This window comes from Paenibacillus mobilis (assembly GCF_058267595.1).
In genome coordinates, this window is the sequence record NZ_JBZCMS010000008.1 from 113,929 (window position 1) to 171,599 (window position 57,671).

The 57,671-nt window shown below is 52.3% G+C and carries 50 protein-coding genes and 1 pseudogene (2 of these 51 only partly in view); 35 read left to right on the plus strand and 16 right to left on the minus strand.

Translation table 11 applies throughout. The features are described from left to right. Both phnE (AC3ZPD_RS15925) and phnE (AC3ZPD_RS15930) read left to right on the plus strand, forming a co-directional pair. Positions 1-583, plus strand: the 3' portion of a protein-coding gene (gene phnE / locus AC3ZPD_RS15925) for a phosphonate ABC transporter, permease protein PhnE (protein WP_490985273.1). It extends 233 nt beyond the left edge of the window; the window shows 583 of its 816 coding nt (coding positions 234-816); its start codon lies off the left edge, out of view; its stop codon occupies positions 581-583. Between the two features lie 15 nt (positions 584-598). Beyond that, a complete protein-coding gene (gene phnE / locus AC3ZPD_RS15930; protein WP_490985274.1) occupies positions 599-1,405 on the plus strand; it encodes a phosphonate ABC transporter, permease protein PhnE in 807 nt (268 codons plus the stop codon). Positions 1,406-1,478: 73 nt separating this feature from the next. Here the strand turns inward: phnE (AC3ZPD_RS15930) and AC3ZPD_RS15935 are convergent, their stop codons facing one another. From AC3ZPD_RS15935 to AC3ZPD_RS15945, 3 genes are all read right to left on the minus strand, one after another. After that, complete coding sequence (locus tag AC3ZPD_RS15935) at positions 1,479-2,183, minus strand: AIM24 family protein (RefSeq protein ID WP_490985275.1); 705 nt, start codon at positions 2,181-2,183, stop codon at positions 1,479-1,481. A gap of 21 nt (positions 2,184-2,204) precedes the next feature. Beyond that, positions 2,205-2,654 (minus strand): DUF3450 domain-containing protein, encoded by a 450-nt coding sequence (locus tag AC3ZPD_RS15940; protein WP_490985276.1) that lies wholly within the window; start codon positions 2,652-2,654, stop codon positions 2,205-2,207. Between the two features lie 166 nt (positions 2,655-2,820). Then, on the minus strand, positions 2,821-3,702 hold the full coding sequence (locus AC3ZPD_RS15945; RefSeq protein ID WP_490985277.1) for a helix-turn-helix domain-containing protein: 882 nt from the start codon (positions 3,700-3,702) through the stop codon (positions 2,821-2,823). Positions 3,703-3,864: 162 nt separating this feature from the next. Here AC3ZPD_RS15945 and AC3ZPD_RS15950 point away from each other — a divergent pair, with 162 nt between their 5' ends. The 6 genes from AC3ZPD_RS15950 (at position 3,865) to AC3ZPD_RS15975 (ending at position 11,077) form a co-directional block, all read left to right on the plus strand. Continuing rightward, complete coding sequence (locus tag AC3ZPD_RS15950) at positions 3,865-5,289, plus strand: MATE family efflux transporter (RefSeq protein ID WP_490985278.1); 1,425 nt, start codon at positions 3,865-3,867, stop codon at positions 5,287-5,289. Between the two features lie 245 nt (positions 5,290-5,534). Further along, positions 5,535-7,304, plus strand: coding sequence for an ABC transporter ATP-binding protein (locus tag AC3ZPD_RS15955; protein ID WP_490985279.1), 1,770 nt, complete (start codon positions 5,535-5,537; stop codon positions 7,302-7,304). Positions 7,305-7,497: 193 nt separating this feature from the next. Continuing rightward, the gene (locus AC3ZPD_RS15960; protein WP_490985280.1) at positions 7,498-8,046 is read left to right on the plus strand and encodes a sigma-70 family RNA polymerase sigma factor; all 549 of its coding nucleotides are present in this window, start codon (positions 7,498-7,500) and stop codon (positions 8,044-8,046) included. A gap of 27 nt (positions 8,047-8,073) precedes the next feature. Continuing rightward, on the plus strand, positions 8,074-9,252 hold the full coding sequence (locus AC3ZPD_RS15965) for a hypothetical protein (protein ID WP_490985281.1): 1,179 nt from the start codon (positions 8,074-8,076) through the stop codon (positions 9,250-9,252). Continuing rightward, entirely contained in the window at positions 9,249-10,193 is a 945-nt protein-coding gene (locus tag AC3ZPD_RS15970) for an ABC transporter ATP-binding protein (protein ID WP_490985282.1), read from the plus strand. The genes AC3ZPD_RS15965 and AC3ZPD_RS15970 overlap by 4 nt, the downstream gene beginning before the upstream one ends. Beyond that, a complete protein-coding gene (locus tag AC3ZPD_RS15975; protein WP_490985283.1) occupies positions 10,190-11,077 on the plus strand; it encodes an ABC transporter permease subunit in 888 nt (295 codons plus the stop codon). Before AC3ZPD_RS15970 ends, AC3ZPD_RS15975 begins: the two co-directional genes overlap by 4 nt. Positions 11,078-11,220: 143 nt before the next feature. On the opposite strand, the gene AC3ZPD_RS15980 is transcribed toward AC3ZPD_RS15975, so the two are convergent. Further along, on the minus strand, positions 11,221-13,500 hold the full coding sequence (locus AC3ZPD_RS15980) for a helix-turn-helix domain-containing protein (RefSeq protein ID WP_490985284.1): 2,280 nt from the start codon (positions 13,498-13,500) through the stop codon (positions 11,221-11,223). Between the two features lie 573 nt (positions 13,501-14,073). Here AC3ZPD_RS15980 and AC3ZPD_RS15985 point away from each other — a divergent pair. From AC3ZPD_RS15985 to AC3ZPD_RS16025, 9 genes and pseudogenes are all read left to right on the plus strand, one after another. Then, positions 14,074-15,000: an ABC transporter permease gene (locus AC3ZPD_RS15985; RefSeq protein WP_490985363.1), complete on the plus strand. Its 927-nt coding sequence runs from the start codon at positions 14,074-14,076 to the stop codon at positions 14,998-15,000. Between the two features lie 16 nt (positions 15,001-15,016). Continuing rightward, on the plus strand, positions 15,017-15,922 hold the full coding sequence (locus tag AC3ZPD_RS15990; RefSeq protein ID WP_490985285.1) for a carbohydrate ABC transporter permease: 906 nt from the start codon (positions 15,017-15,019) through the stop codon (positions 15,920-15,922). A 37-nt stretch (positions 15,923-15,959) separates the two neighbouring features. Continuing rightward, a complete protein-coding gene (locus AC3ZPD_RS15995; RefSeq protein WP_490985286.1) occupies positions 15,960-17,591 on the plus strand; it encodes an extracellular solute-binding protein in 1,632 nt (543 codons plus the stop codon). 72 nt (positions 17,592-17,663) lie between these two features. After that, complete coding sequence (locus tag AC3ZPD_RS16000) at positions 17,664-18,944, plus strand: alpha-L-fucosidase (protein WP_490985287.1); 1,281 nt, start codon at positions 17,664-17,666, stop codon at positions 18,942-18,944. A 217-nt stretch (positions 18,945-19,161) separates the two neighbouring features. Next, a complete protein-coding gene (locus AC3ZPD_RS16005) occupies positions 19,162-20,580 on the plus strand; it encodes an alpha-L-fucosidase (RefSeq protein ID WP_490985288.1) in 1,419 nt (472 codons plus the stop codon). 51 nt (positions 20,581-20,631) lie between these two features. Then, the gene (locus tag AC3ZPD_RS16010; protein WP_490985289.1) at positions 20,632-21,489 is read left to right on the plus strand and encodes a carbohydrate-binding family 9-like protein; all 858 of its coding nucleotides are present in this window, start codon (positions 20,632-20,634) and stop codon (positions 21,487-21,489) included. A gap of 9 nt (positions 21,490-21,498) precedes the next feature. After that, on the plus strand, positions 21,499-24,126 hold the full coding sequence (locus AC3ZPD_RS16015) for a transglutaminase domain-containing protein (protein ID WP_490985290.1): 2,628 nt from the start codon (positions 21,499-21,501) through the stop codon (positions 24,124-24,126). 18 nt (positions 24,127-24,144) lie between these two features. Further along, positions 24,145-25,278 carry a glycoside hydrolase family 18 protein gene (locus AC3ZPD_RS16020; RefSeq protein WP_490985291.1) on the plus strand — a complete coding sequence of 378 codons (1,134 nt, stop codon included), beginning with the start codon at positions 24,145-24,147 and terminating at the stop codon, positions 25,276-25,278. Between the two features lie 45 nt (positions 25,279-25,323). Next, positions 25,324-25,930 (plus strand): annotated as a pseudogene (locus AC3ZPD_RS16025) (transposase); the annotation flags it as partial. Between the two features lie 200 nt (positions 25,931-26,130). On the opposite strand, the gene AC3ZPD_RS16030 reads toward AC3ZPD_RS16025, so the two are convergent. From AC3ZPD_RS16030 to AC3ZPD_RS16055, 6 genes are all read right to left on the minus strand, one after another. Further along, a complete protein-coding gene (locus AC3ZPD_RS16030) occupies positions 26,131-26,379 on the minus strand; it encodes a hypothetical protein (protein WP_490985292.1) in 249 nt (82 codons plus the stop codon). A 21-nt stretch (positions 26,380-26,400) separates the two neighbouring features. Further along, complete coding sequence (locus AC3ZPD_RS16035; protein WP_490985293.1) at positions 26,401-27,108, minus strand: hypothetical protein; 708 nt, start codon at positions 27,106-27,108, stop codon at positions 26,401-26,403. Between the two features lie 878 nt (positions 27,109-27,986). Then, entirely contained in the window at positions 27,987-28,595 is a 609-nt protein-coding gene (locus AC3ZPD_RS16040; protein ID WP_490985294.1) for a superoxide dismutase, read from the minus strand. A gap of 118 nt (positions 28,596-28,713) precedes the next feature. After that, positions 28,714-29,361: a helix-turn-helix transcriptional regulator gene (locus tag AC3ZPD_RS16045; protein ID WP_490985364.1), complete on the minus strand. Its 648-nt coding sequence runs from the start codon at positions 29,359-29,361 to the stop codon at positions 28,714-28,716. Positions 29,362-29,366: 5 nt separating this feature from the next. Further along, positions 29,367-30,281, minus strand: a complete 915-nt coding sequence (gene trhO / locus AC3ZPD_RS16050) for an oxygen-dependent tRNA uridine(34) hydroxylase TrhO (RefSeq protein WP_490985295.1) — start codon at positions 30,279-30,281, stop codon at positions 29,367-29,369. A gap of 212 nt (positions 30,282-30,493) precedes the next feature. Continuing rightward, positions 30,494-32,299, minus strand: coding sequence for an LTA synthase family protein (locus AC3ZPD_RS16055; RefSeq protein ID WP_490985365.1), 1,806 nt, complete (start codon positions 32,297-32,299; stop codon positions 30,494-30,496). Between the two features lie 682 nt (positions 32,300-32,981). Between AC3ZPD_RS16055 and AC3ZPD_RS16060 the strand changes: the two genes are divergently transcribed. Next, on the plus strand, positions 32,982-34,964 hold the full coding sequence (locus tag AC3ZPD_RS16060) for an endonuclease MutS2 (RefSeq protein WP_490985296.1): 1,983 nt from the start codon (positions 32,982-32,984) through the stop codon (positions 34,962-34,964). 88 nt (positions 34,965-35,052) lie between these two features. Here AC3ZPD_RS16060 and AC3ZPD_RS16065 read toward each other — a convergent pair whose 3' ends face one another. Continuing rightward, the gene (locus AC3ZPD_RS16065; RefSeq protein WP_490985297.1) at positions 35,053-35,541 is read right to left on the minus strand and encodes a GAF domain-containing protein; all 489 of its coding nucleotides are present in this window, start codon (positions 35,539-35,541) and stop codon (positions 35,053-35,055) included. Positions 35,542-35,726: 185 nt separating this feature from the next. On the opposite strand from AC3ZPD_RS16065, the gene AC3ZPD_RS16070 reads away from it, so the two are divergent. Together AC3ZPD_RS16070 and AC3ZPD_RS16075 are read left to right on the plus strand one after the other, a co-directional pair. Further along, on the plus strand, positions 35,727-36,038 hold the full coding sequence (locus AC3ZPD_RS16070; RefSeq protein WP_490985298.1) for a hypothetical protein: 312 nt from the start codon (positions 35,727-35,729) through the stop codon (positions 36,036-36,038). A gap of 124 nt (positions 36,039-36,162) precedes the next feature. Then, positions 36,163-36,399, plus strand: coding sequence for a Spo0E family sporulation regulatory protein-aspartic acid phosphatase (locus AC3ZPD_RS16075; RefSeq protein WP_490985299.1), 237 nt, complete (start codon positions 36,163-36,165; stop codon positions 36,397-36,399). A gap of 114 nt (positions 36,400-36,513) precedes the next feature. On the opposite strand, the gene AC3ZPD_RS16080 is transcribed toward AC3ZPD_RS16075, so the two are convergent. Further along, positions 36,514-37,509 (minus strand): alpha/beta fold hydrolase, encoded by a 996-nt coding sequence (locus AC3ZPD_RS16080; RefSeq protein ID WP_490985300.1) that lies wholly within the window; start codon positions 37,507-37,509, stop codon positions 36,514-36,516. Between the two features lie 176 nt (positions 37,510-37,685). Between AC3ZPD_RS16080 and AC3ZPD_RS16085 the strand changes: the two genes are divergently transcribed. Genes AC3ZPD_RS16085 through AC3ZPD_RS16095 form a run of 3 tightly spaced genes read left to right on the plus strand, consistent with a single transcriptional unit; the run spans position 37,686 to position 38,900 of the window. After that, positions 37,686-38,303, plus strand: coding sequence for a GNAT family N-acetyltransferase (locus AC3ZPD_RS16085; RefSeq protein WP_490985301.1), 618 nt, complete (start codon positions 37,686-37,688; stop codon positions 38,301-38,303). 47 nt (positions 38,304-38,350) lie between these two features. Beyond that, positions 38,351-38,695, plus strand: coding sequence for a hypothetical protein (locus AC3ZPD_RS16090; protein WP_490985302.1), 345 nt, complete (start codon positions 38,351-38,353; stop codon positions 38,693-38,695). A 28-nt stretch (positions 38,696-38,723) separates the two neighbouring features. After that, complete coding sequence (locus AC3ZPD_RS16095; protein ID WP_490985303.1) at positions 38,724-38,900, plus strand: hypothetical protein; 177 nt, start codon at positions 38,724-38,726, stop codon at positions 38,898-38,900. 148 nt (positions 38,901-39,048) lie between these two features. Here the strand turns inward: AC3ZPD_RS16095 and AC3ZPD_RS16100 are convergent, their stop codons facing one another. After that, positions 39,049-39,516, minus strand: a complete 468-nt coding sequence (locus tag AC3ZPD_RS16100) for a MarR family winged helix-turn-helix transcriptional regulator (protein WP_490985304.1) — start codon at positions 39,514-39,516, stop codon at positions 39,049-39,051. A 276-nt stretch (positions 39,517-39,792) separates the two neighbouring features. Here AC3ZPD_RS16100 and AC3ZPD_RS16105 point away from each other — a divergent pair, with 276 nt between their 5' ends. From AC3ZPD_RS16105 to AC3ZPD_RS16115, 3 genes are read left to right on the plus strand one after another with little or no spacing between them, the layout of a single operon-like run. Further along, complete coding sequence (locus AC3ZPD_RS16105; protein ID WP_490985305.1) at positions 39,793-41,145, plus strand: MFS transporter; 1,353 nt, start codon at positions 39,793-39,795, stop codon at positions 41,143-41,145. A gap of 21 nt (positions 41,146-41,166) precedes the next feature. Then, complete coding sequence (locus AC3ZPD_RS16110; protein ID WP_490985306.1) at positions 41,167-41,919, plus strand: ABC transporter ATP-binding protein; 753 nt, start codon at positions 41,167-41,169, stop codon at positions 41,917-41,919. A gap of 22 nt (positions 41,920-41,941) precedes the next feature. Then, the gene (locus AC3ZPD_RS16115) at positions 41,942-43,234 is read left to right on the plus strand and encodes an ABC transporter permease (protein WP_490985307.1); all 1,293 of its coding nucleotides are present in this window, start codon (positions 41,942-41,944) and stop codon (positions 43,232-43,234) included. Positions 43,235-43,282: 48 nt separating this feature from the next. On the opposite strand, the gene AC3ZPD_RS16120 is transcribed toward AC3ZPD_RS16115, so the two are convergent. Next, positions 43,283-44,557: a BaiN/RdsA family NAD(P)/FAD-dependent oxidoreductase gene (locus AC3ZPD_RS16120; RefSeq protein ID WP_490985308.1), complete on the minus strand. Its 1,275-nt coding sequence runs from the start codon at positions 44,555-44,557 to the stop codon at positions 43,283-43,285. A 269-nt stretch (positions 44,558-44,826) separates the two neighbouring features. Here AC3ZPD_RS16120 and AC3ZPD_RS16125 point away from each other — a divergent pair, with 269 nt between their 5' ends. The 3 genes from AC3ZPD_RS16125 to nadE all read left to right on the plus strand — a co-directional run bounded on the left by AC3ZPD_RS16125 (position 44,827) and on the right by nadE (position 48,047). Further along, positions 44,827-46,533 (plus strand): two-component system sensor histidine kinase NtrB, encoded by a 1,707-nt coding sequence (locus tag AC3ZPD_RS16125; RefSeq protein ID WP_490985309.1) that lies wholly within the window; start codon positions 44,827-44,829, stop codon positions 46,531-46,533. A 167-nt stretch (positions 46,534-46,700) separates the two neighbouring features. Beyond that, positions 46,701-47,135, plus strand: a complete 435-nt coding sequence (locus tag AC3ZPD_RS16130) for a BrxA/BrxB family bacilliredoxin (protein WP_490985310.1) — start codon at positions 46,701-46,703, stop codon at positions 47,133-47,135. A gap of 102 nt (positions 47,136-47,237) precedes the next feature. Then, positions 47,238-48,047 (plus strand): NAD(+) synthase, encoded by an 810-nt coding sequence (gene nadE / locus AC3ZPD_RS16135; protein WP_490985311.1) that lies wholly within the window; start codon positions 47,238-47,240, stop codon positions 48,045-48,047. 89 nt (positions 48,048-48,136) lie between these two features. Here the strand turns inward: nadE and AC3ZPD_RS16140 are convergent, their stop codons facing one another. After that, the gene (locus AC3ZPD_RS16140; RefSeq protein ID WP_490985312.1) at positions 48,137-48,625 is read right to left on the minus strand and encodes a GyrI-like domain-containing protein; all 489 of its coding nucleotides are present in this window, start codon (positions 48,623-48,625) and stop codon (positions 48,137-48,139) included. 321 nt (positions 48,626-48,946) lie between these two features. Here AC3ZPD_RS16140 and acpS point away from each other — a divergent pair, with 321 nt between their 5' ends. From acpS to AC3ZPD_RS16160, 4 genes are all read left to right on the plus strand, one after another. After that, complete coding sequence (acpS, locus tag AC3ZPD_RS16145) at positions 48,947-49,336, plus strand: holo-ACP synthase (protein ID WP_490985313.1); 390 nt, start codon at positions 48,947-48,949, stop codon at positions 49,334-49,336. Between the two features lie 38 nt (positions 49,337-49,374). Further along, positions 49,375-50,577 (plus strand): A/G-specific adenine glycosylase, encoded by a 1,203-nt coding sequence (gene mutY, locus AC3ZPD_RS16150; protein WP_490985314.1) that lies wholly within the window; start codon positions 49,375-49,377, stop codon positions 50,575-50,577. Between the two features lie 393 nt (positions 50,578-50,970). Next, the gene (locus AC3ZPD_RS16155) at positions 50,971-52,254 is read left to right on the plus strand and encodes an S-layer homology domain-containing protein (protein ID WP_490985315.1); all 1,284 of its coding nucleotides are present in this window, start codon (positions 50,971-50,973) and stop codon (positions 52,252-52,254) included. A 435-nt stretch (positions 52,255-52,689) separates the two neighbouring features. Beyond that, entirely contained in the window at positions 52,690-55,620 is a 2,931-nt protein-coding gene (locus AC3ZPD_RS16160; RefSeq protein ID WP_490985316.1) for a DUF5704 domain-containing protein, read from the plus strand. A gap of 168 nt (positions 55,621-55,788) precedes the next feature. On the opposite strand, the gene AC3ZPD_RS16165 is transcribed toward AC3ZPD_RS16160, so the two are convergent. Further along, complete coding sequence (locus AC3ZPD_RS16165) at positions 55,789-56,400, minus strand: superoxide dismutase (RefSeq protein ID WP_490985317.1); 612 nt, start codon at positions 56,398-56,400, stop codon at positions 55,789-55,791. Positions 56,401-56,856: 456 nt separating this feature from the next. Here AC3ZPD_RS16165 and AC3ZPD_RS16170 point away from each other — a divergent pair, with 456 nt between their 5' ends. Both AC3ZPD_RS16170 and queG read left to right on the plus strand, forming a co-directional pair. Next, positions 56,857-57,288: a GNAT family N-acetyltransferase gene (locus tag AC3ZPD_RS16170; RefSeq protein ID WP_490985318.1), complete on the plus strand. Its 432-nt coding sequence runs from the start codon at positions 56,857-56,859 to the stop codon at positions 57,286-57,288. A gap of 182 nt (positions 57,289-57,470) precedes the next feature. After that, positions 57,471-57,671 carry the 5' portion of a tRNA epoxyqueuosine(34) reductase QueG gene (gene queG, locus AC3ZPD_RS16175; protein WP_490985319.1) on the plus strand. 1,701 nt of this gene lie beyond the right edge of the window, so the window shows 201 of its 1,902 coding nt (coding positions 1-201); its start codon is at positions 57,471-57,473; the stop codon falls past the right edge of the window.

Below are 57,671 nucleotides of genomic sequence, written 5' to 3' on the forward strand. Positions count from 1 at the left end.
CGCTCTCCTGGCTACGCTGCAAATGTCTTTGCTGGGGTCGTTCATTGGAGCCGTGCTGGCGCTTCCGTTTGCGGTAGCGGCTTCAGCCAATATCATCCGGAATCGGTATGTCGTGGCCGTATTTAAAATTATCCTGAGTTTGCTAAGAACGCTTCCTACGCTTGTAACGGCTTTGGTCGCCACCTTCGTATTCGGACTTGGACCCACAGCGGGGGTTGTTGCCATCCTGCTGTTCACGCTTTCCTACGTAGGGAAATTATTATATGAGCAAATCGAAAACGTCGACATGGGTGCTTTTGAAGCCATGGAATCGATCGGCATGACCCGAATCCAAGCTTTCCGTTCGGCCATCATTCCCCAGGTGCTGCCGGGTTACCTGTCCACCTCGCTGTTCTGTTTTGAAGGCAACGTGCGTTATGCGGCGATCCTCGGTTATGTCGGCGCCGGCGGCGTGGGCCTGCTGATCAATGAAAACCTCGGCTGGCGCGATTATCCGAGCGTAGGGATGATTATCCTGGCTCTTGTTGTGACGGTGTACGTGATAGAAACCGTCAGCGAATACTTTAGAAAAAAGTTAATTTGAGGGAGAAGTTGTGTTATGACGACTGTAGAGAAGCAGCTTCTTGCTTCGCCAAAAAGAACCTGGTATTTCCTTACGATCGCCATTATCGTTATTTTGCTGATCGGCTGGTCCGCGTTGGCCGTAACCTTCAAGGACGTGAACGAAAGCGGCCTCAAGATTGCTTCGAATATTGTGAAGGGGATTATCCATCCCGATTGGCATCTGCTATTTAACGGAACGAAGCAGAGCGTGCTTTATCTGCTGCTGCAAACGTTGGCCATTGCTTTTCTGGGAACGATTGTCGGCGCGATTTTATCCATTCCGCTCGCTTTTTTGGCGGCCTCCAATATCGTGCCTAAACCGATCGCCTGGCTGACCCGGTTATTGCTGATCATTATCCGGACGATTCCCGCGCTTGTTTATGGTTTGATGTTTATCCGCGTGTCCGGTCCAGGTCCGTTTGCCGGCGTGCTCACGATCGGCATCACCTCGATCGGCATGCTGGCCAAGCTGTACGTGGATGCTATTGAAGAGCTGGATACACGGGTGCTGGAGTCGATGACTTCCATCGGATGCAGCACCTTTGAGAAGGTCCGCTACGGGATCATTCCGCAGCTGCTGTCGATCTTTATGTCCGTCACCATTTATCGGTTTGACATGAACATGCGTGAAGCCTCCATCCTGGGCCTGGTAGGGGCCGGGGGGATCGGCGCGCCGCTTATTTTTGCGATGAACGGTTACAAGTGGAACCAGGTCGGATCGATTTTGATCGGACTGGTCATCCTTATCCTGATTATCGAGCTTCTTTCCAATAAACTTCGCTCGAAGCTGATCAAAGGCTAAACCGCTGCAAGAACCTTAAACCAACTGTAATAACGACTGTAGAAAAACCCAGCCGCTCCGGCTGGGCTTTTTCTTATTTTATAAACACGCCTCCGAACGGAATAACTTCTCGCAATATCCGCTTGAACAAACCGTCGTTTTGCAGATTTTCCTCCAGCTTGCCACTTTCGCGTCCGGCCTGCAGCAGCACGGAGCCGAGGCCGGTCATTTTCCAATGGTAGCTCATATGCTGGCTGGCAAGATGGTTGCCGTAAACGGCAAGCTCCATCCGCGCGTTCTCCGGGTATGCGATCACGCTGCTTGCTTGCACGTAAAGCGGCTCGGAAGGATGAAGGACGGCTTCGACGACATGCCCTTCGGTCAGCAGGCCGATCTGCCCGTTGCCGGAAAATTTCATTTTGATGGCGTCCCGGGTGATCAGCATGTTTTTGACGTTCAGGATCCGGCTCTGCATGGTCACCCCTTCCGTGTAATAAAAGAGATGTTTATAGTCGTACAGAAGATCGCTGCCCGCTTCTAAGTCCACGGGTTTCAGGCTGTAACCGGGCGGCAGGGCGGCGATAAACTCGCAGGGCCCGCTGAGATCGGCCCGGATCAGCTTGTTTTTCCGGTACATGCCTTTGACGTCCATCAGCCTGTCCACCCGAAGGGCGGAAGCGCCGCGATAAGCGATGATCTGGCTCGGATGCAGCACATGGGCGGTTTCGCCTTCGCTCAGGCGGAAGGTGGCGGCTTCGCCTAAAGCCTGCGGCGTTCCCGTTTCAAACCGGATATCCAAGGCTTGTCCTCCTTAACACAATTATTTGCGAAGCATCAGACGTACGATACGTTTCAGCGCAAAATAGCCGATAAACAGCCCGATGGCCGTGTACAGCATGATCCGCAGCTTATGGGAAGTAGCTTCCCTGGCGGCATTGATTTCCTGCAGCGACTGTACGGTTTCGGCAAGCTGGGTGTTTTGCGCCGAAAGCTGCTCATTTTGAGCGGCCAGGTCCTCGCTTTGCTGGCGGTAGCTTTCCAGGCTGCTCTGCGTATCCTGCAGCTGCTGGGCAGCGCTATCGTAGTTTTCCTGAAGGCGGTTGATTTCTACAGGCACTTCGGAAAAGCTTTTGATCCCGTTATTTATATCGTTAATAAAATTAGCGTGCGCGGCAGGGGCATGAAAAGTTAAGGTGACAATACCGGATAGAAGAAGAGTTGCGGCGAGCAGGAAACGGACGACGATCGCTTTGGCCTTGTTCATGCGCATCAGGGCACTCCTTTCCTAATTAAAACGTCAGCAAAAGGGCAAGCCGGGCTTGCCCTTTTCTAGTATTTAATACGAAACGTTCCGACTTAAAGTTTCCAAAAACGGCCGGTTTTTGCGACAATTTTCGCGTTTTTTTCAGAAAGAATACAGGAGAGCAGTACAATTTTCAAAAGGCAAACCGCTGCCGGTATTTCCGCGGTGATACCCCTTCATATTTCACGAAACAGGACGTAAAATAAGCGGCCTGGTTAAAGCCGACCTCTTCGGCAATCCGGGCGATGGACAAATCGGTTTGCTGCAGCAGCAGCTTGGAGCGCTCCACCCGGTAGCGCACGAGATAAGCGGCCGGCGAGCAGCCGAACACCTTTTGCATGCAGCGGGCGATGTACACCGGATGAAAATTAATGCTTTCGCCAAGCGCCTTGGCGGTCACTTCGTCCCGGTAATGCTCGCGCAGGTAAGCGGCCGCCCTTTCGGCGCAAACGATTTGCGCGGACGGAGGTTCGCTTGCTCCGAAGTCGGCGAGCTGGCGCAGCACCTCCTGAAACAACAGCTGCTGTTTGAATCGGCTGCCGGATAAATGCAGCGATTTGCCGAGCAGGGTCAATTCTTCGAGCACATCGCTGAATTTGCCGGGCTGCGGCAGATGCACGAACTGCGGAAGCAGCTGGGTAAAGGGGGTTGTCGTATAGGTCGGCAGAAAAACAGGCGCTTCGGGTACGGTATGCTCCAGACGGTATTCCGAAGGCTGCTCCAGCAGGGCCCAAGGACCGGTCGTTTGAAAATGAAGCCAGAAATAAAAGGTGTCCTCCCGGCATTCAGCCGTCGAATAGTGGTAGCGGTCCGGCGTCAGAATGAAGCAGTCGCCCGCAGACACCTCATAATCCCGGCCTTCCTCGCCGATATAAATACAGCCGCTTTTCACGAACAGCAGGTCAAAGATACCCGTATTCCTTCTGCTGACATGGCGTGAGCCTATGGGCAGGCGTCCATAATCGCAGGCGATGAAATGGGGGAGCGGCGGAACCGTAAACTCCAGCATAAGCATAAAAAAGACCTTCCTTCCCCAAGGGGATATATGGTTTGAATAATGAAATTTTCGGTTGTAAAAGTGATAGTACCGATTCAGTATACCATCTATAATTTGTTTCAGACAAAAATGAGAAAAAGAAACGGTTCTGTTCCGTTTTTTTCCCTTCGGGAGGTTTTAATGTTGAAAAAAGAATCGTCCCATAAATTCTCTTTATGGATGCTCGCCTGGCCTATCTTTATCGAACAGTTCCTGCAGTTTCTGCTCGGCGCTGTCGATACGCTGATGGTCAGCCACTTGTCGGACGATGCCGTAGCCGTGGTCGGCTTCTCCAATCAGCTGTTTAATGCGCTGACCACTTTGTTTGTGACGGTGGCCAGCGGGGCGGGGATCCTGATCGCCCAGAAAATCGGCTCGGCCAAAGAAGAAGAGGCCCGGTCGGTCGGCATAATCGGTTTAAAGGTTACCGCTTTGATCGGCGTGGTGCTTAGTCTTGTGCTGATCGCTTTTCCGGGACCGATTGCACGGATTTTGCAGCTTCCGGACGAACTCATGTCCCTGGGCAAAACCTATATCTCCATCGTCGGAGGGGGGATGGTCCTGACGGCGCTGATAGCGGTGCTGGGCACTGAAATCCGCAGCACGGGCAATACCAAAGCGCCGATGCTGATCGCAGTCGGCATGAACCTGGTGCATATCGGGCTCAACTATTGCTTCATCTTCGGCAAATTAGGGTTCCCGGATATCGGTCTGGCCGGGGTAGGCATTTCAACCGTGACGAGCCGGACGCTGGCCTGCATCGTGCTGTTTATGATTTTCCTGAACGCGTTCTGCCGGAAAATTTCCTTTAAAGACTTAAGGCTGTTCAGCCGCAAGCTCTTTAAAGAGATCATGGACATCGGCTGGCCGCTGGGCGTCAACTCGGCAAGCTGGTTTTTCTCCCAGCTGGTCATCTTTTCTTTCCTCGCCATTCTCGGCGCCAAAGATTTGGCGGCGCGGACTTATATGAATACGCTGGAATCGTTTTGTTTTTTGCTTGGTTTCTCGGTTGCCCTGGCGGTGCAAATCCAAGTGGCCCATCTTTTTGGCGGAGGCAAAACCAAAGAAGCCTACAAGGCTTCCTATAAAGCGCTGGCCGTTGGTCTTCCGCTCGTAACGCTGAACGCGCTGATCCTGCTTTTGTGCGGCCGCAGCCTGCTTGGGCTGTTTACGTACGATGAGGCGATTCTGAAGATTGCGGAGTCCTTATTGTGGATGAACGTGCTGCTGCAGCCGGGGAAAATGCTCAACATGGCGCTTGGCAACTCGCTGAATGCGGTGGGCGATGCCCGGTTTACGATGACGATTTCCCTGATCGTCATGTGGACGGTAGCCGTGGGCGGTTCTTACCTGCTGGGCGTGTCTGCCGCCTGGGGCATTACGGCGATTTACAGCTGCATGATAGCCGATGAATATACACGCGGAGTGATTTCGTTTATCCGCTGGCGAGCGCGCAAACGGCTCCGGATCAAGGAACAGGAGCTGGAACGCGAGGCGGCGACCCGGAAGAGCTGGACCGGGGGCGGCGGTTCCGCACGGCCGGGAGCTGTTTTTTCGGCGGAATAAAGGAAAAGAAGGCATCTTTCCCTTGAGGGGGAGAGGTGCCTTTTTGGTATCTGAATTTTTGATAGCTAAAAAGGAATATATCCGGCCGGGGAACGTGGAAAGTTGCGGCGCTGCTCATTTTGCTTTCCTGGTTCATATTCAGTTAACATAAACAAGATATAGTGCTTGTAGACTTATATTTCTGATGCATGTTCCTCCGGTCTGGACCTGAGGTCTTTTATTGGTAAAAGGGGAGATTAGATTAGATGTACAGCTGGAAAAGTTTTTTTCGATTGATTCAGGATACCCGGCCGTCAAAAACCAAATTGGCGATCGCTTTAGGTTTATCTTTGATTTCCACGATTGGCGGGCTGATTGTGCCGCTGCTTACAAAGGATCTGGTGGACGGATTTTCCTTGAGAAACATCACGCCGCTGTCGGTCATCCTGATGGTGTCGGCTTTTGTCGCCCAGGCGGTTTCCGGCGCGGTTTCGATTTATTTGCTGAACCATGTCGGGCAAACCGTCGTTTCCCGGCTCCGGGAACGTTTGTGGTCCAAGCTGCTGTCGCTTTCGCTGCCTTATTATAACGAACACCGCACCGGCGATACGATTTCGCGGATGACCAATGATACCGGAATGGTGAGAATGCTCATTTCCGAGCATATTTCCGGTTTCGTAAACGGCGTAATTTCGGCGGTCGGGGCGATTGTCATTCTGCTGTTCATGGACTGGAAAATGACGCTGATCACCTTCGTGGCGGTGCCGCTGTGCGTGGGAGTGATCGCGCCGGTAGGCCGCAAGTTGTACCTGATTTCCAAGGATACGCAGGATGAAACGGCGGCTTTCACCACCACGCTGAATCAGGCGTTGTCCGAAATCCGTCTGGTCAAATCGTCCAATGCCGAGAAGATCGAATATGAAAATGGGGCAAAGGGGATCGGCAGGCTGCTTAAGCTGGGCATAGCCGAAGGGAAAATGCAGGCGATCATTTCGCCGCTCACGATGTTTGTAATCATGCTGATCCTTGTGGTCATTATCGGCTACGGCGGCATGCGCGTAACTCAAGGCGAGATGACCGCCGGGGCGCTGGTTGCTTTTATTCTTTATTTGTTCCAGATTATTTTTCCCGTCACGCAGGTGACGCAGTTTTTTACGCAGCTGCAAAAGGCCAAAGGCGCCACTCAGCGGATTGTGGAAACGCTGGAAGCGCCGGAGGAAGACATTTATACCGGTGCGGCGCTGGCGGAGCTTAAAGAGCCGATCGTGCTTGAGGGGATGGGTTTCTCTTACCCGGGCAGCGGAGAAGCGACGCTGGAGGGGATCTCTTTTACGGTGGAGCCCGGAAAAGTAACGGCCATAGTCGGGCCAAGCGGCGGCGGCAAAACGACGTTGTTTTCCTTATTCGAAAGGTTCTATAAGCCCACTAAAGGGTTGATGAAGCTGGGGGAGAAAGAGATATCGGCTTATTCGCTGCATTCCTGGCGGGGGCGGATCGGTTATGTGTCCCAGGAAAGCCCGCTGATCGCCGGCTCGATCCGGGATAACGTGCTTTATGGTCTGGAACGGGAAGTGTCCGATGCGGAATTGGCGGAAGCGCTGCGTATGGCTTATGCCGATATTTTTATCCGCGAATTTCCGGACGGGATAGAGACGGAGGTAGGCGAACGGGGCGTCAAGCTGTCCGGCGGCCAGCGTCAGCGAATTGCCATTGCCCGGGCGATTTTGCGGGATCCGGATCTGCTGATGCTCGACGAAGCGACTTCAAGCCTGGACAGCAAGTCCGAATCGATCGTGCAGGAGGCTTTGTCCAATCTGATGCAGGGACGCACGACGCTCGTCATTGCGCACCGCTTGTCCACCGTCGTGGATGCGGACCATATTTTGTTTATCGAAAAAGGCCGGATCAGCGGCCGGGGAACCCATGCCCAGCTGTATGAGGTGCATGACTTGTACCGGGAATTTGCGGACCATCAGCTGAAGGTGCAGGAACATCCGCAGGCCGTCCAGGAGCAGGTCCAAGCCGGGCTTCAATAAACAATAAAGGTTATGCGAACAGAACATAAAACGGGGCGCCGGCGGCGTCCTGTTTTTTGTCTAACCCCTCATGTCCAGGGAACCCCAGGAATATTTCTGCCTATCTGGTAAAAAATTTCTTTTAAGAACTGATACATTTCTCTTGCGGCGTCCGTCTTCTATACAGCTGCGGCAAGAAAGGAGGCTGGAACCATTGACGATTCCGGAATCGGCGACATTCAAACAACTATTTTACCAGCATTACCCCGCGGTGCTGCGCAAGCTGACCGGCCTGCTGGGGGATAAGGCGATAGCGGAAGATTTGGCACAGGAAACGTTTTTGAAAATGTACCGCCAGCCGCCGGATCAATTGGATTCGGCAGGTGCATGGCTGCACCGGGTCGCGACCCGGCTGGCTTATGACTATATGGGCAATGCCGCCAGACAGCGGAAGCTGACGGAACGGCAGGAGATGCTGCTGGAGACCGAGGGTTCGGTCAGCCCTTCCGGTGAGGAAGAGCTGATCCGGCAGCTGGATCAGGAAGAGGTCCGCGGTTGGCTTGAACAGCTGCCGGATCGCGACCGAAAAGCGCTGCTCCTGCGGTATTCGGGTTACAGCTATGCGGAAATTGCTCAAGAGCTTTCCGTCAGACCCCCTGTAGTGGGTACGCTGCTGGCCAGGGCGACAGAACGCCTGCGCAAGCATGCCGGAGAAGCCGGCCATTTGGAGCAAGGGCAATCGGTGCAGCAAGGACTGCGATGAAATAAAAGGCCGAAGGGGATGAATAGAGTGGCGAAAGAACATGAAGAGATGGAAAAGGTACAAATTAAACAGGAAACGGATGCGGCCTGGCAGCGCCTTATGAACGCGCTGGAGCAGGAGCCCCGCAGCGATTATTGGGAACAAGCCGACCGCCAAGGCGGACTTCAGACTATCAAGGCAGAATTCGAAGCTTATACACAGCAGGAGAAATTTAACGAGGCTCAGGGTTCGGCTTTGAAAGAAAAGGATGCTTCCGAGACAGGGAAAGAAAAAGAGAAGGAAACTCCTGCCGGACGGCCGGCAGCGGCTAAATCCCGGATGCGCGGAAGCCGGAGAGCACGCAAATGGACGGCTTTGGCGGCTGCCGCAGCCGTGGCGGCGGCAGTGGTCATCACCCCTGCGGGCAATCAGGCGCTGGCCTCCATTCTCGGGCAATTCCGGATGGAGCAGGTTACGCAGGTTAACGAAAAAGACATGCAGCAGCTGTTTAACTCTGTCTTCCAGTCAGGCATTTCGGATAAGGAAATCAACCGTTTCGGCACCTTTACGGTGGAGACCGGCAAGGAACTGGGTGAACTGACGGCTGCTGAGGCGGCCAAAGCGGCCGGCGTTCCGGTGCTTCCGGAGTCTTTGACAGGGAAACAGCAGCATATTTACGTGAGTCCTGGCAGCGAGCTGAGCTTGAAATTGAACGTAAACGAGATCAATAAAGCGATGAAGCAGCTCGGCGCAAGCAAGCTGTTCCCGTCCAGCGTGGACGGCAAAACGATTAAGCTGGAAGCTTCGCCGATCGTTTATTACGATATTCCGCTGGACAAAGAGAAGGTGGGCGGAAGTTTATCGCAAATGCTGGCTCCTTCCGTTTCTATCGACGATACGGCCGATATGCAGGATGCGCTGGATGCGGTCATTCAATTCCCGCTGCTGCCGCAGCCGCTTAAAAGCAGCCTGCAGCAAAGCCAGCTTCTGACTACGGGCGAAATGCCGCTGCCGGTGTTTACCCAAAACGGGTCTCAATCCGAGCAGCTCACCGTCGGGAAAACCAAAGTGCTGCTGAACTCCACTAATTACCCGGATTCCAAACAGCTTGAAGCTACCTGGGTGAAGGACGGCGTATTATATAACTACAGCGTGTACTTCAATAGCACTCAAGCGGACGTAGAGCAGCAGTTCCGCACAAAACTGCAGGAGTTGGTCCAAGCGTGATTGCCATACAGTCCGAAGGTTTAACGAAGCAATTTCATAACGGCCGGGGGTGCCGCGATGTTTCCATCACGGTACAGGAAGGGGAAGCCTTTGGCTTCCTCGGCCCCAACGGCGCGGGTAAAAGCACCTTTGTAAAGATGCTGGTCGGCCTGATCTTCCCTACGGAAGGTCGGGCTTCCCTGTTTGGCGAACCAGTCGGCAGTCTGGCCGCCCGGCGGTATATCGGTTATCTGCCGGAGCTTTACCGGTATCAGGAATGGCTGACCGGCGAAGAGGTCGTACGTCTTCATGCCAAGCTGTGCGGATTATCCCGCGCGGAAGCGGATCAAAGAGTATCCAGGCTGCTGGACCAGGTAGGCATCGGTCTGCGGTCGAGGGACCGGGTCAAAAATTACTCCAAGGGCATGCAGCAGCGACTGGGGCTGGCCTGCGCGCTGGTTGGCGACCCTAAAATTTTGTTTCTGGACGAGCCGTCCTCCGCCATGGATCCGATCGGGCGGAGCGAAGTCCGCCAGATGCTGCATGAATGGAAAGCGGAAGGCAAAACGATCTTCCTGAACTCCCACCTTATGGAGGATGTAGAGTCCATATGCGGTCGTGTCGCGCTGCTGAATAACGGAGAGATTCTGCAGCAGGGCAGGGTTGAAGAGGTTCTTCGGCAGCGGCCGGTCTGGAAGCTTAAGGTAGGCGGATTCTCACTGCCTATGCTGGACTGGCTTCGCGAAGAAACGGGTTTTGCCGTTCGGGTTGCCTCAGTGGAACAGGACGGTACGGCCGAGCTGGAAGCCGAGCTGCGGAGTGAAGAGCAGGCCGGCTGGCTCCATGCCCTGGTCATTGAACAGGGCATGACGCTGTACGAAAGCGCGCGCGCCAAAACCCGGCTTGAGGAATGGTTTGTCGCCGAACTTGCCGGCAAAAGCCACAGGGGGGAAAAGGCATGAGCATGATTCTACGGATGACCTGGAAGGAGCTGCTGCGCAAACGGGTGCTGCTGCTTACGTTGATTTTGACCCTCGTCTTCCTGGTTACTTTCTGGTTTATCGCTTCGGCCATCGGAGAAGGCATGGATCAGAATCCCGCGTTAGAGGGGGATATGCAGCTGATTGAAAAATTCAGCCGGGGGCTGTTTATCGTCAGCCTGGGTTTCTTTTTTGGCTCGTTTGTTTTAGCTTTCCTAGCCATATTCAGTTCTTCTTCGGTCATTTCCGGCGAAGCGGAGCAGGGCGTCATGCAGGCGATGATCCCGCGTCCGATTGCCAGATGGCGCTGGTATGCCGGCAGATGGCTCGGCTACGTATCGTTTGGCCTGGCCTATGCGTTAATCCTGTATACGGCGATCCTGATCATTGCCGGGATGCATTCATCCGTTCCGAGGGATTGGACCTCGCTGGTCGTTTCCTATCTGCTGTTTGCTTCCGTCGTTCCGCTGTTGGTATCGGTTTCGATGCTCGGCTCCGGGTACCTTTCCGCGATCGGCAACGGCGTTTTCATGACCATGCTGTACGGGGGAGGCTGGCTTGGCGGAATGATCGACAAGGTCTCCTCCCAACTGGGTGCGCTGGGGACAACGATCGGCCATTCCTTAACGACGATTTCTGGGCTGCTTTCTTTGGCTATACCTGCCGACGGATTGCAGCGGAGCATGATGAATCGTCTCTACAATATTTCCGCCCTGAAGGAGTTCATTGATCCGAGCAGCGGAGGTCTTTTATCCGTCTTCGGCATTGGAATGGCCCCTTCCTCCGCTTTTCTATGGTACGCGCTGTTTTATACGCTGGCAGCTTTATTGCTTGGAATTTGGCGTTTCCAAAGGAAAGACCTATAACCTGCCGGATTCAGACTTGAGGCTTTTATAAAAAATAAGAAATCCCCCTTAACAAGGCCAATTGAAATAGCCCTGTTAAGGGGGATTTTTTACCCGCTGGGCGGCCGGCAGCATATGTCCCGGCCTCGTCCAACCCGGCCGGATCAAGCTTTTTCCGAAAAGAGCTTGCGGTATTGGCCAGGGGTATGGCCCGTTTCCTTCTTGAACTTGCGGATAAAGTTAGGCGTGTCCTGATAACCGACGGTTTGGATGATGTCCTTGAGCGGTTCATTCGTGGTGGTCAGCTTGTGGATGGCCGCCGCGATTCTTTTTTGCCAAATATACTGTACAAAATTAGTACCGACTGCCTCTTTGAACGAGCGGCTGAAATGGGACACCGAAATCGAATATTTGCCGGAAATAAATTCGAGGCTCAAGGAATGATCCATATAATTGCTGTCGATGTAGCCGACAATTTGATCCATAAGCGAAAGCTCTTCTTTTTTCTCGCTCTGTTCGACCCAGGTGCAAATCCGCGAACATAAAGCCTGCAGCTGGCGGTTCAGCTCCTCGGCCGATTGGAAGGCCTCTTGTCTCGGAATATCGCTGACCATATTGCCAACGCCCAGCTCAAGCCCGGTTTTGATCACGGTATTCACGATATCAAAATATACGCACCTGGCCAGCTTCAGGCAGAATCCGGCCTGCTGCAGGTCTTTCAGCGCTTCGTCGATCGTTTGGACGGCAACGGTATAGCTGCCCTGCTTTAAGCTTTGGGACAATTTCAGCAGCAGATTTTTTGAAATCCAGCCGGCTTCGCTGGACGACTCGGACAGCTCCTCAAAGAAGGTTACGCTGCCGCTGCCCGCGGAAACCCGGGAATCAAAGGCTGAACAGGCTTCGATAAACGATTGGTTAAGCTGTGCCGGACCGGAATAGCTGGTTCCTACCCCTAATACGGAGTGGAAATGGAAGGTGGACGCAATCACCTGCTGAATGCTTCCGGTAATTCCGCACATTTGCTCCTGCTCGGTTTGTCCCTCCAGGGGATTAAAGCTGACGATAAGCGCGATCTGATCCGGCTTGGGCAGCTCGACGCTGTGTACGTAAGCGGCGTGCTCCCTGAAGCCGGTTTTGGACAAGGTTTTGATCACGGCCTGCCAATTTGGCGGTTCCGCGGAAGTTTCGTCCAGTCCGCTCAGTTCGCTGCGTCCCGCAACAATGACGAAGTGGCGGGTACCCTCAAAATGAAGGTTGATGGATTTGGACAATTCGGAAGGCAGGCTTTCCAGGCTGCCGTATTTCAGCAGCATCAGCAGGAAGTGGTTTCGGGCGTAAGGCTCCTGCAGATCGGCTTTTGAGCTGTATTCATGCAGGGCGGTGCGGATCCGTTCCAATTCGTTTCTGCTTTCCCTGCTTCCGGGCTTGTCATGAGCCGTAGAACCGGACTTGGAATTGGCGAACTGGACCAGATCGAAAATCGGGTTATACTGCTTCCGGGCCAGCAGCAGGGCGGCTATGGAACCCGTTATCAGCACGGCGGAAAAGATCATGACGATCAGGCTCCGGATGTGCAGAACATTGCTGAAAAATTGAGCGCTTTGCATCATCGTAACGAACTGCCAGCCGTTCCGCTCGGATTTGACGGACACGACGGAATTGGCCTGGCCGCTGATATTCAGGCTGTGTATGCCGGGCGTCAAGGTGGTCAGCGTCTTTAAATCCTCGTCAGGCAGCGCGCCTTCATGGTTGTAATTGGCGGCAAGGACCTGGCCGGTATTATCGAAAATGAAAGAAGAGCCCTGGTAGTCGCCCAGGATGGAATTGATCAAGGCGGTGAGCTCCGATTCCTTGATCAGAAACATTAAGGTGCCGTGCGGGTTCGGGCTGTTCGGCGTAATCGGGACAAGGAAAGCCAGCATGGACTGATTCAGGGAGCCGTTTTTGCCAACAAGGTTGACGGGACGTACGGAAGGGAATTTAACTTCATTTAAGTCTTGAATGACCTGATCGCTTTTCCAATTGCGAAAGGTGAATTTTTCTGTAAACACGCTGAGGCCCGACATGCCTGCCGTTGAAAAAATACTGTCGTCTTTATGGAAATACAGAAACATTTCATTAATAAGCGGACTGGTGGATTTGTAGTTCTTAAGCGTATTGATGGCGTAACGGCCAAAGTAGGGATCGTGCACCTGGTAGCGGGTCAGCTGCTCATCATAGGAAACCCGGGAGGCGATGTCAGAGAGCTGACTTACCAGGTTGTCTACGATGGATTTGGTCTGGTTCAGCTGATTCAGGTGGGATTGCTCGATTTGATTGCGAAGATTGTTAACGGCGCTGTTATAAATGATAACCGTCAGCAGAATGAGAGGAATCATCAGAATTAACAAGTAGGACGAAATGTACTTTAGGAATAAACGCGATTTGAAGTAGCCCAGCTTCATTTCCATTTCCCCTTGTCATTATTTTTAAATAAAAATGTAATAGAGTTTGCTGGATAAAGCAAGGAATTTAAACGGTTTGCGAGGCCCAGCGGATGTGTCATTTTTGATGATAGCTTTTCCGGAACGGAAAATGACGGTAACATGAACCCTACATCTGCAAGAACGTGTCATCTTTTATGTATGCGATTACATTTAAATTTTAGCACAAAAAATACATATTCGGCCAGATGGGCCGTAACTGGATAGGTAATATTTGATGACATGGGAACTGTCAAAAAGGGAGCTGCTTTGGTTATCCCAGCCAAAACTACATGTTTACGAAACGGGACCGGTTCTATAGACTTCGATTTACACCCGGTTAACACAGGCATGACAAATCCAAGCTTAACTAATCTAAGTGGAAGGATTGAATGTTAGGCAACCTGACACACGGAGCCGGGGGCATTAAACTATATAAAATGGACAATCGGCGGCCGGAACAAATTCCGGCGGTGTACGCGTTCATTTTGTATAGCCATCGAGGAAAGGAGTGGGATGATGGAGGAGAACGCACAAATCGCATTAGAGGCTCCAATGATCCGGACGACGAAAGCAAGGAATAAAACCTGGCGGAACATCCTGCGAAATTGGCAGCTGTACGTGTTTATCGCTCCGGCCTTTTTGAGCATCGTCATTTTCAGTTATTTTCCAATGTACGGGATTCAAATCGCTTTTAAAAACTTCATCCCCGTAAACGGCGTTTGGGGGAGCCCCTGGGTCGGCTTCGATCATTTCGTCCGCTTCTTTAATTCCTATTATTTCTGGGATCTGTTATGGAATACGCTGAGCATCAGCCTGTACGGCCTGGCGGTAGGGTTTCCGATTCCGATCATCCTGGCGCTTGCTTTTAATGAAGTGAAAGACGGGCTCTTCAAACGTACGGTGCAGACCGTAACTTACGCCCCGCACTTTATCTCCATGGTCGTCATGGCGGGCATGATCATTACGTTCCTGTCGCCTTCTTCGGGCATGATTGTTCATATTATTGAAGCCTTTGGCTTTACGGCTCCGGACTTTCTGACCGATCCAAGATGGTTTAAAACGATGTATGTCCTTTCGGATGTCTGGCAGAGCGCCGGATGGGGGACGATTATCTATCTTGCGGCTTTAACCAGCGTTGATCCGGGCCTGCACGAAGCGGCGATCCTGGACGGGGCTACGCGGTTCCAGCGGATCCGCCATATCAATATTCCCGCCATCATCCCGACGATTACGATCCTGCTGATCTTGAACATGGGCAGCCTGCTCGGCGTCGGCTTCGAGAAAATCCTGCTGCTGCAAAATCCGCTGAACATGGATTCCTCGGACGTGATCTCAACCTTCGTCTATCGTTCGGGCCTGCTGGATGCCCAATACAGTTTCTCCACGGCGGTGGGTTTGTTCAACTCGGTCGTGAACGCGATTCTGCTCATTCTGGTGAACCAGATTGTACGGCGGACCAGCGAAAACAGCTTATGGTAGAAGGGAGTGGCCGCAGGTGATATCAGCAATCAAAGAGACGAAACGGGACCGCTTTTTCCTGACCTGCAATTATATTTTTCTCGCCATTGCTTTTGTGGTAGTGGCTTACCCCGTCATTTACATTATCAGCGCTTCAGTGAGCAATCCGAGCTACGTATCCTCTGGGGAAATGTGGCTGTGGCCGAAAGGGCTGACCTTTGAAGGTTATCAGCGGGTTTTTAGGGACACGCAAATCTGGGTCGGCTACGGCAATACGATTTTGTATACCTTGGTAGGCACGCTGGTCAATCTGGCCGTCACCATCCCGGCGGCTTATGCGCTGGCCCGGAAAGATTTTGTCGGCCGTAACTTCTTTATGGCCGTGTTTATGGTCACGATGTTTTTTGGCGGGGGACTGGTGCCGACCTACCTGCTCGTGAAAAATTTAGGACTCGTCAACAGCATGTGGGCGTTGATCCTGCCGGGAGCTACCTCCGTCTGGAACCTCATCGTCTGCCGCACCTTTTTTCAGAGCGCGATTCCAAAAGAACTGCAGGAGGCTGCGGAGATCGACGGCTGCAGCAATTTCCGGCTGTTCTTCCGGATCATCCTGCCGTTATCCAGCTCCATTATTGCCGTTATGGCCTTATTCTTTGGGGTCGGTCACTGGAACAACTACTTCTCGGCGATGATTTATTTGAACGACCACGACAAATACCCGCTGCAGCTTGTCCTGCGCCAGATTCTGGTGCTGCAGGAGATGTCGGCCGAATCCGGCGCCCTAAACGCCTCGACGGCATCGGCGCTCAACAATAAAGCTGAGGTGGCGGCACTCGTCAAATACGCGGTCATCATCGTGTCGACGCTTCCGGTCATCATTGTGTATCCGTTCCTGCAGCGTTATTTTGTGCAAGGCGTCATGATCGGCTCCGTCAAGGGCTGATTTGGCCATATAAACAAACAAATAGGAGGTACATTTTATGCAAAAGCTGCAACAAAAAGGGGCTCTCGTTTTAAGTTTCATCCTGTTGATTTCCCTGCTTTCCGCCTGCGGCTCGTCAAACAAGACGGCAGACAGCGGAAGCAGCAATGGCAGCGCTGCGGGAACGGGTTCATCGAACGCCGACAGCGGCGTGAAGAAAGACGGTTTTCCGATTGTCGACAAGCCGATTACTTTGACTATGCTTGCCCCGGATTCGGGAATGGCCGACTGGAGCACTATGCCGGTCGTTCAGGAAATGGAGAAGCTTTCGAACATTAAAGTCCAGTTCCAGACCGCTCCGATTGACAGCTTTGCAACGAAAAAGAACCTCGTATTTGCCAGCGGCGACCTGCCGGACATGCTTTATGCGGCCGATATCACTCCGGCGGAGCAGGTGACTTACGGCAGCCAGGGCGTCCTGATTCCGCTCGAGGATCTGATCGACAACTATGCGCCGAACCTGAAGAAAATCCTCGATGAGAATCCGAACATCCGCAAGAATATTACGACCACCGACGGGCATATCTATGCGCTGCCTTACATTGACACCGCCGCGGTCTGGTACCGCAGCCCGATGTGGTATAACGGCAAATTCCTGAAAGCCCTCGGCGTAACCGAACTGCCAAAAACGACGGAAGAGCTGTACACGCTCCTGAAACGCGCCAAAGAAGAAGATCCGAACGGCAACGGCAAAGCGGACGAAATTCCGCTGACCTCCGTCAAGCTCGACGACCTGCGCATGTATTTCTTCGGCTTCTGGGGCATGTACGACACGGAGATTTATGCCGATAAGGATGGCGAAGTGCACTATTCCCCGCAGGAGGAAGGTTATAAGGGGTATCTGACCTTCATGAATCGTTTGTGGAACGAAAACCTGCTGGATCATGAAACCTTCTCCCAAACCGACGATCAGAAGAAAGCCAAAGGCAAAAACAATCAAGTGCTGCTCTTCAACGATTATTTCCCTTATTTCACTTTGGGCGGGGAACCAAGCTCGGATAACCCGATGATGACGCCGGTCAGCAGCGAAATCGCCGGAACGCCGGTATACGGCCTGCATCCAGGCATGTCTGCAAACGGTACTTTTGCCATTACGAAAAGCGACAAAAATCCGGAAGCTACGATGCGCTGGATCGATTATCAATACAGCTACGAAGGCGCGACGCTCTGGACGCAAGGACCTGAAGGCACGCTTTGGAAATACAAGGATGAAGCCACGCATGAAAAAGAATGGCTGCCTGTGCCGGGCGGCGGCGACCGCGAGGAATATCGCGGCACGATCACGCCGAACTTTGGCATCCTGACGCCGGGTGTTAACCTGCCGGAGATGACCAACGGTCTGAGATCGGACTTCGACGACTGGATCAATAAGGAGAACCAGGAGAAACTCGTGCCGATCGGCAAAGTTCCGTTCCCGAACGTTTATCTGACGAACGATGAACAAACCGAGGTTTCCGCCCTGTTGTCCGACCTGGAAACCTATGTGACGCAGATGGAAGCGAAGTTTGTAACCGGACAGGAGCCGTTGTCCAACTGGGATAAATACGTGAGCCAGCTGAAGAAGATGGGCGGCGACCGGGTTCGCGAGGTTTACCAGACCGCGTATGACCGCTGGAACAGCAATAAGTAAAAGCATTTCACAAACAAAATTCCAATTTTAGCGAAGGAGGGGGAGATCCCCCCTTTTTCATTAACGAGGTGAATGACCGTGGACGAAAGCTGGACCCGTACGGCCCGGTTCAGACAGGACCGCTTCGGCATGTTTATTCATTGGGGGTTATACGCCATCCCTGCGAGGGGCGAGTGGGTCAGAAGCCATGAGCGGATCAGCAACGAGCAGTATCAGCCTTATTTCGAAGAATTTAATCCGGTTCGCTATAACCCCAAGGAATGGGCGAAGGCAGCGAAAGCGGCCGGCCAGAAATACGCGATCCTGACTACCAAACATCACGACGGCTTCTGCCTGTTCGACAGTCAGCTGACCGATTATAAAGCGACGAATACGCCTGCCGGACGCGATCTGGTGCGGGAGTTCGTGGAGGCATTCCGGGCCGAGGGCATAGGCATCGGTTTCTATTATTCGCTGATCGACTGGCACCACGAGGATTATCCGGCATACGGCGACCGCATTCACCCGATGCGAAGCAATGAGGCTTACAAGGATAAGGATCACCGGTTTGAACGTTATCTTGAATATATGCATGGTCAAGTCCGCGAACTGCTGACGGGCTACGGGAAAATAGACATCATGTGGTTTGATTTCTCTTACGACGAAATGACCGGGGAAAAGTGGAAAGCAACCGAACTGGTGCAAATGATCCGCAGTCTTCAGCCGGACATCCTGATCGACAACCGGCTCGGCGGTCATATCAAAGCCGCGGAGCCCGAAATCTATGCCGGCGATTTCTATTCGCCGGAGCAAATTGTTCCGCCCGGCGGTGTGGTGAACGGGCTCGGGGAGCCGCTTCCTTGGGAGGCCTGCATTACCCTTAACGATAACTGGGGTTATCATGCCGGTGACCCTCACACCAAATCAGCCAGACAGGTCGTGCGGGCGCTGGTCGAATGCGTCAGCAAAAATGGCAATCTCCTGCTTAATGTCGGCCCTGATGCGAAAGGCGAAATTCCGGCAGCTTCTCTTGAGGTGCTGGAGAAGGTTGGCCGCTGGATGAAGCACAGCGGGGACAGCATTTACGGCTGCTCCGCCGCCGATCTTCCCAAGCCGGAATGGGGCAGGTATACGCAGCGGGGCAGCCGGCTTTACGCCCACGTCTTTGACCGGGGCATCGGCCCGATCTATTTTGCCGGCCTCAAGGACCGGATCAAACGGGCGCGCCTGCTGGCCGACGGCTCGGAGCTTCAGGTCAGCGTCCCGTGGATGGCGGAGCAGTATTCTGACATTCAGGGCGGCGCCTTCATCCACCTGCCCGGCGCGGAGTCGGATGAGGATATCGATACGGTGATCGAGCTGGAGCTTGAATAGGCTAAAAAAGGCTTTATAAGTATGCTAAAGAAATGTTGGCAAGGAAGTAAAAGAATTCCGAAGAAACGGCAGTGGTCGCCTTTGTGATAGGTTTTCTACCTTCTGAAAATATTTCAAGAAATCCGGGAACAACAGCGGCCACAAAAACATTCGACATCGGAGCGGTTCGGAAGGACGTGCTCCATGCGCGGTTTAACTTTAATCTAGGAGGAAAATCATGAGCGATCTAAAAACGACGGAATCTGGAGCAGGTGTGCAGGAGGAGACCTTGCTTCCAGAGGAACCGGTGGTTGAAGAGGGCGTACACAACTACAGCAGCGAACGCGACTGGGTCAAACCCGAAGATCCGATCCTGCTGGAGCGTCTCGAATGGTTCCAAGATCAGAAGCTCGGCCTGATGATGCACTGGGGGCCTTATTCCCAGCTTGGACTGGTTGAATCGTGGGCGCTTAGCGACGGAGACGCGGACTGGGCCCGGCATGACATTGACTGGGGCGTAGACGGTGAAGAGCTGAAACGCGAATATTTTGCGCTGAATAAAACGTTTAATCCGATCCGCTTCCAGCCCGAGCAATGGGCGGAGCTGGCGGCCGACAGCGGTTTTAAATATTTGACCTTTACGACCAAACACCATGACGGGTTCTGCATGTGGGATACCCATACGACCGACTACCGGATTACGGGGCCGGAGTGCCCGTTCCATACCCATAAATATGCGGACATCTGCAAACAGCTGTTTGATGCCTTCCGGGCCAAAGGCTTGGCGATTTCGGCGTATTTCTCCAAGGCCGATTGGCATACGCCTTATTACTGGGCGCCGGGCATGGAGAGAGGCCGCCAGATGTGGCGCGGTCCGTCCTACGATCCAAAGGAATATCCTTGGCTGTGGGAGCAGTTCGTCCAGTTTACGCATGATCAAATTATGGAGCTGATGACCCGCTATGGGCGGATCGACGTGCTTTGGCTGGATGCGGGCTGGGTCAACGCCCGCCGGGATCAAGACATTCGCCTTGGCGAAGTCGTGGAGAAAGCAAGAGAGATTCAACCCTGGCTGCTGACGGCTGACCGGACCGTAGGCGGTCCTTACGAAAACCTGATTACGCCGGAGCAAACCCTGCCGGAGCGCCCGATGAACGTGCCTTGGGAAAGCTGCATCACCTTGGGGACCTCGTTCTCCTTCGGTTTCGAGGATAAATACAAAACGCCGCGCCAGCTGGTGCACCTCCTGGTCGAAATCGTGTCCAAGGGAGGCAATCTGGCGCTTAACGTCGGCCCGCAGCCGGATGGACGCCTGCCCAAAGGAGCCATCGCCGGCATGAAAGGGCTGGGAACCTGGTTGAAGGTGAACGGGGAGGCGATCTACGGGACGCGGGTCTGCGAACCTTTTTCGGCCGGGAATATTCGTTTTACCCGCAAGGGAGAAACGGTTTATGCCATTAATCTTTATGCGGATGAACAATCGGGGGTTCCAGGCAAGCTGCTGATTCCTCTGCAAACAGACGCGGAGCGCATCGATGTGGTCGGCGGACCGGAGCAGCTGGCCTTTGCCCGGACGGCGGAAGGGATTGAGGTCGAGCTTCCGGAAGGTCTCCGGAGCGGCGAAACGGCGATTGCGCATGTGTTTCGGATTGGTTAACGAGAGAAGATTAGACGTCAGAACAGCCAGCAGGAACGGAGGGGAGAACAAGTGAATTTTAGCGGGGTACCGGAGCCCAATCTGATTTATGCTCCCAAGCATTATATCTGCCGTAAAGCCCCCGGCAAGCTTGTGCCGGATGGGCGGCTGGATAAGCCGTTTTGGGCGGGAGCCGAATGGACGGAGGACTTTGTCGATATTGAAGGAGACCAACAGCCCAAACCGGTCAAACAGACGCGGGTAAAAATGCTGTGGGATCTGCTTCTCATCAAACCTTACCGGGACGGCGGACCGCCGGTCAACGGCTGGGATATTCAGGGCCTGCAGACCGCCGTTTATATTGATGGCGAATTGAATAAGCCGGAAGCGGTTAGCCGGATGTGGAGCGTGGAGGTTGCCATGCCGTGGTCGGCGCTGAAAGAATGCGCATCCGAGGGAAAACCGCCCGCAGCGGGACAGTTCTGGCGTGCCAACTTCTCGCGGGTAGAGTGGCGGACAGAGGTTAAGGGCGGCGAATACGTCAAGGTATTAAACCCGGAAACGGGCAAACCTTACCCGGAGGATAACTGGGTCTGGTCTCCGCAGGGCCTCATTAACATGCATTATCCGGAGCTTTGGGGATATGTGGTTTTTGCGGAAGGCGAAGAACCGGCAGGCTTTGAGATCCCGCAGGACGAATATATCAAATGGAAGCTGAGACGTCTGTATTACCGTCAGCGTAATTATTTTGCGGAGACAGGAGCTTTCTCGGAAGATCTAAACGAACTGGCCGGAGATTTCCTGGAGGACGTGCGGCAAATACGGCCGCGTATCGAAACGACAGCCCGGACGTTCCTGATGTCCGCGTCTTCGGCGGATGGAACCGGTACTTTTTATATCGGTGAAGATGGAAAATTGTGGAGGGAGTGAGTGAAGCCCATGGAGCTGAAAACCCCGGTGTTTTCGCTAAGCGAACAGGAGCTGCTGAACATGGAGCAGCGGTTTAAGGAGAAGCTGGAGATCGTCGCCGCACGCCGGCAGGAGCTGTTCGGCGTATTCGACGAGCCCCTGATGGCAGAGGAGCGGTTTGCGCTGCAATTCTTGTATGCCTACATGCCGTTAAACGATATGGCGGACTACAGCGGGGAATTGTTCCTTTCGCATGTCCGGCAGGCGCTTGAAACCCGCAGACAAATGGAGTGGGGAAGCCGGATTCCGGATTCCGTTTTTCTGCATTTTGTGCTGCCTTACCGCGTCAATAATGAAAATATCGAGGATTACCGCGGTGTCATCCATGAAGAGCTGGGTCCTCGCGTTCAAGGACTGACCATGGAGGAAGCGATTCTGGAGGCCAATTACTGGTGCCATGAAAAAGCGACTTACATCGGCAGCGATCCCCGGACGCTTTCGCCGATCGGTATGATCCGCAGCGCCAGAGGGCGCTGCGGGGAGGAGTCCACGCTTTGCGTGTCCGCGCTGCGCAGCATCGGGATTCCGGCGCGCCAGTGCTACACGCCGCGCTGGGCCCACTGCGACGATAATCACGCCTGGGTCGAAGCCTGGGCCGATGGGCAGTGGCATTATATCGGCGCCTGCGAACCGGAGGCGCGGCTGGATCAAGGCTGGTTCAGCGGCCCGGCGCGGAGGGCGATGCTGGTGCACTCCCGCGTGCCCGCGCAATATGCCGGGCCGGAGGATATCACGTATTCCGACAAGTGGCATACGGAAATCAACCTGCTGGACAACTACGCGCCTGCCCGCACGATCACGGTCAACGTCAGGGACAGCGACGGAGCGGCGGTTTCAGGGGCGACCGTACAGTTCCTGCTGTACAACTATGCCGAGCTGTACCCGCTGGCGCAGCTGGAGACGGATACCCAGGGAGAGGCCAGCTTCAAAACGGGCTACGGGGAGCTGTTTGTTCGGGCCGTTTATGAGCAGCATTGGGGGCAATGCAAAATTACCGCCCCGGAGGCCGAGCATTTGGAGATCGTGCTGAGTCAAACCGGGCAGCCGCAGGACGGCGAGGATTTTGTCATGGTGCCGCCGCCGGAAATTCCGGATCCTGAGCTTGCTCCCCTTACGGAGGAGGCGCTGGAGCGCCATGCCGCTCGGGTTGCGGAAGGAGCTGCCCTGCGCGCGGCTTATGAAGCCTCTTTTATGAACAAAACGGAAGCGGAAGAATTGGCGCGCGGGCTTAAGCTGCCTGAAGACCGCGTGTGGGCCGTATTGGAAAAAGCGCGCGGCAATTCGCATGACATCGCTGCTTTCCTTAAAGAGCAGTCGCCCAAACATGGCGAATGGGCGCTTAAGCTGCTGGAAGTGCTGAATGACAAGGATTTGATCGATATCGGCAGAGAAGTGCTGGAGGATCATCTGGAAGGAGCCCTGGGGCTGCTCGGCGAGCAGGATGATGAAATCTTCAGCCGGTATATTTTGCGGCCAAGAGTTTCTCATGAAATGCTCACCCCTTACCGTAAGGCGATCCAATCTGCATTTACGGCAGAGGAAGCCGCAGAATTCCGCGGAGATCCTTCCCGTTTGGTAGAGTTCTTCAATCAGGAATGGGAGATTCGGGACGATTTGACCCATCTGCGCGGGAAAGCCGCGCCAGGCGGAACCTTCGCCTTGAAGAAAGGCGACTCCGTTTCCATCGATCTTTGTTTCGTGGCGGTCTGCCGCAGTCTGGGCATCCCGGCAAGGCTGCACCCCAGCGAGCTGTACCCTCAGTATAAGGATGAAAGCGTCTGGCAGGCCGCCGAATTTGAAGGTCATCCACGGACGATAGCCGGCTCCAAGCAGGCAACCCGCCGCAAGACCGGCATTTTGCGGTTTACGGGCGAGTCCGGCCCGGAGGCCTCCTACAATGAAAACTTTACGTTAGCCAGACTGGAGAACGGAATCTATAAAACTTTGATTTACCCGCATGCCAAAAAAGATTTCTTCGCCGAGCCGCTGGAGGTTGAAGCCGGCGAGTACCGGCTTACAACAGGCATCCGGCTTAAGGAAGGCACGGTCTACGGCCGGCTGGCCTATTTTGAGGTGCAGCCTGGTAAGGAAATGACGGTGCCGATTACCTTCCACCAGCCGGAGCAGGCCATTCCGGTGCTGGGACAGGTCGATCCGGCAGCCGTATTTACGGCCGGTAATGAAGGGGCCGGCACAATCCGGCTTGGAGAGCGGGCTGCGGACAAAGGCGCCGTGGTCGCCTTTCTGGATCCGTCCCGCGAGCCGTCCAAACATCTGCTGCGGGAATCGGCCGAGCTGGCGGAGGCATTTGATGCGGCCGGCGCTCCGCTTCTGTTCGTAACGGGCGGCGCGGATAAGGCGGCGTTAGCGGAGCTGCAGGCCGCCCATCCGGGGCTTCCTTCCATCGCTGGCTTCGTGCTGGACCCGGCGGACGAAAGCCTGCAGGCTTTTGCCAAGGCAGTTCCGCTCGGCGGGTCGGGATACCCTTATTTGTACGTGCTGGACCGCGAGTGCCGCATCCGGTATCAGGAATCGGGATACAAACCCGGCAGCGGCAAAGAAGCGCTTGGCACTCTGACAGACGTTCAATCTAATTAAGGGAAGGTGATCCTAAGCATGGAGCCTGCATCATTTGATCAGCCGGAACAGAAAGAGTCATTCAGACAGCCGGAATTGGCCAAAAGGGAAACGGCACAACCTAAACCTTACCGGGTAGTCGGTTATGTCGGGGACCGCGATTTGCCGGGGTTAACCCGGGAAGATGCCATGAAGCTGACCCATTTAAATATCGCGTTTGGCCATGTCAACAACGATGAAATCCAAACCGGGCATCTGATCAGCCTTGAGCTGCTGTCCGGGATCAAACGGATGAACCCGGACCTTACGGTCCTGCTGTCCGTCGGAGGTTGGAGCGCCGGCGGGTTCTCCGAAGCCGCCTCAACGCCGGAAGGCCGGCTGCGGATGGCCGCATCCGCCGTCAAAGTCTTGACGGATTACGCCATCGACGGGATTGACCTGGACTGGGAATATCCCTGCTATTCGGAAGCAGGGATTGCGTCCAGTCCGGCGGACAAAACCAACTTCACGCTGCTGCTCGCCGCCATCCGCGAAGCTTTGGACGCGGCAGGCGCCAAAGACGGCCGCCATTACCTGCTTACGATCGCGGCCGGTGCCGACCAATATTACCTGGACGGCACCGAAATGGATCAGGCGCAGCAGTACCTGGATTATGTGCAGCTGATGACCTACGACATGCGCGGCGGCTTCCAGACGTTAACCGGGCATCATACCAATCTGTATACGGGAACGGGGGATTTGTTCCGGATCAGCGCCCATGCTTCGGCGCAAATGTTTATCCGGGCCGGAGTACCGAAGGAGAAGCTGCTGCTGGGCGCGGCTTTTTATTCCCGCATGTGGAAGAAGGTCCCGAACCATAATCAGGGCCTCTACCAGATGACTGCCGGGTCCGGCGGGTATGGGCCTGATTACGGCGAGCTGGCCGCCAAATATATGGGCAAGGACGGCTACAAACGTTATTGGGATGACGAAGCCAAAGCGCCTTATCTTTTTGACGGCAGCACGTTTATTACTTATGACGACGAGCAGTCGATCGCCTGCAAATGCCAATACATCAAAGAGCAGGGGCTGGGCGGAATCATGTTCTGGGAATACAAGTGTGACCCGGATCGCGTCCTACTAAACGCGATTGACCGAGCCTTTGCGCAGGAGAGCTTTCGTCCTCACAAATAGCTGGTCAAGCGGCTTGGATGGTTTATCTTCTAAAAGTGTATAACGGAAAGCACTATCGTCAAAAAGCACCCATCTAACGTGAAAGACATCGAAGACTAGATCATTGTGATGAACGTGAAGGGTGTCGGCACGCGGGATATTAAAGATCACATGAATTATCTGTACGGTATCGAGGTGTTGCAGACGACGATGTTTAATGTGACGAACAAGATCGTGCGCTCATCAAGGAGTGGCAGAATCGCCTACTTCAAGGCGTGTACACTGTCGTATTCCTGGATGCTATTCTATTTCAAGGTCAAGCAGGCCAGAGTACATTCCTTTACCAGAACCGAAATTCGACTCGTTACCTCTCCTACATGGATCTCACGAAAGTTATGGTGGATCTGAAGCCTATCTTACAAGCGGCAACGGAAGGGCAACTCTGGTAGAATTAGACCGTTTCGAAGGAGTCTGGGGCGGTAATTATCCGCTTATTATGTGCTGATGGAGAAAACAACTGGAGAGAACTGCTCATTCTTCACATATCCGCCCGAAATCCGCAAGGATCTACACCACGAACATGATTGAGAGTTAACACCGGCCGTTGCGCAAAGTAACCAAGGGCAAGAGCATCTTTCCGATAGACGAAGCACTTCTCAAGATGCTCTACTTAGGGAACAATGGACGTTAAATAAAGGCTCCTGAGAGGGAGTCTCAGAGTGCTGAGAACGTCCAAAGGATTTTTCGACAAGAGATTCATTTTTTAAACCAAAATTGATTTGAATCGATCTGGGGATCGCGATTTTAAACCCCCTGCAAAAACAGGGGGTTTCTCGACAGCCTGGCGAGCGTTATGTACGCCCGCTTTTACTATTATTTCTTTTTATTGGTGAAGAACTCTTCCCAAACTAAATAAACAAAACCAATAATTAAACATGAATAGACAATAAACATTGAATAAGGCGGTTCTGTCCATTCTAATGCTGTCTCGAAAGCTTTATTACTAGGATTTTTTCCTACGAGTAAGAAAAAGGACGCATCAATATGATGCACTACTTCTCGAACTATGTAAGAAATGACTCCTAGAGTAATAAATACTATACCGACTGCCCTTTTATTCAATGCTGATTCCTCCTAATTTAGTTAGTTTGTCGGTGGTGAGCTACTTTCAACAACTGTATAAACACCGTCAGGAAGATCTCCAGAGATTCTTCTAGCAATGAAAATATCAGTCCATTTATTGAATCCTGGCTCAGTATGAGTTGAACCAGTAATAATATTGTAATAGACAATGCTTTCTTGAGTATAACCATAGGAGTTATTCATTATTGGATAGAAATTCATCCAGGAGTACTTTAATGGTGAGATTGTTTGTTCGACGGAATCACTACTAGTAACAGTGTCAGACCAAGATGCTCCACCAGTTATTCCGATGTCAACTGCTTTTTTTATCTCTACATTTCCGGTGATAGAGAAATTTGTAACAACAGATTGAGATGCTGTAAAGCTGATCGTTCTTTTCACAGAAGCGTTAGTAGAATTATAAACAGCACTTGAAACCCGTTTTTCCAAAGTAGGTCTTGGAGTAGCATAAATATAACCAGACTGATTATATTTATATTCTCTACCCAATTCTTGGTCTCCTACTGCAGCAGGAGAAGGTTGAACAAGAGTCTGAATAGCTTGTTTTGCCAGCTCTTTTGCTCTTTTAGTTTCCTGATCAAGGGCTTCTTGTTTAATTTTAGTATATTCTTCAGCAGGTATCTCTGTCAAAGCTCCATCGGTGACAACAAAGGCTCTTACAACTTGTTCATCGTTAGAAGCACCTTCAGATGGGTTTTGGTCTGCCAAAGCAGCACCAGGGAGTAAAAGAGAGAAAGCCAACAAAGATAGAATTAAAACTTTTTTTCATATTAATAAAAAAATAGGATTTATCAACAAAAAAAGGAAAAATAGGCGTATTGACTCATATTAATTTTTGGTAATTTAAGAAGGGATATTATATAAATAGTATTAATAGGGAGTGAACGCTTTCCCTATTTTTTTTGAGATGTTATTCAAGGATTGGCTTTAAAGTCTAATACTATTTACAAAGAACAAAGCGATTTTGAATGATACACAAGAACTTATGACCCGCTCGTATACCATGTCGATCTTACAGGGGATGGTAAAGAAGAAGCAATTATCCTTCTTATTACTGGACTGGGAACTGAACTAGATACTAACGAAGCTCATGTATTAAACGGAGATGACCTTTCAGAGATCTATAAGGCTGAAGAAATAGCTGCAGGAATAGAAACGGAAGTAAAAAACGAGAGTAATGAACTGCTAATTCGTACTAAGCATAAAGGTGAATAATACGAATTAAGAAAAAAATAGTGATTTTCTACAAGCACATGAGCCGGATGATGAATTTACAAATAAGTTTTACTTTGGTAGTGTGACGTTAATTAGTATAAAGAAGCAGAGGTTGACAGTAGAGATAGCCGGTGGGTTGTAGTCAAAGTCGATGATTCCTGAATTGATCTGCACTGTCCATGTCACTTATAAGTATGATAAATCCCAAAATGAGTTTGCTGCAGATCAAATCGAAGTTACGCTTGATATATAAAAATACCCCTAAGAATTTGCCTGGAACAACCCATCGGGCTGCCAACTAATTCTCAGGGGGGATTTCGCTGACCGAAAGAAGAGGGGTTACTTCTTCTTTCGGTTAAGTCTCCGCGATCTTACTTCGCAGCGTTGTAACGTTTCTCAACTTCGTCCCAGTTGATTACGTTCCAGAAAGCGGCGATGTAATCAGGGCGTTTGTTTTGATAGTTCAGGTAGTAAGCATGCTCCCAAACGTCCAGGCCAAGGATCGGCGTAGCGCCTTCCATAATTGGGCTGTCTTGGTTAGGTGTGCTGGAAACGACCAGTTTTCCGTCTTTTACGGACAACCATGCCCAGCCGCTGCCGAAGCGTGTAGTAGCTGCTTTGGCGAAGTCTTCTTTGAATTTCTCGAAGCCGCCAAGCTCGCTTTCGATCGCTGCAGCCACGTTGCCTTTAGGAGCGCCGCCGCCGTTTGGTCCGATAACTTCCCAGAACAGGGAGTGGTTGGCATGACCGCCGCCGTTGTTGCGGACAGCAGTGCGGATGTTTTCAGGAACAGCGTCCAGGTTAGCGATCAGTTCTTCAACGGATTTGCTTTGCAGCTCAGGAGCGCTTTCCAAAGCAGCGTTCAGGTTTGTCACGTATGTATTATGGTGACGGTCGTGGTGGATGTTCATCGTTGTTTCGTCGATATGCGGTTCGAGAGCGTTAGCTGGGTAAGGCAAAGCTGGCAATTGATGAGCCATTATAAATTCCTCCTCAAAATGGGTTTAAAACTTGCTTACATCTGACATTGTAAAAAAGTTTTCCAACTTAGTCAACAACTATGTATCATAAGTTGGGATTTAAAAGGCCGGCCTGGGTTCAGCCGGCTGAATCTTTATTTTCCCGCTTGGCTTGTGAAATCACGTAAGTGCAGCAGCTGCCGCCTTTGGCCAGGCATTCGGTCCGCTGTACCTCCGTGCCCAGCAGCGTTTGGAAGAGCTCCAGCTCGCAGCTGCAGGCCTGATTGTAGACATTGGCCACCTGATAAATCGGACAGTTATATTCCTTGAGGACAAACTGTCCGTTATCCAATTCCTCGCATTCGGCCATGTACCCGCCTTCATTCTGCATGTCGGCAAGGAGGCGGACTTTGCCCCGCAGGTCTTCGCCGGTCATTTTCGGCTCGTAGCTGCGCATCAGCTTCAGCTTCCGCCGCTCGAACAGCCGACCGACCATCTCTTCGCCCGCTTCCTCCGCCAGTTCCCCAAGGAGATCAAGAGCTACCTTGTGATAGGTTTTCGGAAACAGGCCGTCGGCGTGTTCGGTCAGTGCGTAAACCGATGTCGGCCGGCCCATGGTCTGCCTTTGCAGGCGCGGCTCGATCAGGCCGTCCCGCTCCAGCGTGCCCAAATGGCGGCGGACCGCCATTTCGGTAATGCCAAGCTCGGCCGCCATTTCCTTGGCCGTCAGCGGCCCGCGGGTTTTCAGGAGATGGAGCAGATATTCCCTTGTCGGCAGTTCTTTCATTTTGTTCAAAGAGAAACCTCCGTCTTCTCGTAAATATAATCTGCAGGCGCATGCTCCCGGCATTCGGAAGAACAGAAGCGATGATGGGTATCCTCGCATTCTTCACAGCAGACATGCTGAAGGTTGCAGGTCGGACAATTGATGTAGCGGTCATGCGTTTTGCCGCAGTGGTAACATTTCGCAATTACGACGTCTTCTTCGGTCCGGTTGATCGGCACGGAAATCCGCTCGTCGAAGACATAACATTTTCCATCGAACAAATGGCCCTGCACCTCGGGATCTTTGCCGTAGGTTACGATTCCGCCCTCAAGCTGGTTGACGTCCTGGAAACCTTCATCGATCAGAAAGCCAGTCAGCTTCTCGCAGCGAATGCCGCCCGTACAGTAGGTGAGCACCTTTTTATCCTTGAACTGACCCATATTGGCGCGGATCCATTCCGGAAACTCGCGGAAAGACTCGACATCCGGACGGATGGCGCCGCGGAAATGTCCGATTTCGTATTCGTAATCGTTGCGTCCGTCGATGACAACTACGTCCTCCTGCTGCAGCTGCTCGTGAAATTCCTTAGGCGAAAGGCGTTTGCCGAATTTCGTATTCGGATCAAGCGGTTTATCGTAACGGAACGTGACAAGCTCCTGCTTGTGGCGGACGAACATTTTTTTGAAGGCATGGCCTTCGATCTCGTCGATTTTAAATACGGTATCCGCAAACAAGGGATTGCTGCGCAGGTCCCTCATATATTGTTCGGTTTGTTCCCAGGTTCCGGAAACGGTCCCGTTAATGCCTTCGGAGGCGATCAGAATCCGGCCTTTCAGGCCCAGATCCTTGCAGTACTGCAGATGTTCCGCCGTAAAAGCGGCAGGATCTTCGATGTGAACGAATTTATAGTACAACAACACGCGGTAAGCTTGGTTATTCAAAATGGTTTAGCTCCTTGTTCTTGAAGTGATAATGATCGATTTTAAGACAATAAAAATAGATAGTCAACATATAAGTATAGAAAGTCTTAAATTGGCATCGCAGCCAACGTACATGTCGGTGAAAAAAGAAAACGCCCGTACAACCGCTTGCGCGGCCCCCGGGCGTTAAACCGATTTGATAAGGAAAGCAATAACGTAACCTTAGATTCGGACTATTTGTCTGTCCGGTCCGGCAGCTGTTTCACATAGCTGTCCGAAAGCTGGAGCAGCTTCAGCGCCCGGTTGTATTCGTCTTCGGTGGTCAGCGCCTGGGTGACGCCGTCCTCCGCAAGCGGCAGCTGATCGCCGTCGTTGTACCAAACGCCGGGCACAAACAGCGCCTTGTCGTTCAAGAAGGAACCGGACGGCAGGTAATACCGTTCAGGCAGAAGATTGTATGTCTGGTTCAGGATGTCCTGACCGAAATGAATGTGACCGTCCATGGAAACGCCGAGCAGATTGGCCGCTGTAGGCAAAATGTCGACCTCGCCGCCGACATGGTCGATGACCTGAGGCTCTACGCCTGGTACGGAGACGATGAAAGGAATGTTGATCATATCGACATTGCCGTAATCATGGCCGTATATTTCCTTCATCAGATCCATTTCTTTGCTGCTCAGAGAGTATTTCGGCAGGCCTTGGTGGTCGCCGTACAGCATGATCACGCTGTTGTCCCAGATGCCGGAATCCTTCAGCCCCTGGATGAATTGGCCCAATGCCCAGTCCGCGTAGTTCTGCGCGCGGAGGTAATCGCCGACCATCGTATCCTGATAGCGCTCCGGCAGCTGGATTTTATCCAGCTCGTGCGGAATGGTAAACGGATGATGTGCGGTCATGGAGATGACCTGGGCGTAGAAAGGTTTGTCAGCCGCGTCCATCTTTTGCAGCTCAGGCAAAGTCTTTTTATACAACACTTCATCTACAGGTCCAAAAAATACGGAATCATCCGTGCCGTAGAACTTCTGGTCATAATACCGGTTCCAGCCCAAAGCTTTGTACAGCTCGCCTCGGTTCCAGAATTCCACGATATTGGTATGGAATGTGGCCGTGTCGTAGTTGTTCTGCTGGAGCAGCTTAGGCATGCTTGGAAGCTGTTTATCCGGGTAGTTCTGCGTGGCCGCTTCGTTCGGCGGAACATAAAAGGAAGTATTCACCACAAATTCCGCGTCGGAAGTATTGCCTTGGCCGACCATTTGATAAAAATGAGGAAAATACAGGCTTTCGCTGGCCAGCTTGTTCAGGTTCGGCGTGATTTCCTGGCCGTCAATCTTCAGATTGATCAGGAAATTTTGCAGCGATTCCATCTGGATGATAATCAGGTTTTTGCCTTTGGCCTGACCGAAGTAGACGGGATTTTCGAGCCCCGTAGTTCCTTTCAGTTTATCAATGGTGTCCTGGGTGATCTGATTAGGATCCACCAGGTCTTCTTTTTGAGACGCCAATACGGTATAAGCTTCATAATTCAGAATGCCCATAGCCTCGGCCTTTTTGATCTCATTCATGCTGGCCCGGTTCGGCCAGGTGTTCAGCAGGCAGACGGCGAGGGCCAGCACAAAGACGGTGGAAACAACGGCCCGGCTTGTGCGGCGCGGCGCTTGAACCATGATGGCCTGCCGCTTGCTGCGTCTTGCCCTCCGGATCAGGTAGACGCCGATAACCACGATGTCGAGGAAGATTAGCAGATAATAAGGGGCCAGCAGCGAAAATACGCTGTTGCTGACCGCCGTAACCTGATTGACCTGCTGCAGCGCGTGGTATGTGGCAATAACGCCATAATATTTGTGATACATAATGACTGCAAAGAAAAGTCCGGTTAGAAGCAGGTTTACGATCAGATAATATAACGTCTTGCGTTTAGAGGCAAAATATTCAACAAGACAGAAAGTAATCCAGACAAACGGCAGTTCTTTAAGGATCGGCGATAACGGGGGAATCCCGTCGAAAACGGCCGTCCATGCTAAATAACTCTTCACGATCATGATCAGGGAGAAAATCCAGAAAACTTTCAGGCCGCTGAACGCTTTGAAGAGACGGTTTTGTGATGACACTTGGGTTACCTGCCTTTCAATGACAATTTGTAGAAGTCCAAAAGCAATATATCTATAATACTCCAAATGAAGGTCACATTAAAATACACCTTTGCGCAATAAGTAGCTTAAAAACGACGTAAAGTTGTAGAAGTAGAGGATAATCCGCTCAAAATTGGAAAAGAAGCGCTTATCTTTTTGAAAATGGCAAATATCTGGAATACTTATTTAAACATAATCTCGCCTATTGACTCTAAAATGGGGAATTGGTACAGTAGCGGTATCCTACACGAATGGGAGAGATTTTGATGACGGTGATCGTTCTTAACTAAGCAATTTCATAGCGATGAATGACGGCGAAAGGCCCCTTTGCGAGGAAAAATGACCGTAAAGGAGCTTGGTTTTCCTATGCCGGGATTCATCCTGAAATTAGTTAAGAACACACGGATCCTCATTGTCGCCCGTTTGCGGCCTTGATTGGAACAAGATTCGACGACCGTGCTGTCTTTGCAGCACGGTTTTTTTGTTGAATTTTTTCTTCTGTCATGGCTTGGAAAACATCCCGGGGCAAGGAATGACTTCGTTCATTCTTTGCCCCTTTTTTGCGTTTAAACCAAAGGAGGAATCAGAACACATGGATCCACAAACCCTGCAAATTTTAGGTTATGAAGAAACGGTCCAGGAATTGATGCGGTATGCGGTCTCCTACGAGGGACGCCGCAGAATAGCCGAACTGGCTCCCGAGGAGAAGCTGGCCTCGGCAGAACGAAAGCTGGCGGAAACGGAGGAGGCCAAAACGATCCTCGTTAAAGGCGCAAGCGTCCCGCTGCCCTCACTCGACGGGATCGAGTTTGTCGTCTCGCTGCTCGGCTGCGGGTATTTATTCGGCGAGCAGGATTTTGCCGCGGTCGGTCAGTTCCTGCGGAGCTGCAGCCAGCTGAAGAAATACATGGCCGGCAAGTCGGACCTGGCCCCGACCATTGCCTCGTACGCCATGTCGCTCTGCGAGGAGCAGCGTCTGCAGGAAGAAATCAACCGCTGCATCCGGCACGGGCGGATTGAAGACAGCGCCAGCAAAGAGCTGGAGAAAATCCGGCGCAAGATGGACACCCTCAAGGAACGCATCCAAAAACGGATGCAGACCGTGCTCTCCAAATACGGCTCCCTGCTGCAGGAGCATCTGGTCAGCACCCGGGACGGGCGGTACGTTATTCCCGTCAAAAAGGAATATTACCGTAAGGTCAAAGGCACGGTGCTGGACCAGTCGACCAGCGGCCAGACCGTTTTCTTGGAGCCGGACGAAATTTCGTCCCTGCAATTCGAGCTGAATGTACTGACCGGTGACGAAGCCAGGGAAGAGGCAAAAATTTTGGCTATGCTCTCCGCGCTGCTGGAGTCTTCCGCCCGGGAACTGAAGCAAAATATTGAAATTACCGGGACGTATGACTTTATTTTCGCCAAAGGAAAATACGGGGCGGCCATCGGCGGGCGGGCCGTTCCGCTGAACGCGGACGGCGGAATCCGCCTTGTGGGCGCCAAACATCCGAAGCTGCTCCAGATCATGGTGCCGCTGGAGGTATCCCTTGGCGGCCCGGCCAAAGGGCTGATTATTACCGGACCCAACACCGGGGGCAAAACGGTTGTGCTGCGGACGATTGGCCTCCTGACGCTGATGGCGCAATCCGGGATGCTGATTCCGGCGGAAGAAGGAACACGCTTGTCCGTGTTCCGGAATATACGGGCCGTCATCGGCGACGGGCAAAGCCTCGAACAGTCCCTGAGCACCTTCTCCGCGCAGATTTCCAGCTTGTCGCAGATGCTGGAGACGGCGGACACCACCAGTCTGATGCTGATCGACGAACTGGCGGCCGGGACCGATCCGGCCGAAGGCATGGCGTTATCGATCGCCATTCTGGAGGAGCTGTGCCGTAAAGGCGCGGTTATCGCGGTAACGACCCATTTTAACGGGCTGAAGGAATTTGCGGCGCAAACGCCGGGGTTTCGAAACGCGCGCATGGAGTTTGACCCGGTATCCCTGAAGCCGTTATACCGGCTGACCATCGGCGAAGCGGGCCAAAGCTACGCGCTGGAAATCGCCCAGCGGCTGGGGATGGCCGGCGGGGTCATCGAGCGTTCGCGCGAATTGATTCGCAGTTCTTCCGGCAGCGCTGCTCTTTTTGAGGCTGGAGGGGTTCAGGAAGAGGATCAGGGACTCCGGCAAGCAGCGGAGCGGGAAACGGAAGCCGTCCAAGACGACAACGGTCAGGCCGCGGCTTCTGAAGCGCCCGGCCAACCGGAACCTTTCGAAGCAGATCCGTCGGAGAACAAACGGCCGAAATTCGAGATGGGGGATGCGGTCTGGGTCACATCGCTAAACCGGATGGGCATTATCTGCGCTTTGGAGGACAGCCGGGGAATGCTGGGCGTCCAGATCCAGAAGCAAAAGCTGAAGGTCAGCCATAAACGCCTGAAGCCCTATATCAGCCGCACCGAGCTGTATCCGGGAGAAGATTATGATCTGGATATCGTGTTCGAATCCAAGGAGAACCGCAAGCTGAGCAAACAATTCGGCAAACGGCATGTGGAGGGGAAAGCCATTATTAAAGAGGAGGATTAAGCAGCCATAAAAACAAGCCCGTACGGCTGAAGATGCCGGGCGGGCTTGTTTAAACTTTTTGAAATTCGAAGCTTTCCTTGCGAAAGGATCAGGCGAATTTGACGCTGCCGACCAGGATATCCACAAAAGCTTCCAGGAATTGTTTGTCGGTTTCGTCAAAGCGTCCTTTCAGCGGGCTGTCGATATCCAACACGCCGATCAGGCTGCCGTCCTGAACGATCGGCACCACGATTTCGCTGTTGGAAGCGGCGTCGCAGGCGATGTGGCCTTCAAAGGAGTGAACATCCTCTACGAGGATCGTTTCGCGATTTTGCGCGGAAGTGCCGCAAACGCCGCGGCCGAGCGGAATGCGGATGCAGGCCGGGAGTCCCTGAAACGGTCCCAAAACAAGCTCTTGGCCGTCGTACAAATAAAAACCGGCCCAGTTAATATCCTGGAGCGTGAGATTAAGCAGGGCGGAGGCGTTTGCTAAATTCGCCACCACGTTCGGTTCGCCTTCAATAAGGCCTTTAAGCTGCGCTAATGCGCTATTATATGCCTGCTGGCGGTCGCCAGTCGGAGTTGTCGCCTGAAACATCTTAAATCCCTCGCTTTCAAAATGTAACCTTATTAATAGTTAACAGTATACAGGATCGCCGGGTCTGTCAACAGGGCGGGAGGGGACCGGAGGAAGCGAATCTGCGGCCGGCAGAACTTTGTTTCCTGGCTCACTCCAGCGGGTAATGACATTCAAACGACGCCAAGAGGAAGGGAGAAATGGTAATGCGGGCCGACATCCAAAATTTGTTCATTCGCATTCATATGCTTCATGATGCCAAGCAGGAGGATTTAACGATTGGCGACACTCTTCTGGAGCTTGAACGCCGGGGCTACAGAATCGGTGAACGTGAAGTGAAGCTTGAACTGGAAAAGCTGGTGGAGGACAACTTTTTGACCCCACATGATGACATCTATTCCATCACGGGCGCCGGAATAGAAGAGCTGAAGGAGATACAGACGGTTCTGGCCGAGCTGTGCAGTGCCGTACTGGACGGGAACGAGTCCTCCAAACCGGCGGTTAAAAGCGCAAAGTAAAGCCGTGTAAGCGAAAGAGCACTCCTTTTTTGGGGTGCTTTATAATTTCCAATTTCTAAAAAGTGATTTTTTGGCATCAGCGTTTATAATTAGAAAAAAGAGCATGTGAAGGGAGGGATAGATAATGACTGCCCAGACACCGTATTCCGCGTTTCAGCCGGCAAGGCGGCCCAAAAACCGGATTAACGAGGAACTAAACCATATCATCGAAAGCTTGAGGCAAGAGCTTGTCGAGGTTTCGGCTACCAGCGGCTTTACCAGTGAAATTGTTTTGGAATTAAGCCAGCGTCTGGATCGGTATATCGTCCTTGCCCAGAAACAGATGCGAAGCGGAAATACCGGTGCCGGCCTCGAACATTAAGCGGTTCCGTACATCATACATTCAGCGGATGCAACAAAAGGTCAGCTGTTAAGTCGCAAAGAAACCTGCGGAGGTTAAGCCGCAGGTTTCTTTGTTGCCGGAACATTCCTTTTTTTACCTTCCTTCCAGCTGCGGAGCCCGCATCTGCCAGGCTGCAGCACGGGGGGCCGGAGCCGGCTCCTCTTCCTCTTCTTTGAGGCATTCGTCAATAAAGGATTGGAGTTCCTGCTTATAGCGTTTTGGATCTTTCTGATAGGAAGTGGCATGAGATGCGCCCGGAATCAGCACCAGACGTTTGGGGCCCGGCTTCGCCTCGTACATTTCTTGACTCATGGACGGAGGAACATAGCGGTCTGCCGAGCCGTGGATGAACAGGATTGGCAGCCGGCACTGCTTCACCGAGCGGATCGGGCTGACCTGTTCCAGCCGGAAGCCGGCTTTGGTTTGAAGCTCCCGGTTCAGCAGCCGGATAAACGGAAAGGCCGGCAGCCGGATGATTCTGGCAAGCTGATAACGGATCAGCTTGTTGAGATCGGAATAAGCGCAGTCCGCAACGGCAAATTTGACGGCCGGATCGGCTATGCTTAAATATTCGAGCACGGTTGCGCCGCCAAGCGACTGTCCGTGAAGCGCGATTTGGAGATCGGGCCCGTAATGCTCCAGCAGCCAGTTGACCCAGGACTGGAGATCATATTTTTCGTGATAGCCGTAGGTCGTATATTTCCCCTGGCTTTTCCCGTGCCGGCGGTGATCGATCAGCAGCAGGTTGAAGCCTTTTTCCTCAAATAAAGCTCCAAACTGCAGGGAGGATCGCAGAGACATCGTGTAGCCGTGGGCGATAATTACCCATCTCTTGGACCCGGGATAAGGATGAAAAAGCTGCGCATTCAGCCGGAGGCCGTCCTTCGAGGTAGCCTGGACTTCCCGCGAGGCCATGGCGTCGAATTTTTCTTTGGTAAACACGCCGGTACGGAGCAGATAATCGAGCAAACTTTCGTCCGGGTAACGGTAGTGGCGCATCTGGGTGACGAGACGGAAGCCGTAACGGGTTATGGCGGTAATCAACAGCCAGAGGGCCAGCAAACCAACAACGACGATGGCGGCAAACATAGAAGGATCCCCCTTTTGTATCTTCAACATGTATTAATACCCAAAATCAAAGGAATTTATAAAGGCGGCTAAAGGCGGCTTTCGGGATATACGTTTATTTTTATTGTAGCAAAGCGGAGTAGGAATGACGAACTTTCATTGCTGTCGGCTTCCCCTTTGACGGAAGGACCCTTCGTATGATTGAATTTGCTTTAGCGAAACCGGACGAAAGGAGCGAAAGCAAGGTGGAATATCGGTGCGAAGGAAAAATTCCCCTCCTGGAAAGCCCCCGGCTGAAGCTCCGCAGGCTGGAGAAGGAAGACGCAGGGCTGTTGTTCGAATATTGGAGCGATCCCGAGGTCGTTCGATATATGAATGTTCCTCCATTTGAGAGCGCGGCGGAGACGGAAGAGATGGTGAAGTGGCTGAACGCGCTCGCCGAAACCGAAGATACGATCCGATGGGGCATTGAGCTGAAGGAAAACGGCAGGCTGATCGGCAGCTGCGGCTACAATACCTGGCAGCTCGCGGGAGCTTATCGGGCGGAGATCGGCTATGAGCTGGGCAGAGCCTACTGGAATAAGGGTTATATGTATGAAGCGCTGCAGACGATGCTTGGATTCGGTTTTGAAACGATGGGGCTGAACCGGATCGAGGCTTTGCTTTTTCCCGTTAATACGCCTTCGATCCGATTGCTGCAAAAGCTCGGCTTCAGCCGGGAGGGCTTGCTCCGGGAGTATCAGCAGGATGGGGATCGTTTCGTGGATTTGTGCATGTATTCGCTGCTTCGGAAAGAATGGGAGCCTAACGCATAAAAAAAGCCGCCTCTCCGCATTTTATAGAAAAAGGGGAGGTGGATGTTTTGGATAAACCGCTTTATATCGACCAGCAAACGCTTGTCAATGCCTGGCAGCAGCAGCTTCCTGAAATGCTAGGACCTGGCGATTCTACGCAGGTTCTGGCCGATAACGCAAACCCGCAGGCGATCAACGTGCATATCAATGCGGCAGGCCATCAAATGTATGCTTTTGATTTCAGATGCACTTATGAGGATACACGGGAACTGAACGTCGCGCTGGTGGACGTTGAAATGGCCGGACGCCCTATTGACGAGCACAGCCCTACGGTGCAGGAATTGATTGACGACTATGCACGCCATATCCACGAATGCGCCCAGGTGCTGCATTCCGTTACCGATCCTTCTTAAAAATAACTTCAGCCAAGGAGAGATACAGATGAGCAAAACGAGCGGGCGCGTCGATCAGAACCTGATCCATGAAGTCAAAGATCTGGAAACGGCGCCGGTGAACAGCCATCAGGCGCAGCAGCTGAACCAGGACCGCAATGACCGGAGACATATCACGAGTGAAAACCGGGACAAAAACACGGATATGGATCCGTCCCATAAATAAGCTGACCGAAATACGGCAGCGTAAGGCAGATGAAAAAATCCTTCGGACAGGGTCCGGAGGATTTTTTTGTGCAGCTTGGGTCTGGAATTCAAAGAAGAAGACCGCCTGAAAAGCTGCTGCCGCAGCGGATCAAACGGTCATCCTTACTTTATTTGCGCGGAAGAGGGGGCAGCTTTTCGGCTTCCGTGCCCATTTTTTTCAGCAGCTCGATCATCACTTTCTTTTCATTGTCGTTCAGGCCGCTCAAGGCGTGATCAATCCGGTCCTCAAATTCGGGATACAGCTGGTCCATCATTTCTTTGCCTTTTTGGGTCAGCTCCGCAAAAATAACCCGCCGGTCGCGAGCGCAGGGCGTACGATGCAGCAGACCGCCGGCTTCGAGCTTGTCTATAACGTAGGTAACGTTTCCGCTTTGCAGCAGCAGCTTGGCGCCGATTTGCTGGATCGGCTGCGGTCCTTTGTAGTACAGCACCTCCAATACGGCAAAAGCCGTCGGGTTAAACCCTTGCAGCTTGCTGGCCGTAACGGCGTGTTCGTTTACGCTTTTGAAGGATTTTGCCAGAACACGGTACAGATGCAGCGATAATTCCGCCTGATGCTCCTCTGCTTTAATCATAATTATCCCGCCTTATTTAAATTTGGATTTGAAGATTTGAACAGGGTTAGAAATTTATGTACTTGTATCTTAAGGCAGAGGCCGGAGTGGAAAAAATATAATTTATCACAATTTGGGCTATTTTTTTGCCGATTTTTTTATTCTCCGCTTCCTTCCTCGGCCGCAAAACAAAATACGGCTCCGGAAGCCCCGCCAAATCCGCCCCAGGACGGATGGAGAGGAACGGCGGTCCTTCTAAAATGAGATTACGAAATCATTGACGGGGGTTGTGATCCGATGAACATGGCTGCACGGGAAACAGCAGAGCGGCCGCTGCTGAAAAATAAAACGTATCTTTCGCTTTTGGGCTCGCAGATCGTATCCAATCTGGGAGAATGGCTGACAATATTGGCCATTTTGACGTTGGTAGGGCTGAAGTGGGACGCTACGCCCTGGCAGATTACCGGATTGACCCTGAGCATGCTGCTGCCTATGCTGCTTGGCGGTCCGCTGGCAGGCATGCTGGCCGACCGGATCGAACGCAAGCAGATTATGATTTGGGCCGATCTGATCCGGATTTTTGTGGTTTTGGGCATGGCCTTTGTCCAGGAGTTGTGGCAGATGTATCTTTTATTGATTGTAAAAAGTTTATTCGATGTCATGTTCGGCCCGGCTAAAAGCGGGAAAATTAAGGAAATCGTCCCGCGCAGCCAACTGGAGCAGGCGGTTTCCTACAGCGCGATCATCGAGCAAAGCTGCAAAATCGCGGGTCCCGCCCTGGGAGGGCTGCTGACTGCCATGTTTGGGCTGCAGGCCTGTTTTCTGCTGAACGCCTTGACCTTTCTGCTCTCAGCCTTGTTCCTGTTCCGCGTGCCAAGCCGCAGCCGGCTGCCGCTGCATAAGGAGGACCGAGGAGACTCTACTGCCGGGGAAGAGGAAATGCCGTCTTCCGGCAAAAAGGGATTTTTCAAAGAGCTGGCTGCCGGCATTCAGTCGATCGCTGCGATTCCGGTATTGGCTTACGGCTTGCTGGCGCTTGCCCTGGTACTGGCGGTGCTGCAAATCGCGGATTCCCAGACGGTAGTGCTGTTCCGGGACATTAGAAACCTGCCCGACGATATGCTGGGCTGGTGTATCGCCTTAAGCGGCGTGGGTACGCTGGCTGCGGCTGTGGTCGTCCGGCTGCTCAAATCGTGGTCTCCGCTTGCGAAGATGGGGACGGGTTCAGCCGTTATGGGGGTTATGTTTTATCTGGCCAGCATATTTGCCCAATACGGCGATTTCGGAAGCTGGCCCGGAAAAACGGCCATGATTTTTTCCTTCATGATCGTGGGTCTCGGAGCGGGCATGACGTTTATTCCTTTTCAGACGGAGCTGCAGAAACGGACGCCGGAGCGGCTGACGGGACGGGTTTTTGGTACGGTCAACAGCATCATGTCCTCTGCGGCGCTGGTCGGCCCTTTGATCGGGGGATACCTGGTTACCAGCTTCGGTGCTTTTCTTGCTTTTAAAATTTCCGGCGGGCTGGTTGCCGTGCTGGGTCTGGTGCTGCTCTGCTCCAAAACTGTTATTATGAAAAGAGATCATTCGGCTATTGTCAAACAGGAAGGGGAGAAAGCTGCGGCGGTCGTCCCGGGGAATGCGGGGTAACGAGCAGGATGCAGCGTCTTTATGGGGAGCAGTAAGGACACAAGGATGAATGGAACGGCAGGCGGCGCGGACGGCGTCAGCGTCCTGGACGTTCATATCAGGCAGGCCGGTTATGAGCAGGATCAAAACAAGATCAGCGGGATCCGGCTTCAAGTGAAGCCGGGCGGCTTGACCGGGCTGATCGGCCCCAACGGTGCGGGGAAAAGCACGACCATCAAAGCGATTATCGGCATTCTGCCTTTTGCGGATGCCGGAATCGCTTTTCGCGGCGGCAAGGGCTCCTATGCCTATGTGCCCGAGCAGCCGGTGTATTATGAAACGCTGACGCTGTGGGAGCATCTGGCTTTGGCAGCAGCGGTAAACGAGCTGCCCGATGAGGTGTGGGTACCGAGAAGCGAGCAGCTGCTTAAGCGTTTCCGCTTGGGAGAAGCAAGGCATTTGCTGCCCGGCGGTTTCTCCAAAGGGATGCTGCAGAAAATGATGCTCATGATCGGATTCTTGTCCCAACCGGACGTTTATATCGTGGACGAGCCTTTTATCGGCCTTGATCCCCGGGCAACCCGGGATTTCCTGAGCCTGCTGGATGAAGAGCGGGAGCGCGGGGCGGGGATCCTGATGTCTACCCACGTACTGGATACGGCGGAAAAAATCTGCGATGATTTTGTCCTGATCGACCAAGGGAAAATGGCGGCAGAAGGAACGCTTGACGAGATTCGCAGGTTGTGCGACCGGCCGGATGCGTCCCTGTTCGACTGTTTTGATCTGTTGACCTGAAATTAGGAGAGGAGGGGCTCCCATGCAACAGCCTGCCCCGGCTAAACGGCTGACCAGCCCCGGCGCCCTTTACCGGCAGCGCGTCCGTGATCATTACCGCTTTCAGTACAAGGCGATTACGTCTGTCGTTGATTTAACGATCCTTTTATACATCGTTATTCCCGGCCTGCTGCTGGCAGGAAGGTTTTATTACAGTTTCTGGACCGAAGCGCTGCCCGCTTTTCTGACCCTGCTGCCTATGGGCTCCCTGATGTCCATATGGCTGTTAATCACGACTCTAAGGGGGCTTATGCTCCGGCTGGAGGCTGCGGATCTTTTGTTCTTAAACAGCCATGGACGGTGGATGAGGGGCATCAAAGCCCGCGGGATTGCCGGCTCCATCGTTTGCGTAGCAGTTCTGACCTCTTTCGGCGGCCTGCTGCTGTCGCCGCTTCTGGTGCGCAGCCTCGGACTGACTCCTGGCGATGTGGCTACCTGGGGATTGGTCGTGTTTACGTTCCGTACCGCTCATATGCTGCTTCTGCATTTTTGCCGTGTCAAATGGAGCGGATGGCGGTCGGTGCTGCTTCAAACCTTAAGCCACGTTCTGGTTTTTGCCCTGCTGCAGGCAGTTCTCCGGATAAGTGCGGGGGACTTTCGACTGGCCGCCGCTGCCGCCGTTCTAATGGCGGGGGTGAGTCTTTTGCTGCTCCTCCTGCGCTTGAAGCTGAAAGGAACTTTTTATGCCGATATCGAAGAGGAAATGAAACAGAAGCTGCGGTTGTCGGCTTTCCTGCTTTCAAACGCGGTGGACAAACCGAAACGGCATCGCAGCAAGCCTCGGCTGCTGCGGCATTCCGGCCGCCTTTGGCTCGGCCGCAGGAGCCCCCAGGCACGGCTGGCCGAGCTTGCGGTAAAAAGCATTCTCCGGAACGGGACGGCCTTGCGGATGCTTCTGATTTACACGGGGGCGGGGATCCTCAGCCTGCTGCTGTCTCCTTACCCAATCAATCTGCTGGTGTTCGCCGGATTGATTGTGCTGCTCGCCTATTGGCTGAACGGCATGCGCCGCGTGTTTATGGACAGCCGGGTAATGGCGCTCCTGCCCGCCAATGAATCCCTGGCCTTTAAGTCCGCCGTTCCGGCGATGCGCCTGCTTCTGCTTGTCCCCGTGACCTTGTTTTCGCTCAGCCTGGGCTGGGCTTTGGCTTCAACCTGGTGGGGGCTTGCGTTTGGTTTCGCCGCAGGAATCCTGCTCTCCTGGTGGCTGGGAGTCTGGGGCTGGAAGCTGTTTGGCGGCTGGCGAAAAAAAATCACTCTCCCTGTTCGCCGCTGAGACGGGGGAGAGTGATGAAACAAAACGTTAACTCTTCGATTATAGGCATCACCGGTTTTGCAGGGTGGTTTCTCCAGCGTGTGATCCGGCCGTATGACCGGTAGAAAAGGCCGCGGTGATATTATAGCCGCCCGTATAGCCGTGAACGTCCAGAATTTCCCCGCAGAAATAAAGACCCGGCATAAACTTCGACTGCATCGTGGACGGGTCGATTTCTTTTAAATTTACGCCGCCTCCGGTGACGAAAGCCTCCTCAAACGGCCGCGTGCCGTTCGCTTGAATGCGGAACGACTTTACCTCCTTAATAAACGCTGACCAAGGTTCTTTCGGCAAATGCTCAAACGTCGTATCCGGCGAAAGCTCGGCCCGTTGAAAGAGCAAAGGCAGCAGGCGTTCGGGAAGGGTCCCCTTAAATACGTTTTTTAGCGCTTTTTTGGGCTCATTCTGCGCCTGTCCCCGGAGCCAGGCTCCTGCTTCCTCGGCCGGACGGTCCGGGAACAGGTCGATGGCCAGCGTTGCTTCCGGAATTTTGTGCTTTTTCCGCACCTGCCGGATGAATTGACTGCACCGGAGGGCGATCGGGCCGGATAAACCGAAATGGGTAAAAATCATGTCTCCCCGGTGGGCAATGACCTTTTTGCCTTTCGGGTCAAGCACGGCCAGCTCCACATCCCGAAGCGACAGGCCCTGCAGCTCTTTGCTTTTAATGAAAGGCTCCGCCGAGGTGATCGGTACTTCTGTCGGGTACAGCTCGGTAATCGTATGCCCGGCGGCTTCCGCCCAGGGATACCCGTCTCCGGTCGAGCCGGTATGGGGAACGGATCTTCCGCCTGTAGCTACAATGACGGCTCTGGCCGGGACTTTATCCCCATTCTGCAGTTCAACTCCCCGAATTCCTTCCGGGCCGCTGAGAAGGCCCCGTACGGCGGAATGGACGCGCAGCTCCACACCAAGCCCCGCAGCCCTGCCAATCAGCGCGTCCACTACGGTTTTGGCTTTATCGGAGACCGGGAACATTCGCCCATTATCCTCCTCCTTTAGTCGGATGCCAAGCCCCTGAAAAAAGTCTATGATTTCATTGCTGCCAAATCGGTTAAGAGAGCTATATAAAAATCTTCCGTTGCCGGGAATAAAGCGAATCAGCTCATCGGTGTCCTTGGCATTGGTCACATTGCAGCGGCCCCCGCCTGAAATACCCAGCTTTCGGCCCAGCTTGTCTCCCTTGTCCAGCAGTGCGACGGATGCGCCCTGCTGCGCGGCGCCTATGGCGGCCATAAGCCCGGAGGGGCCTCCCCCTATAACTATTACATCGTATTTGTTCATAACGATCCTTTCTTAATCTTAATTGACGCGTTAAGATCCAGCGGTCAATTATCGGTTCAATGTACAGCATCGTCTTGCTTGCGTATAAGCTGATGTTTTCAAATTAACCGGATAAAGTCAACCCTGCCTCTCTTAAAAGCTTACGTTTCGCAAAGAAATCCCTTTGATAGCTTTATTCGACAGCCAAGAATTATTGTAAAATATTGTCGCTTGTGATTTAATTCAATTGAATATATATGTCTATACATCCCGCTAAGGAGGGATAATTATTGAGCGCAGTTCAGGAAATGCTGTTTCTGTTTCTGCTTGCTCTTACGCCGGCGATCTTATTTCCGCTGCTGTATGAGAAAGCGGATGTCCTGTTCCGGCAAGAGCAGGACTTGAAAAGGCGATTGAGCTATCATGTTGTGCTGGCAGTAACCTGTGCTATAAGTATGATTTTCTCCTCCATTTTTACAACGAAACTTTATGGGGTAATTCCCTTGGCCTACGGAATGGTTCCGTTGTTTGCGGCAATGCTGTATGAAAAGCTGGTCTATTCGGTGACCTTGGCTGCTGTGCAGCTTGTTTTATATATCCTTAACGAGGAAGTCTGGACCTTGTCCGATTTCCTGCTAAATACAGGACTGTTGATTTTTCCGCTGGTGCTTCTTTCAAGAAACCGGTTCCTGACCCTGACCCGAAAGGGGAAGTCAGGCATGCTCGCTTTGTTTTTGCTGGCAGGCTCAATGCTTTCAACAGCTTCTCCGTTTTTTCTACATAATGAAGGTATGGAAAACAATTTTTCACTGATCTTTTCCGCTTATTCGAATACGTTTCTTATGATTCTTGCCGGCCTTATTCTCGTTCATGTCATTGAAGAAACCTTGGACAAACGCAAATACCAGTTTCAGCTTGAAACCTTGTCCCGCAAATATTACCGAGAAGAGGAGAAAATGCAGCAGATGATGGACGCTACTCCGCTTTCGGTAGCGCTGCTTGACCGTGAGGGCAACATCACGATGCTGAATCAAACCTTTTTGAAGCTGTTCAGGCAGATTAAATCCGACGCCGTTCGAGAGGATCTGCTCGGCCAGCCTTTGGCGCCGGTACTGAGATCCCTTCAAATTAACATCGATCAGATGGAAGCGGGTCTTGCCCTGATTTTTGAGGAGAAGTCTGCGGTCAGCGAGCTCATTCAAATTCAGGAAACGATGCTGTTCACCAGTATTTCCCCTATTATTAAAGGGCATTCCGAAGAGGTCATCGGGGCAGTTGTTGTGGTGCAGGACATTACGGAGCTTGAGACGCTCCGGCTCGAGCTAAACAATGTGGACCGGCTTAGCTTGGTCGGACAAATGGCGGCGGGCATTACGCATGAGATCCGAAATCCGATGGCCGTAGTGCGGGGATTCCTGCAGCTGATGAGGGAGAAAAGCCCGGCTTCCCTGGACCACTACTATCGGATCGTATTAGAGGAGCTAGACCGGGCTAACAGCATTATTAACGACTTTTTGTCCCTAGCCCAAAATCGTCCGGTCCGAAAGGAAGCTACCTCCCTGGATGACATCATCCATGAATTGACGCCGCTGCTGTGGGCGGATGCGAACCTGCGCGGCCAAAGCATCGAGGTGAAGCTGGATGAGCATATTCCGAAGCTGGAGCTGAATCCCAAGGAAATCAAACAGCTGATTTTGAACCTGTGCCGAAACGGGATGGAAGCGATGGAGGATAAGGGGCTTCTTACGCTGGAGACAAGAAGGGTACCGGCTGGCGTAGAGCTGCTGGTGAGCGACACCGGACCCGGCATCCCGCCGAACAAACGGGAGAATTTATTTCAGCCGTTCTTCACGACCAAAGCCAAAGGAACCGGGCTTGGCCTGGCTTTATGCAAAAGCATCGTCGAGCGCCATAACGGAAAGGTCAGCGTGGATTCCGAGGTGGGCGTAGGGACGACGTTTTCAATCCTTTTCCCCGATCCGACCAAAGCAGGATGAACCCGCCAGACAGACCGGAAAAAAGATGGATATCCGGACCAAGGATGGGCCATATTATAATGGCGTATGAGTTGATTTCCTCCTTTAGGAAGGTATAATAAAATAGAATCGGCAAACCAAGTTCTGCCGGAATTCAGTTATGCCAAGCATAAGGAGTGAATGTTAAAATGGCAATGTCTTTTGATCAATATATGAGAGATATGGTTCAGCCGATGCGGGACGAATTGACCCGTGCAGGCATCGAAGAACTGCGTACGCCTGAGGAAGTGGAAGAGAAATTGACTTCCATGCAGGGTACGGCTCTGGTTGTAGTCAATTCGGTTTGCGGCTGCGCGGCAGGCCAGGCTCGTCCAGGGGTTGTGCAAGCGCTTGAGCATGGCGTTCAGCCGGATCATCTTTACACCGTCTTTGCCGGTCAGGATAAGGAAGCTACGGCGAAAGCCCGTGAATACTTCGCTCCGTATCCTCCATCGTCCCCATCCATCGCTTTAATGAAGGACGGAGAACTGGTGCATTTCATCGAGCGCCATCAAATCGAAGATCATTCTGCGCTTGAAATCGCAAGTGATCTGGTTGAGGCTTTTGAACGTCACTGTCTTTAATATTCGCGCAAGCGATGTCGAGCGCCCTGCTGTCAGCATGATTCATGCGGCTGCAGGGCGTTAAGTTATACATATCATTTATTTTAAGGAGTGAGTGAGAACATGAGCTTGCAGCAGGAGATTATCGAGAAGCTGGGCGTAAAACCGAGCATTGACCCGGCAGCCGAAGTGCGCAAACGTGTTGACTTTCTGAAGGATTATGTAACCCGTTCCCATACCAAAGGTTTGCTGATCGCCATCAGTGGCGGCATCGACAGCGCTGTGGCCGCGGCGCTTTGCAAACAGGCAACGGACGAGCTGACGGCGGAAAACGGCGAGGAATACATTACGCTTGGTGTTTTTCAGCCTTACGGCGAACAAGAGGACATCGAGCACAGCTACTCGGTAGCCAAGAAATTCGACTTGAAACACGTCGTCGAAACCAACATCCAGGAAGCGGTGGATGAAGTGGCGCTGGAAGTGGAACACGGCTTGAAAAAGCTTGGCCAGTCCCGCCATATGACGCATCAGGGCAAAGGCAACATCAAAGCGCGCATGCGGATGGTTACGCAATATGCCCTTGCGTTTGAGCTGCAGCTGCTTGTAGTCGGCACTGACCATGCCTCCGAAGCTTTGACGGGCTTTTATACCAAATGGGGCGACGGCGCCGTGGATATTACGCCGCTCAGCACGCTCAACAAACGCCAAATCCGCCAGGTTGCCGCTCATGTGGGCGTACCGCAGGAAATCCTGGATAAAGCGCCGACGGCCGGACTTTGGGAAGGGCAAACGGACGAAGGCGAACTCGGCGTGACTTATGAAGCGAACAGCGATTACCTGGAAGGCAAAGAGATCGATCCGAAAGCCAAGGGAATTCTCGAGAACTTCTATCAGAGAACGGAACATAAACGCACCAGCATTCCGGGCATTTAAGTTTAGTTCACGAACTAAAAAACTTAGCCGGTTAAAAAAAGCTTCCCCGCGGATTCAGCGAGGAAGCTTTTGCTTTTTTTAGACAGGGTTTAAGCGGATTTGATTGGCACATAGATGTCCATTTCTTTGTCTCCGTCCGTCATGGAGCGTTCATCGTACCATTCAATCTCCGGTGCCATAGCGTGTTCGAAGCCGGACTGCGGAAACCATTCGCTAAAAATGTAATTCCAGGTGTTCTGGATCGAATCCGCAAACCGGTCCGGACTAACTTTAGGCGTCGTAAATACGGCATATTCCTGCTCCGGAATGAAATATTCAACCAGGCCCTCCGGCACGGCGGTTTCTGAAGCGACCTGGTAGCCGATCACATAGCCGAATTTTCCTTCTTCGGTGTTTTCCGTGCAGACGCCAAGCTCAACGTTGTTTAGCTTGCCGGGGATGTTTTCCCACAGCTTGTTTTGGATGTAGTGCTGCCAGAAAGCGGGGATGTCTTTGTGGTTTTGTCCGTTATCGATAGTCGTTTCAATCCGGTAGCCGATTATTCGTGTTGCAGGCAGGGTTACCTGTTTAAATTCCATCTTCCAATTTCTCCCTTCATTGTGGTGCTGGGGGCTGGCTCGGCAAGCTCTGCCAGCGTCAGCTCCTCATCCAAATGATCTTCTATATCATTAAACGCGCTGAATGATCGCTTTGTTATTCATGAAACTCCTCCAGACCGGTCATGTTTCAAGTATAAGAAGGAGACCTCACGTTGTCTTGTCTTTTTTTGCTATAAACACAATCGGTTAATTATACCTGTATTTGCGGGGGACTCGCATCCCTGGATCTCTCCTGATACAATGAAGCGTAGATTGTGCGAATGGCCGTTCGTTTACGGCTAACTGGAAGGAAGTGCGGGATTGATTTACGGAATCGGGCATGACGTAGTTGAAATAGAACGGATGGACCGGATTTTAAAAGGACATTCCGGCGAAAGACTGCTGCGGCGGATTTTGACTCCCGCAGAGCGGGAACTGCCCGGGGCAGCGGCCAGGAAAGCCGAATTTGCGGCCGGAAGATTTGCGGCCAAGGAGGCGGTGTCCAAAGCTTTTGGGTGCGGCATCGGCGGAAAGCTGTCTTTTGAAGATATCGAAATTTTGCCGGATCTGGCAGGGAAACCCGGTGTGACTTTAAATGACGAGGCATGGGCGAGGCTTGGCTGGCCGGAAGACAAGCGGCTGACCATTCACATCAGCATTACCCATGAGCGCAGCTTGGCATCGGCTTTTTGCGTACTGGAGCGTGCTTGATTCTATGGAAGTAAAAAAAGAGGGAGAGAATAAACAGAGTGTCTGAAGTGAATATAGAAAACTATTTTAGTAACGGATTGTTGGCCTGGTATGAAACCGCCAAACGGGATCTGCCTTGGCGCAGGCACCGTGATCCTTATTATATCTGGGTGTCGGAAATCATGCTGCAGCAGACGCGGGTGGATACGGTTATTCCTTATTTTCACCGCTTTATCGAACGGTTTCCGACCCTTACCGACTTGGCGTTGGCACCTGAAGAGGATGTGTTAAAGTGCTGGGAAGGGCTGGGGTATTATTCTCGCGCCCGCAATCTTCAAGCGGCGGCCCGGCAGGTCGTAGAGCGCCACGGGGGACAAGTCCCCGACGACAAGGCGTCCGTTTCGGCATTAAAAGGGGTAGGCCCTTATACGGCTGGCGCGATCCTGAGCATTGCTTTCGGCCGGCCGGAACCGGCGGTAGACGGCAATGTGATGCGCGTTTTGTCCCGTTATTTCCTGTTGGAAGACGATATTATGAAGCCTGCCACCCGGGTGCGGATGGAGGCGCTGGCGGCCCGGCTGATTCCGGAAGGCAGAGCGACCGACTTTAACCAGGCGCTTATGGAGCTTGGCGCTTTGGTTTGTACGCCGAAGTCTCCGCACTGCATGACCTGCCCCGTAATGGAGCACTGTCAAGGACGGCTCGCCGGCGTGGAAGCCCAGCTTCCGGTCAAAACCAAAGCCAAGAAACCCCGTCCCGAATTCAGGCTGACGGCCTTGGTGGAGGGGACGGGGGCGGAGGAAGGCCGCGTGCTTGTGCGCCAGCGCGCGGCAACGGGGCTGCTCGCACGGATGTGGGAGCTGCCCCATGTCCCGGCTGTCCACGATCAGCCGGGGGAAGGGGGCGGCCTGCCGGAAGGTCCGGCTATGGACCGCCTGGCCGCCGCTCTTGCGGCCGAAGGGATGCCCGCCCGGCCGCTTGGCCCTTACATGGAAGCGGAGCACACCTTCAGCCATATCCATTGGAACCTGCGCGTGTTCAGGTTCCGGCAGGCTGAAGCGTGTGACGCTTCCACGGGGCTTTTGGCCGCTGAAGCCGCAGCGGCCTATGAAATTGGCGGCGGGACAGGGGATGCCGCCCCGGCTCCTACGCGCTGGATTACGCGCGAGGACATGGAGGAGCTGGCTTTTCCAAACGTGTTTCTGCGCATCCTGAACCATTACTTCGATGAGATGGAAGAAGAGGAACAAGAAGAGCTTTAAGTCACTTCTTTCTAACGGCTGGAACACGTTCGCTGGGCTTTTTTTGGAGTTGGAAATTTTTCTGTAGTCAAAATCCATTTAGCAAGTTATAATACAAGAACAAACTATTTACCCAAAATTATCCATGGTGAAGAACACCTCCGGCACAGGCATATGGCTGCCCGGGGTGTTCTTTTTGCGTTTGGGGGAGTTTGGATGGCATTTTTTGAAGATTACATAAGCAAGGAAGCAGATTTGGACCAGGAAAAGGAGGGAAAGGGACGGGAGAGACTTCGTGCAAGCGTAAAACCACAGGAAGAGCAGGGGCGAAATGGGTTAGATTGAGTTTCAAGGCAGAACCGCCGGAAAGCATGAACGATGAAGCATGGACCGAAGAAAGGAGACTAATCGCGAATGAAAAAAAAGATTCTAATCGCATTTGTTATCGGTGCATTGGCAGCTGGCAGTATCGGGACTTATGGTAAAACCCCGGTGTCGGCGGCCGACACCGGAACGTTTAAGGATGTGCCTGCTGGGCATTGGGCGGCTTCGGCTATTCAATCTGCGGTTACGGCAGGTTACTTCAAGGGATATGCCGACGGAAGTTTTCAGCCGGGGGCAGCCGTTACGAAAGCCGAAATGGCATCGATTTTGGGCAGGCTCAGCGGCCAACCGGCGGATTCTTCCGCCAGCACCATTTTTACGGATCTTCCGGCTTGGGCCGAAGAAGGAGTTAAGGCGGCAGTGCAAAAAGGGTTCATCGACCCCGCTCAATATGGCGGGAAGCTGAATGCCAATGCGCCTTTATCCCGGGGGGAGCTGGCTGTTTGGTTAACAAATGGCTTGGCGAAAGTAAATGCGGAATACAAAACGGCGTTGCAGGACGTTACCAACACGGTGGTGCCGGCTAAAGAGTATTTTACAGGGAAGCTGCCTGCCAACCGGAAAAATGCCGTAGCCGTTGCCATGGGTACAGGCTTAATGAGCGTCGGCGATGACAAAGAGTTCGGCATCAATCGGACCACCACCCGCGCCGAAGTAGCCGTTTTAATTGCCCGCTACGAGTCCGCCGCCAAAAAGCAGCCGTCCGATTTCCAGGGGCTGCAGGAGCTGAGAGAAGTGGGACTTACGGGGACGAATTTGAAGGTGATTGCTCCGAAGTATAAGGTGATTTCTAGGGACATGTTTACCTATTACGACGATGATTATTATGACAAAGCTAAAATCACAGATGACTTCTCCAAGGTGAGAAATAAAGAGTTAGTTACAGTTACTAACTATGCAGATGTTAAGGTGAAAAACTGGATCGTTATTAGCCCTTATGCTACCGGGGAAAAAAGAAGCATTTATTACCCAGTATTCCTGGATGAAGGGGAAAATAATTTATTGAGGGGGGATTACTATTCCTTCGCTGAGTTTGATATGACTATTAAAGGGACGATGACCCGCCTTCAAGCTGGAAGTTTACTGAACAATTCCACAATCGATAGCTTATTATCTCCCAAATCCAAGTCTTCTGAAGCATACTCTATACCTAAAATAGAAGAGTACGACGTGGCATTTGGTAAATTATTCAATTCTAAAAAACCCGTTTATTGGGGTGAAGGACTTCTACATTTTGATAAATCTCTTGACCCAGAGATAAAACTCACATCTAAAGATGGGATTAACTATTGGGTAAGACCAGAAAACAAATAAAGGTGGAGTTTTTTGAATTGGAAATCTTGTTTGAGAATGTACTTTTTCTTTATTATCGTTATTTCCATCTCCTTACCCAATCATGTTGCCTTTGGCAAAGGAGGCCCAGGAGTAAAACCGCCATTGGAAACAACTTATTTCCAACCCTCCATTCCAGCGAAATTACAAAAAAAGGTAACTCCAGTTGAAGGCTTTGGAACATCGAATTTAGGAATCTATATTTATCAGCTGGACAATTTAAGTTGGAGTGTTGATGGGGAGTGTAATGGGCAAAAGTTGGCCAATATTAGTTCGACAAATAAGCCGGTTTCATCAACTGTTTGTGTAGATTTAGATCTTAGCTCGCCTCAATATGTACCAGTAGAATATAAAAATAGTTCAGATCAACCTATTTCAAAAGGAGATATTACAACTAATTCTTTAATGCCTTTTTACATGGACAATGACCGACTCTATCATGAAGGCGATCCAATCCTCGTAAGTGTGGACTCTTTCACAGGAAAACGAGTTAGATTTACAGCACAAATTGGAGGAATAATTGAACCAACCGAATATTATATTTACAATGCTCCTAAATATCAAGCGAACTATATTTTTCACACCGACATCTACTGGAGAGCCCTTGCCGAAACCACCAAAGAAATCACTCTTACCGATGGTGGAACAATAGCGACCGGTCAATCCAAACAGCTGAATGCCACTGTAAAAACCAAAACAGGCGACGGAGACTTCGGCCCCGAAACCAACGTAAATACCGGCAGCGGCGGGGAAATGACATGGTCATCATCTAATCAATCTGTCGCTACGGTGGGCCCGTCCGGCATGGTGAAGGCAGTAGGAAAAGGAACAACGACTATCACGGTTTTATGGGTAAAAGACGGGTTCCACCTGACCACCAGCACCACGGTTACGGTTGGGGACGAGGGAGACGACGGCGGTGACGATCCTGGAGGCGGGGGGCCTGGCGGAAGCTGCACCTACAGCATCGGGAGCCCGTCCCGCGGAACGGTTTCATCCGGTTCGGCGCTGGATCCTGACGCCAGCGGCGTCCTGAAGGCGGACAACCGGGGGGCGGAGAGGTTTGATGTCCTGAAAGGCATTCCGACGTCAGAGAGTCTATATGCCAATGTCTTCGGCAAAAGTTATCTGTTTCAGAACAGATGGGTCAACATGATGGGGAGCGTAACCTATTCGGTACCGGTGAAAAAGACGTACCACAAAACCTGGACCCTTCCCGGCGAACCGGGCAAGGGACCGGATGATCCTGGCAAACCGCCTGAGCCTAAAGAAACGAACGTATCCGTCGAGCAAACGATGACCGTAAAACGGAATTACAGCTACTGGCTGATCGATAATCTCGAGGTGTATAAACTGGCCGAGGCTGCGCTTGCCAATTATGCGCTTGGAGGTTACGGAGGTGCCGTTACCTTGAATCCGTCAGGTTATACGGCCCCCACAATAAACGCGCAAAATAACGCCAGCGTTAATGCCCATGTTTATCCTTCCGCCTGCAATGCGGTCGATTTAGGAACCCAGGAGGTTTCCGGAGGGGCAAACGAGCCGCCTACCCCGCAGGAAAGAGGGCTTTTTCAGTCGGAGGCCGAGTCGCAAGTCCAGCAGGTTCAGGTGAAAAATGATCGTGTTGTTTTTAACGGAACCACAGTGATGAGCGACACACGAGCGACCGGATTGGCACCGGTTCCCGGTTCCATTCCTCAGCCGATCCGGATTGGTCAGGATGTTCTTTATCAGTCCGGGTACACGGTCAGTAAAACCTTAATGAATAAGCGGAATAACCCGACCACGGGAACGCTGCATTACAGCCTTCTCCCTGGAAATATCAACGGCGGTGCTGATAAATCCTTTTCGATTGGGGGAATAAACAGCGTCACGGTTCACACTCCGGTCGTTATGTATCCGGCAATTTCGGATGATCAGGCCCACAACCAACGGATAACGCCAGGCGTTTCGCGAGCGGCTCTGATTTTGGACAGGCCGTTTACAGTAACGCTGCCGACAAGCGGCCAACATCAGAATTATCCGGGTTACGGGAGCCGGGATTATGCCAAATACACGGCGTATAAGCAGGTTCTGTTTCCATTTGATGTGTGGAATGCCGGGAAAAGCCAATACATTCGGGCAAACACCTGGATCGACATCCCGATCGGTATGGAGCAAGTTGCGTTTCAACTGCCGACCTGGGTCGATGAAGGCAGCTATACCGTTTCCTTCCGTGCTATTTCGGAAAATGCTCCGGCCAACTTTACCTGGCAAACGGCCGCAAATCTGGATTTAGCCAATCATGTGGCCATGAACAGCCTGGATATCGAGGTGATAGGACGGCTGTACGATTTCCGGCTAACCGATATTACGGATTATAATTGGGAAAATGTGTTCCGCACCGAAATCGGCAAGCTGATGTCCACCGGCGCGGCTTATTGGGTGGGGCTTCGCGGCATCGACGGGGAGCCTCGCGGCAATGCGGCTCCTTTTAAGCTGCCGGTTCACCCGGGAAGCCATCCGGACTCCGCCTACCGGAACGTTGCGGTCAAGACGGGCTATACGTTCCGTTTTGACCTGAAAACCAAAGGCAATCTGTTTACCGATCAGGACGGTATCCGGATCACACCGTCGTTTGATTTCGTAAGTACGGACGGGAGCACCCGTTTTCCGGTGGATCTCTATTACCACAGCGGGGAACGGAAATTTATCCGCATCGGCTCGGCGGAAGACCGGGTGGAACGCGGCGTTGTCCTGAACGAGCCGATGCGGAACGTACCGGAGACGGAACTGATCGACACGGCTTTGTACCGTTATGATCATGACTATACATTTAACGAAATTGCGGGTTTGAGCCGGGAAGCGTTCGTAAACCGGTTTATCCAGGTGTTCGCTAAACGCGCCGCGCCTGAAGGGACATATCATGGTCTGCAACTGACCGGAGATTTAAGGACGTATGTTGGTCCGAAAAGCGGGATTCCTGCCTCTGTAGATCCGCAGCGGGCTTTGGCCGCCGTTCAAAAATGGTACGGGGAATACAGCCTGCCCGCCGGCGTTTATGTGACCAGACAAGGAACGAATTTGGCGGAATTCGGACGCACGCATGGCGGGCTGTCCGAGCAATCCGACATTTTCCTGAAAAACGGCTTCATAATCGTCAACTTCAATATCGAAACCCTTGCAGCAGGACGGCCTAGATTAAAATATCTGCAAACCCCGCTGATGAATCAGTGGCGGCTTGAGGGGTATGATCAGCAGACAGCGGATGCGGAAGGACATATTTTTAAGCTGAAGGACGGGGACGTTATGTTTTATGAGGCGGGGCTTTCCAGTCGCGATGATTTTCGGCCCATGGTTACGCATTAGAACCAGAACCCTTCCTGCGGTTTGGCAGAACCATTGTTAACTTATGCGGCATTTTCGGCACAAAATGAAGGTTTGGAGCGGATGTCTGCTTCTAACGGCGAACGCAAAATTACCCTCGTCTTAACAGACGAGGGTAATTTCTATGCTTTTGCTTGCGCATGTTCAGATTTAGCGTGCCGCCAAATAACGTTTATTAACTTCGTCCCAGTTGATGACGTTCCAGAATGCGGCGATATAATCCGGACGTTTGTTTTGATATTTCAAATAGTAGGCGTGTTCCCAAACGTCCAGTCCCAGGATCGGAGTTTGGCCTTCCATCAGCGGGTTGTCCTGGTTCGGCGTGCTGGTTACCGCCAGCTTGCCGTCTTTGCCTACAACAAGCCAAGCCCAGCCGCTGCCAAAGCGGGTCGTAGCGGCTTTTGTGAAATCTTCCTTGAATTTGTCGAAACCGCCCAAGTCGCTGTCGATTGCGGATGCGACTTCGCCTGTTGGCGAACCGCCGCCGTTTGGACCGATTACGTTCCAGAACAAGGTGTGGTTGGCATGGCCGCCGCCGTTATTGCGGACGGCCGTGCGGATATTTTCCGGAACGGTGCCGAGATTGGAAATCAGGTCCTCGACACTTTTGTTTTGCAGGTCCGGTGCGCTCTCCAGAGCGTTGTTCAAGTTGGTTACGTACGTATTGTGATGGCGGTCGTGATGGATGACCATAGTCTGCTCATCGATATGAGGTTCTAGTGCGTTTGCAGGATAAGGCAGAGCCGGTAATTCATGAGCCATTGCGAATACCTCCTGAGCTTGGTTAGATTTTTAAAACCTGAGTACTGTCCATTGAGAAGTTCCCAGAGCCGCCCAAATCTCGTCTGAGAAAAGGCCTTCATTATATTACCCATTTTTGGTATTGCCCAATCAGTGTATAGGAGATTTTTGCCTGTTTTCTTTCCCGCAAATGAGTGAGTATTTAGCTTTTATTATCGTAAAATCAATAGAATGTAAATATTAAATTTTCCTTCTATTTCCGATTTAACACAAGGTTAAAAATCACACAAAATGTAAGCGTTTAATATAAAGCGCTTTCAGAAGAAAATGCGTGTAATCGGGAGATAATTGTGGTTTAATTACTAGTGAAACCGATATTTATCGATTTTTGTCAGGATTTCCGGACATTGATTTATGTAAAACCCGTCCTGTATTTTACATAAGTCTATCATGCAGAAGAAGAGGGAGATTACAAGCATGCGGGTTCGTTCCTTTCAATTGAGTGATGCTACTCATGTTACAGAACTTTTGCAGGTGTCGTTGTCTGAAGAATGCTATGAAGATACCAGACGTGCTTTTGCCAGACAGCTTTCCTTTGATTCCGAACTGATTATGGTAATGGAAGACGAGGAAGAAATCATCGGCGCGTTGATCGGTACGATCGACCAGAACCTGGGCTGCATTTACCGGGTTGCCGTGCATCCTGAACACCGCCGCCGCGGCGTCGGCAAAGCTCTTGTACAAGCTATGGAGCAGCGTTTCCAGCAGCGTAATGTGAACAACATTGTCGTTGCGGGCGACGAGCACAACAAAGCTGCCATGCCTCTGTATGAAGCAATGGGTTATGCGGGCCGCATGCTGGAGGCTTTTCAAAAGCTAAGCATTGCTGCCGTCCGTTCTTTGTCTTAGGTACAGAACCAGAAAATTATAGAACTTAACCGGATTTTTCTTTCGTTATAGCATATTTCCATCCGTTGCAATCGGAGTGGAGATATGCTTTTCTATTATTATGGCACTATGCCTTTTAGACTATATCGCCGGTTGGATGGCCGGCCTTATGGCTTTATGAATAATACAAGAGGTGATGGTTTTTGAACCGGCAAGATCCCCGCATTCAACTGAATAAGAAAGGCGATTCTGCAGACTGGGGATGGCTGAAGGAGGAAATCAAAGCAGCCGCTTTTGACCTCGGCATCGACGCTGTCGGTTTTACGACCGCCGATCCTTTTTTTGCCCTGAAGCCGATTTTGGAGGAGATCCGCGAGAAGGGCTACGAGTCCGGATTTGAGGAA

Excerpts from the sequence above, each read along its gene's own strand:
- phnE (WP_490985274.1), top strand. The coding sequence starts at position 599 with ATGACGACTGTAGAGAAGCAGCTTCTTGCTTCGCCAAAAAGAACCTGG.
- AC3ZPD_RS15940 (WP_490985276.1), bottom strand. The coding sequence starts at position 2,654 with ATGCGCATGAACAAGGCCAAAGCGATCGTCGTCCGTTTCCTGCTCGCC.
- AC3ZPD_RS15945 (WP_490985277.1), bottom strand. The coding sequence starts at position 3,702 with ATGCTTATGCTGGAGTTTACGGTTCCGCCGCTCCCCCATTTCATCGCC.
- AC3ZPD_RS15950 (WP_490985278.1), top strand. The coding sequence starts at position 3,865 with ATGTTGAAAAAAGAATCGTCCCATAAATTCTCTTTATGGATGCTCGCC.
- AC3ZPD_RS15955 (WP_490985279.1), top strand. The coding sequence starts at position 5,535 with ATGTACAGCTGGAAAAGTTTTTTTCGATTGATTCAGGATACCCGGCCG.
- AC3ZPD_RS15975 (WP_490985283.1), top strand. The coding sequence starts at position 10,190 with ATGAGCATGATTCTACGGATGACCTGGAAGGAGCTGCTGCGCAAACGG.
- AC3ZPD_RS15980 (WP_490985284.1), bottom strand. The coding sequence starts at position 13,500 with ATGAAGCTGGGCTACTTCAAATCGCGTTTATTCCTAAAGTACATTTCG.
- AC3ZPD_RS15985 (WP_490985363.1), top strand. The coding sequence starts at position 14,074 with ATGATCCGGACGACGAAAGCAAGGAATAAAACCTGGCGGAACATCCTG.
- AC3ZPD_RS15995 (WP_490985286.1), top strand. The coding sequence starts at position 15,960 with ATGCAAAAGCTGCAACAAAAAGGGGCTCTCGTTTTAAGTTTCATCCTG.
- AC3ZPD_RS16000 (WP_490985287.1), top strand. The coding sequence starts at position 17,664 with ATGACCGTGGACGAAAGCTGGACCCGTACGGCCCGGTTCAGACAGGAC.
- AC3ZPD_RS16005 (WP_490985288.1), top strand. The coding sequence starts at position 19,162 with ATGAGCGATCTAAAAACGACGGAATCTGGAGCAGGTGTGCAGGAGGAG.
- AC3ZPD_RS16015 (WP_490985290.1), top strand. The coding sequence starts at position 21,499 with ATGGAGCTGAAAACCCCGGTGTTTTCGCTAAGCGAACAGGAGCTGCTG.
- AC3ZPD_RS16020 (WP_490985291.1), top strand. The coding sequence starts at position 24,145 with ATGGAGCCTGCATCATTTGATCAGCCGGAACAGAAAGAGTCATTCAGA.
- AC3ZPD_RS16040 (WP_490985294.1), bottom strand. The coding sequence starts at position 28,595 with ATGGCTCATCAATTGCCAGCTTTGCCTTACCCAGCTAACGCTCTCGAA.
- AC3ZPD_RS16045 (WP_490985364.1), bottom strand. The coding sequence starts at position 29,361 with ATGAAAGAACTGCCGACAAGGGAATATCTGCTCCATCTCCTGAAAACC.
- AC3ZPD_RS16055 (WP_490985365.1), bottom strand. The coding sequence starts at position 32,299 with ATGATCGTGAAGAGTTATTTAGCATGGACGGCCGTTTTCGACGGGATT.
- AC3ZPD_RS16060 (WP_490985296.1), top strand. The coding sequence starts at position 32,982 with ATGGATCCACAAACCCTGCAAATTTTAGGTTATGAAGAAACGGTCCAG.
- AC3ZPD_RS16065 (WP_490985297.1), bottom strand. The coding sequence starts at position 35,541 with ATGTTTCAGGCGACAACTCCGACTGGCGACCGCCAGCAGGCATATAAT.
- AC3ZPD_RS16070 (WP_490985298.1), top strand. The coding sequence starts at position 35,727 with ATGCGGGCCGACATCCAAAATTTGTTCATTCGCATTCATATGCTTCAT.
- AC3ZPD_RS16075 (WP_490985299.1), top strand. The coding sequence starts at position 36,163 with ATGACTGCCCAGACACCGTATTCCGCGTTTCAGCCGGCAAGGCGGCCC.
- AC3ZPD_RS16080 (WP_490985300.1), bottom strand. The coding sequence starts at position 37,509 with ATGTTTGCCGCCATCGTCGTTGTTGGTTTGCTGGCCCTCTGGCTGTTG.
- AC3ZPD_RS16085 (WP_490985301.1), top strand. The coding sequence starts at position 37,686 with ATGATTGAATTTGCTTTAGCGAAACCGGACGAAAGGAGCGAAAGCAAG.
- AC3ZPD_RS16095 (WP_490985303.1), top strand. The coding sequence starts at position 38,724 with ATGAGCAAAACGAGCGGGCGCGTCGATCAGAACCTGATCCATGAAGTC.
- AC3ZPD_RS16100 (WP_490985304.1), bottom strand. The coding sequence starts at position 39,516 with ATGATTAAAGCAGAGGAGCATCAGGCGGAATTATCGCTGCATCTGTAC.
- AC3ZPD_RS16105 (WP_490985305.1), top strand. The coding sequence starts at position 39,793 with ATGAACATGGCTGCACGGGAAACAGCAGAGCGGCCGCTGCTGAAAAAT.
- AC3ZPD_RS16110 (WP_490985306.1), top strand. The coding sequence starts at position 41,167 with ATGGGGAGCAGTAAGGACACAAGGATGAATGGAACGGCAGGCGGCGCG.
- AC3ZPD_RS16115 (WP_490985307.1), top strand. The coding sequence starts at position 41,942 with ATGCAACAGCCTGCCCCGGCTAAACGGCTGACCAGCCCCGGCGCCCTT.
- AC3ZPD_RS16120 (WP_490985308.1), bottom strand. The coding sequence starts at position 44,557 with ATGAACAAATACGATGTAATAGTTATAGGGGGAGGCCCCTCCGGGCTT.
- AC3ZPD_RS16130 (WP_490985310.1), top strand. The coding sequence starts at position 46,701 with ATGGCAATGTCTTTTGATCAATATATGAGAGATATGGTTCAGCCGATG.
- nadE (WP_490985311.1), top strand. The coding sequence starts at position 47,238 with ATGAGCTTGCAGCAGGAGATTATCGAGAAGCTGGGCGTAAAACCGAGC.
- AC3ZPD_RS16140 (WP_490985312.1), bottom strand. The coding sequence starts at position 48,625 with ATGGAATTTAAACAGGTAACCCTGCCTGCAACACGAATAATCGGCTAC.
- AC3ZPD_RS16155 (WP_490985315.1), top strand. The coding sequence starts at position 50,971 with ATGAAAAAAAAGATTCTAATCGCATTTGTTATCGGTGCATTGGCAGCT.
- AC3ZPD_RS16160 (WP_490985316.1), top strand. The coding sequence starts at position 52,690 with ATGGACAATGACCGACTCTATCATGAAGGCGATCCAATCCTCGTAAGT.
- AC3ZPD_RS16165 (WP_490985317.1), bottom strand. The coding sequence starts at position 56,400 with ATGGCTCATGAATTACCGGCTCTGCCTTATCCTGCAAACGCACTAGAA.
- AC3ZPD_RS16170 (WP_490985318.1), top strand. The coding sequence starts at position 56,857 with ATGCGGGTTCGTTCCTTTCAATTGAGTGATGCTACTCATGTTACAGAA.